Here is a 56515-nt window from a genome sequence, read left to right on the forward strand (position 1 = left end):
TCGGGGGGCCCCCCCGGCCCCGCCCCCCCCCCCCCCCCCCGCGGGGGGGGGGGGGGTGTGTTTTGGGGGGGGGGGGGGGGGGGTGTGTGGGGGGGGGGGGGGGGGGCCCCCCCCCCCCCCACGAACAGCAACCCCCCACCCACCCGCACAGACCCCCCGCCCTACTCCCCCAGCACGCCCGCCACCCCCGCCAACCCCTCCACCGCATGCACGAAGAACGCCTCCCGCTCCTCCACCACCCGATCGAAGTGCCCGAACACCTCGAAGGAGATCAGCCCGAACAGCTCCGCCCACACCCTCACGAACCCGATCGCCACCGCCGGCGGCAGATCCGGCGCGATGTCGGCCGCCAACCGCTCCGCCTCCCCCCGCAGCCCCGCCGGAATCCGTTCCACGGCGAGCCCCCGGGAGCCGTGCGCGTCCCGGGCGATCGACATCAGTACGGTGACGGCCCTGGCCGCGGGGGCGGCGGTCGTCTGCGGCGCGCTGTACCCGGGGACCGGCGAGCCGTACAGCAGGGCGTACTCCTGCGGGTGGGCCAGTGCCCACTTCCGTACCGCCAGGCACACCCGCACCCACTGCTCCCGGTGTCCCGCCCCGTCCGGTGTCTCGGCCCCGGCCTTCTCCGCCGCCTCGCCGACCGCGTCGTACGCGTCGGTGATCAGCGCGGTCAGCAGGTCGTCCCGGCTGGGGAAGTACCGGTACAGGGCCGAGGACACCATGCCCAGTTCGCGTGCGACGGCCCGCAGCGAGAGCTTTGCCGCGCCCTCGACCGCAAGCTGTCGGCGGGCCTCTTCCTTGATGGCGGCGGTGATCTCGGTCCTGGCCCGTTCCCTGGCCCCTTGTGTAGCGCTCATGGGCACAGTCTGGCACCGCGCGAGAGCACCGCACAACAACGAGTGCACCGCACTAAGGCAAGAGCAGTGCCGCACATCAAGATCGGTGCACACAAAAGAGAGCACTGCTCTTGCTTTGGAGCATCGATCCGCGCAGACTGGTGCTCACAAACGAGAGCACTGCTCTCGCTTCACTGCTTACCGACCACCCATCACCGAGAGGCCCCCGCCATGACCGCCGCACCCCGCACCCACTACCTCCGCCCCAACCGCTTCGACACCCTCGTCAACACGACCATGGGCTGGCTCGCCCGCCGCGGCCTCAGCGTGCTGGGCACCGCCGAGCTCTCCGTCCTCGGCCGCAAGAGCGGCGAGTGGCGCCGTGTTCCGGTCAACCCGCTCCCGTACGAGAACGGCCCCTACCTGGTCTCGGCCCGCGGCCACTCCGAGTGGGTCCGCAACATGCGCGCCGCCGGTGGCGGCAGGCTCCAAGTGGGCCGCCGCACCCAGGAGTTCACGGTAGTGGAGCTGCCGGACGCGGAGAAGCCGGTGATCCTGCGCAGCTACCTCAAGAAGTGGGGCTGGGAGGTCGGCCGCTTCTTCGGCGACGTCAACGCCGACTCCACCGACGCGGAGCTCCTCGCCGCCGCCCCCAAGCACCCGGTCTTCCGCATCACACTGACCGGCGCCGCTCCCGCCCCTTCCGCGGACACCCCGCCCGCGAACGCGAAGTGACCCGCCGCCCCACAGGGACGACGGGCCACCACGTCACACACCACTCACACGGCCGGTTCAGCTCCCGGTGCTCCCGGTGCTCCCGTGGCTCCCGGTGCCCTCGCCGACCCCGGCGCTCCCCGCACCCTCGCCGTCCTTGCGCACCTCGTCCGCCCTGCGCGGCGCCTCCGCCTTGTGCACCGCGTTCAGCGCCCACTGCGCCGCCGGGTGCATCCGTACCAGCTCCGCCAGGGTCGTCTGCCCCCGCGTGATCCGCGTGAAGGCCTTCCACGCGGGCCGCAGTCCGGTGAGCGCGGCGTGCAGCAGCGCCGGGTGGCGTTCGAACTGGGTCAGCATCCGCTTGCCGACGCCCATCTCGACGCCCAGCCCCGCCTTGATGGCGAAGGCGTAGTTCAGGGCCTGCCGACGGGCGTCGACCGCGTCCTGCGCCTCGGCGATCCGCACCGCCCACTCCCCCGCCAGCCGCCCGGACCGCAGCGCGAAGGAGATCCCCTCGCGGGTCCACGGCTCCAGCAGCCCGGCGGCGTCGCCGCACACCAGCACCCGCCCGCGCGACAGCGGCGACCCGGCCGCCCGGCAGCGCGTCAAGTGCCCCGAGGACACGGAGGGTTCGAACCCGGAGAGACCGAGCCGGGCGACGAAGTCCGTCAGGTACTGCTTGGTGGCGGCCCCTTCGCCCTTCGCGGCGATCACACCGACCGTCAGCGTGTCCCCCTTCGGGAAGACCCACCCGTAACTCCCGGGCAGCGGGCCCCAGTCGATGAGCACCCGGCCGGCCCAGTCCTCGGCGACCGTCTGCGGGACCGGGATCTCGACCTCCAGGCCGAGGTCGACCTGGTCGAGTTCGACGCCGACGTGTGCGCCTATCCGGCTGGCACTGCCGTCCGCGCCGACGACGGCCCGCGCCAGGACGGTCTCGCCGTCGGCCAGCACCACGGCCGCGGTGCGCCGGTCGGGCACCGCGGCACCGTGCTGCTCGACCCGGGCGACGGTCACTCCGGTACGGAGCACCGCACCGGCCTGCTGCGCCGACTCGACCAGCGCGTGGTCGAACTCGGCCCGGTTGACCAGCCCGAGCAGCATCTGCCGGGACTTCCTGGTGCGGGTCAGCTTCCCGTTCAGGGAGAAGGTGACCGCGTGGATCCGGTCCCGGAGCGGCAGCACGAACCCGGGCGGCAGGCTGTCCCGGGAGGGGCCGATGATGCCGCCGCCGCACGTCTTGTACCGGGGCAGTTCGGCCTTCTCCAGCAGCAGGACCCGACGCCCGGCGCTCGCCGCGGCGTGAGCGGCGGAGGCCCCGGCCGGTCCCGCCCCGACCACCACGACGTCCCACACGGGCCCGCCGTCCTCGTCCCGCTCGTGTCCGGCGTCTGCTGCGGCGTCTGCGTTCTCGCTGCTCACGATGTGCTTCTGCTCCTGATCCGACCCGTGGCCATGCTTTCCTGCGGCATCCTACGGCGCGGCGGAGGACCGATCCGCTGTGGGAGGATCGGTCATGACTTCCCCGTACACACACCTGTCCGGGAAGCACCCCGGCAGAACCCCCCGAAGAACACCCGGAAGAACCCGAAGCGGGCCGGTGCGCGTGCGTCGTACACGAACCGCCGACCGCCGTCCGCACCCACAAGGAGCGTGCCCATGACCGCCACCCACCCGATCGCCGCGCCCGTCGCCGCGTCCGTCGTCGCGCTGATGCCCCGCGCCAAGTCGGAGCTCGCCGAGCTGGTGGCCTTCCAATCGGTGGCGGACCCCGCGCAGTTCCCCAAGAGCGAGTGCGAGGCCGCCGCGAACTGGTGCGCCGACGCGCTGCGCACCGAGGGCTTCCAGGACGTGGCCCTCCTCGACACGCCCGACGGCACCCAGTCGGTGTACGGCTTCCTGCCCGGCCCCGAGGGCGCGCCGACCGTACTGCTGTATGCGCACTACGACGTACAGCCGCCGCTCGGCGTGGACAAGTGGGTCTCGCCGCCGTTCGAGCTGACCGAGCGCGACGGCCGCTGGTACGGGCGCGGCGCGGCGGACTGCAAGGGCGGGTTCATCATGCACCTGCTGGCGCTGCGCGCGCTCAAGGAGAACGGCGGCGTCCCGGTCAACGTCAAGGTCATCGCCGAGGGCTCGGAGGAGCAGGGCACCGGCGGTCTGGAGCGGTACGCGGAGGAGCACCCGGACCTGCTGGCCGCCGACACCATCGTGATCGGTGACACCGGCAACTTCCGCGTCGGCCTGCCGACCGTCACGGCGACGCTGCGCGGCATGACGATGCTGCGGGTCACCCTGGACACGCTCGAAGGCAACCTGCACTCGGGCCAGTTCGGCGGTGCCGCGCCCGACGCGCTGGCCGCGATGATCCACCTGCTGGCGTCGCTGCGTGACGCGGAGGGCTCCACGACGATCGACGGCCTCGCCGCTGACGGCACCTGGTCGGGCCTGCAGTACCCCGAGGACGAGTTCCGTGCCGACGCGAAGGTCCGCGAGGGCGTCGAGCTGATCGGCACCGGCACGGTCGCCGACCGCATCTGGGCGCGCCCGGCCGTGACCGTCATCGGCATCGACTGCCCGCCGGTCGTCGGCGCGACGCCGTCCCTCCAGGCGAGCGCGCGGGCACAGGTCAGCCTGCGGGTGCCGCCGGGCCAGGACGCGGCCGAGGCGACGAAGCTGCTCACCGCGCACCTGAAGGCGCACGCGCCGTGGGGTGCGCAGGTCTCGGTGGAGCAGGTCGGTCAGGGGCAGCCGTTCCAGGCGGACACCTCCAGCCCGGCGTACACGTCGATGGCGGACGCGATGCGCTTCGCGTACCCGGACGAGGAGATGCAGATCTCCGGCATGGGCGGCTCCATCCCGCTGTGCAACACCCTCGCCGCGCTGTACCCGCAGGCGGAGATCCTCCTCATCGGTCTGAGCGAGCCGGAGGCGCAGATCCACGCGGTGAACGAGAGCGTCTCGCCCCAGGAGCTGGAGCGCCTCTCGGTCGCGGAGGCCCTCTTCCTCACGCACTACGCGGAGTCCAAGAAGGTCTGACCCCGCATCGGGTTCCCCCGGTGCCCCGCATCGGGTTCCCCCGGTGCCCCGCATCGGGTTCCCCCGGTGATCAGCGCTGAGCGAACTATGCGCTGAGCGAAGTCCCATGGCGGCGGACGTGCGCACCCTCGTACGTTCGCCGCATGGACCTCGTAGAGATACTTCCGCACCTGCACATGCTGCGTTTCCCGATCGGCCAGGCGTACCTGTGGCGCGAAGAGACCGCCGAGGGCACCGAGTTGACCCTGATCGACGCCGGGAACCGTGATGCCGCCGCCGACATCGAGCAGGCGATACGCAGCCTCGGCGCCGATCCGCGCGACCTGCGCCGCATCGTGCTCACCCACTGCCACCGCGACCACGTGGGCTGCGCAGGGGAGTTGGCGCAGCGCTACGGCGCCGAGGTCCTGGCACACCGCCTGGACGCCCCGGTGGTGCGCGGCCTCGCCCCCACCCCGGAGCCGGTGCTGCTCGACTGGGAACTCCCTCTGTACGAACACGGGTTGACCGTGCCGGAGGCTCCGGCCACCCGGGTGGACCGGGAGCTGGAGGAGGGCGACGTGCTCGACTTCGGCGGCGGTGCGCGCATCGTGCACGCGCCCGGCCACACGGACGGCTCCCTCGCGGTCCATCTCCCGCACCACGGCGTGCTGTTCACCGGTGACTGCGTCGCGGCGGTGGGCGAGGTGATGCTGGGCGTGTTCAACGTGGACCGCGCCCAGGCCCTGGCCACCATGCGCCGCCTCGCCTCACTGGCCCCGTCCGTGGCCTGCTTCGGCCACGGCGACCCCCTCACGGAGGACGCCGCGACCCGGCTGATCGCGGCGGCGGACAAGGCATCGGCCGGCCAGTGAACCCGTCGGGCCCCGCTCACTCCCCGGTGGCCGGTTGCCCGCCCACCGGCACGCCGTCCTCCAGGTTGAGCACGGTGCCCTCCGCCCGGGCGCGCAGTGCCCAGCGCAGCCGCTCGTACCGGTCGGGCGGCAGCAGCCCGGCCGCCTCCTCCTCGCTGACGAACCGCCACTGGCGCAGCTCGGGACCCGGCAGCATTACCTGACGGGCCTCGTCGTCCGTCAGCCGTCCGCCGTCGAACAGCATCCGGATGCCGCCGAACGCGGGCGGGCGGGGCGGTTCCCAGTCGACGACCAGCAGCCGGGGCATCGTCTCCAGCCGTATCCCGGTCTCCTCCGCCACCTCCCGCAGCCCGGCCGTCGCGGGCGGCTCGCCGCTCTCCACGACACCCCCGGGAAACTCCCAGCCGGGCTTGTACGTCGGGTCCACGAGCAGCACCCGGCCCTCGGCGTCGAAGAGCAGCACCCCGGCCGCGAGGGTCTCGGCGGTCGGCGGCGGCGTCTGCACGATCTCGCAGGCCCGGGCCGCCCCGCTGCGTACCGCGTCGGCGACGATCTCGGCGATCTCGTACGGAGTGCGGTGGCCGCCGTCCACGACGTGGGCGTCGCCGGTGATCCAGCCGAGGGCGGCGCGGTAGGGCTCGATGCGGTCGTACGCCCACTGGCGCACCCGTGTCTCGGTGTCGGCCTCGCTCAGGCCGGGCTCCTCGCGGGCGGCGATCCGCTCGCGCAGGATCGTTTCCTCGACCTGGAGCAGCACATGGTGCACGGGTATGCGGCGGGAGGCGAGTCCGCCGAAGATCTCGTCCCGGTACTCCTGCCGCAGCAGCGTCATCGGCACCACCAGCACCCCGCCGACCTCGGCGAGCAGGGCCGCGGCCGTGTCGACGACCATGCGCCGCCAGATGGGCAGGTCCTGGTAGTCGCTCACTTCGGCGAGCCGCTTGGCCGGCAGCAGGTGGCGGAGCCCGGCGCCGATCACCTCCGGGTCGTACAGGGTGCTGTTCGGGATCAGATCGATCAGTTCGCGCGCGGTACTGGTCTTGCCCGCTCCGAACGCACCGTTGACCCACACAATCACGGTTCCCCCTCTGCCGTGGCCCTCAGTGGACTGCCCGCAACACCCTGCCACGGATAGCGGGTCCTGCGGCATGGGGCCTGCGCCGGTCCGGACACGCACCGCGACGGTTCGCGCACACAACCGTGGCCGTCCTGTGGCCCGGCGCAGGCAACGCTTCGCCTGTCCACGCGCGTCGATGCAGACAACGGGGGCGCTCCCGGGACGACTGCGACCGTGACCGCTGGTGACGGAGTCTCGTTGGGCGCACAGAGGTACAGCAGGAGCACGGACGAAGGGGGTGCGGTATGAACCGCACTGTTTTGCGACGTTTTCCGGCCGGTGGCCCGCGCGGCAGCTGGCCCGCCGAGGAGTACGCGAACGCCCGCCGCGCGGAGGGGTGTCCGGCGGAGGTCGTCATGGACCTCGACGCGGACTGCTTCCTCGTGGTCGAGGTGCGGCAGGCACCGGCGGAGGCGGCGGCGCTCTGAGCGCCGCCGCCGAGGGGGCGCCGCCAGCAGGTGGTGGCACCGCCAGCAGGCGCGGGGCGGCGCTACCAGGTGGGGGCGGCGCTCACTCCGCCGTCCACCACCAGGTTCGTGCCCGTGACCCACGCGGCGGCGTCCGAGGCCAGGAAGACGCAGGCGTTGCCGATGTCGGCGGGGCTGCCGAGGCGGCCCAGGGGTGCGGTCCCGGTCCAGCGGCGTACGCCGTCGGGCCAGTCCTCGGCGAGGCCGGGGCGGTCGATCAGGCCCGGTGAGACGGTGTTGACGCGGATCGCGTCCGGGCCGTGCTCCAGGGCCGCCGACCGGGCGAACATGATCAGGGCGGCCTTGGACGCGCAGTAGTGCGCGTGCCCGGGGGTCGCCATGGTCCCCTCGATCGAGGCGATGTGCGTGATGCTGCCGCCGCCGCGCGCGGCGAACAGGGGGGCCGCCGCCCGGGTGCAGGAGAAGGCGCTGGTGGTGTTCGCGTCGTACAGCGTCCGCCAGTCGTCGGCGGTCATGTCGGCGAGGGCCTGGACCGGCTGGATCCCGGCGTTGTTGACGAGCGCGTCCAGTCCGCCCTGCCAGTCGGCCGCCGTCTCGACGAGCCGTTCGCACTCCGACTCCCGGGTCAGATCCGCCTGTACGGGCAGGGCCTTGCCCCCTCGCTCCACGATGCGGGTGGCGAGGGCGTGGGCGGCCTTCTCGTCCTGCCGGAAGTGGACGACGACGGCCGCCCCGGCGGCGGCGAACCGCTCGGCGATGCCGCCCCCGACGAGCCCGCTGGCCCCGGTGACCAGGACGACGCGGCCCGTGAGGTCGAACGGCGTGGTGTCACGGGCGGGCGTCTCAGGCATGGTCGTCACCTTCGGTCATGGTCAGCGGGGCGTCGGGGCGGCACAACTGCCCCACCAGATCGGCGTGTTCGGGGTAGGCCTTGGCCAACTCCGCCGCGTCGCCGCCCTCGTAGTCCGTCGGGAGGAAGCCGGGGGCCATGGTCGTCCCGAACAGCGACCACGCCCCGCCGGGCGCGACGCGGGCGCCCATCCAGGTGCCCGCTGGGACGACGTACTGCACGATCCCCTCGCTCCCCCCGAGGAGGAGGCGGCGGCCGGTGCCGTCGGGGGCGAGGAGGAGGAGTTCGAGGGGGTCGCCCCGGTAGAAGTGCCAGACCTCGTCGGTGGGCAGCCGGTGCAGGGCGGAGAAGTCGTCCGGGGCACGGGTGAGCAGCACCAGGATCGCGGTGCCGGACGGGCGCCCGGTGTCGTCCGGTTCTCCGGCCCAGGTCTGGCGGAACAACCCGCCCTCGATGGGGAGGGGCTGGAGCCTGAGGGTCGCGGCGATGCGGTGTGCTTCGGCGAGGGCGTCCTGGTCGGCGGTCACGGGCCGAACGTACCCGTCTCCGAGCGGCCTACGCCTCGCGCCGGGTCCGCCGCTCAGAAGCGCTCCTCGGGGTTGGGCCCGGAGGTCAGGCTCACTCCGTCCCCACCTCGTGCAGGGGTACGGTGCGACCGGCCGCCGGAGTCCCCCTCAGCGCGGGCCGAGCAGGACGGCCCCCGCCGCCCCGACCAGCCCCGCCTCCGTCCCCATGCGCGCGGGCACGACCCGCAGTCCCCGTACGAAGGAGAGCTTCGCGTAGTCCCCGAGCGCCCGCCGCAGCGGCGTGAAGAGCACCGGGCCCGCGCCCGCCACTCCCCCGCCGATCACCGCGATCTCCACCTCGACCAGCGTCGCCGTCGCCGCGATCCCCGCGGCCAGCGCCTGGGCGGCCCGCTCGAACGAGGCGACGGCGACCGGGTCACCGGCTTCGGCCGAGGCGGCGACCCCGGCGGCGGTGGCGTCGCCGTCGGGTCCGGGCCGCCATCCCTGTTCCGCCGCGCGGCGTGCGATGTTGGGCCCGCTGGCGATGCGCTCGACGCAGCCTCGCGAGCCGCACGGGCACAGGTCGCCGTCCAACTCGACGCTGATGTGCCCGATGTGACCCGCGTTGCCGGTGGGACCGGGGTGCAGCCGCCCGTTGAGGACCAGTCCCCCGCCCACTCCCGTCGAGACGACCAGGCACAGCGCGTTGTCGTACCCCTGCGCCGCCCCCTGCCAGTGCTCGGCCGCGGTCATCGCGACGCCGTCCCCGACCAGTCGTACGGGCAGCCCGTCGGCCACCGCGCCCACCCGGGCCACCAGCGGAAACCCGCGCCAGCCAGGGACGTTGACGGGGCTGACCGTACCGGCGGACGCGTCCACCGGTCCGGCGCTGCCGATGCCCACGGCGCGGGCCCGGGCCCACAGCGGGGACTTCCGCAGCTCGGCGACGACCTCCTCCACCGCCCCCATCACCACGTCGCCGTCCTCCTGTGCCGGGGTCGGGCGCTGTGCCTTGACGTGGATGCGGCCGGTGTCGTCCACGAGCGCGCCCGCGATCTTGGTACCGCCGATGTCGAGCGCGGCGACGAGGTCGGTGAACTCGAAGGACATCGGCGAACATCTCCAGTAAGAAGAGGAGCAGGAAAGATCAAACGACGGGGTCAGTCTCCGTGGAGCTGACAACGTTGTCCAGATGGCGGGGCGCTCTGCGCCCTATGCTCGGTGCCGCAGCGACACCGCGCCCCCACAACTGACCGCTCGTACACACTCCCCACGACCGACAGGACAGAGCACCGTGGCCGACACCGCTCCCCCGCCTTCCGCCGCAGGGAGGTCCCAGTCCCCGGACGCAGCGAGGTCCCCGTATCCGGGCGCGGGGAGGCTCCCGCGCCCCGTTCCCGCGCAACGCCGTTACGGCAACCGGCCGACGATGAAGGACGTCGCCGCCCGCGCGGGCGTCGGCCTCAAGACGGTGTCCCGGGTCGTCAACGCCGAACCGGGCGTCACCCCCGACACCGAACGGCGCGTCAAGGAGGCCATCGACGCCCTGGGTTTCCGCCGCAACGACAGCGCCCGCGTCCTGCGCAAGGGCCGCACGGCGAGCATCGGGCTGGTCCTGGAGGACCTCGCCGACCCGTTCTACGGTCCGCTGAACCGTGCCGTGGAGGAGGTCGCCCGCGCGCACGGGGCCCTGCTCATCAACGGCTCCAGCGCCGAAGACCCGGACCGGGAGCAGGAGTTGGTGCTCGCGCTGTGTGCGCGCCGGGTGGACGGGCTGATCGTGATTCCGGCCGGGGACGACCACCGCTACCTGGAGCCGGAGATGGCGGCGGGTGTGGCGATCGTGTTCGTGGACCGCCCGGCGGGCCGGGTCGACGCCGATGTCGTACGGTCCGACAGCTTCGGCGGCGCACGCGCCGGGGTCGCCCACCTCATCGCCCACGGGCACCGCAGGATCGGCTTCATCGGCGACCAGCCGCGCATCCACACCGCCACCGAGCGGCTGCGCGGCTACCACGCGGCCATGGCGGACGCGGGGCTCGCGGTGGCTCAGGAGTGGGTCGCACTGGGCAGCACCGAGCCGCAGCGGGTGCGCAGCGCGGCGGAGGCGATGCTGGACGCGGCGCACGAGCCGGTGACGGCGGTGTTCACCGGCAACAACCGGGTGACGGTCACGGTCGTACGGGTGCTGGCCGAGCGGGAACGGCCGGTCGCCCTGGTCGGGTTCGACGACTTCGAGCTGGCGGACCTGCTGGTGCCCGGGGTCACGGTGGTCGCGCAGGACGCGGCGACGCTCGGCCGCACCGCTGCCGACCTGCTGTTCAGCCGTCTCGACGGGGCGGGCGGCGCGCCGTCGCACGTGGTGCTGGAGACGCGGCTGGTGGCCCGGGGTTCGGGTGAGATCCCGCCGTGGGACGCGGGGTGATCCCGTCGGCGTGCGGCGGCCGGATCAGCAGGCGGGCAGCCCGGGCAGCGGCTTGTCGTTGTCGCCGCCCTTGAGGTAGACCACGCTGACGTAGACGTTGGTGTTGCCGCTGTCGTCGTCGGTCTTGGCCCACCACACGTTGGTCCACTTGCCGTAGGTCACCCGGCGGCCCAAGTCGGCCTGGCAGTAGAAGTAGTTGGTGCCCGCGTTGAGCGTGCCCGCGCGCTCGCCGCCCGCGCGTATCGAGTCCGAGGAGCGCCAGACGTCGCAGTTGTACTTGCCGCCGCCGACGCCGTGACACGCGGGCGCCGGGTCCGGCGGGGGCGGGTTGTTGCCCCCGGTGGTGCCGGAGTTGCCGCCCGTGGAGCCGCCGCCGGAACCGGAGGACCCGCCACCGGGCTTGCCCCCTGTCGAACCGCCGTTCGTCGCACCGCCGTTGCGGCCGCCGGAGGAGGTACCGCCGTCGGCCCCCTCCGTCTTCTTGCCACCCTTCGCGGGCGGGGGCGTCTTCGCGTCGTCGCCCTTGCCCTTCCCCTTGTCCTTGGCGTCCTTGTCGTCCTTGCCGGAGGACTGGGGCGGCTTGGTCTTCAGGTCGGCGTCGGTCGGCAGGGCCCCCGGTGCCAGCGGGCTGTCCTCGCTCGGGGCGCCGTCGCCGGACGCGGACCCGGTGGCCGTCGGGCTGCCGGAGGCGAGGGGGGCGCCGTCCCGCTGGGTCACGGCGTACGTCACGCCCGCGCCGACGAGCAGCACCGCGGCGACGCCCGCCGCGACGACGGCCTTGCGGCGGCCGCCCGGCGACGCGCCGGACTCCTCGCGCCGCCCACCGGTCGGCTGCGCCGCCGGGTCGCCGACGGAGGGGCCGGGCCCGGCACCGTAACCCTGCTGCCCGAAGGAAGGACCGGCGGATGGCACGGGTCCGCCCTGGAAGGCGGGCGGCTGGACGGCGGCGGAGTTCGGCCCGGTCCCGTACGAGGGCTGAGCGGCGGGGTTGGGCCCGGTCCCGTACGAGGGCTGGGCGGCGGGGTTCGGCCCGGTCCCGTACGGGGGCTGGGCGGAGGGGCCGGGTCCGTAGGCCGGGGCGTTCGTACCGTACGCACCGACGTTCGCGGCACCGTACGCCGCAGGGGACGGCGGGCCGAAGCCCTGCGCCTGCTGTCCGTGGGGCGCTGCGGGGCCGAACCCCTGGCCGGGACCGGAGGTGTCGTCGGCGACGGCGGCGAGCAGCCGGGCGGCCTCGTCCGCGTCGGGGCGCTGCGCCGGGTCCTTGCTCATCAGCCGTTCCAGGACCGGGGCGAGCGGCCCCGAGCGCACCGGCTCCGGCAGCGGTTCCACGACGATCGCGGTCAGCGTCGACCAGGTCGACGTGCGGCGGAACGGCGAGCCGCCCTCGACCGCCGCGTACAGCGTCGCGCCCAGTGCCCACACGTCGGAGGCGGGACCGGGTTCCTGGCCCTGGGCGCGCTCGGGCGCCAAGTAGTCGAGGGAGCCGACCAGTTCGCCGCTGCGGGTGAGGTGGGTGGTGGAGCCGTCGCCGGGGTCCTCCATGGCGGCGATGCCGAAGTCGGTGAGGACGACGCGTCCGCCGCGCTCCAGCAGGATGTTGCCGGGCTTGACGTCGCGGTGCAGGACGCCGACGCGGTGGGCGGCGGCCAGGGACTCCAGCACCTTCGCGCCGATACCGGCGGCTTCACGGGGGTCGAGCGGGCCGCGTTCGGCGAGGACGTCGTCGAGGGAGGGGCCGTCGACCAGCTCCATCACGATGACGGGCCGGCCCTCGTGCTCGGTGACGTCGTGGACGGCGACGACTCCGGAGTGCCGCACCCGGGCCGCGGCCCGCGCCTCGCGCTGCATGCGGACGGTGAGGTCGGCGAGTTCGGGTGCGGAGGAGTCGTTGTACGTACGGAGTTCCTTGACGGCGACCTCGCGGCCGAGCACCTCGTCGACGGCGCGCCAGACGACGCCCATGCCGCCGCGTCCGAGCTGTTCGATCACGCGGTAACGGCCGGCCAGCCGCTCGTTCTCCCCCGTAGCCACCACTGCCCCGTTCCGTTGCGCCCCAATGAGTGGTCGCGAACAGAGTACGGGGCAGCAGTGACAGCCGGTCGGGCGGTTACTGGGCGGACGCCGTGAGGTCCCCGCGACGCGGTGCGGCGAAGCCCTCCAGGTCGGCCCGGGTCAGGCCGCTGAGCTTCGCGACCTCGGCGACGTCGAGCGCGCCGCACTGGATGCCGCGCAGCAGGTAGGAGGCGAGCGCCTTGGCGGACGCGGGCTCGTCGGCGACGTCGCCGCCGGTGACCTGGTTCGCGTACGCGGCCAGACGCGCGGCGGCCTGCTCGAAGCCCTCGCGGTAGTACGTGAAGACGGCCGCGTAGCGGGTCGGCAGGTGGCCCGGGTGCATGTCCCAGCCCTGGAAGTAGGCGCGGGCCAGGGCGCGGCGGGTGAGGCCGTAGTGCAGCCGCCAGGCGTCGTGCACCTTCTCGGTGGAGCCGACGGGCAGGACGTTGGTGGAGCCGTCCGAGACGCGTACGCCGGTGCCGGCGGCGGCGACCTGCATGATCGCCTTGGCGTGGTCGGCGGCCGGGTGGTCGCTGGCCTGGTAGGCGGCGCTGACGCCGAGGCAGGCGCTGTAGTCGAAGGTGCCGTAGTGCAGCCCGGTGGCACGGCCCTCGGCGGCGTCGATCATGCGGGCGACGGTGGCGGTGCCGTCGGCGCCGAGGATGGACTGGCTGGTCTCGATCTGGATCTCGAAGCCGATGCGGCCCTCGGGCAGCCCGTGCGCCTTCTCGAAGGCCTCGACCAGGCGCACCATCGCGGTGACCTGCTCGCAGTACGTCACCTTGGGCAGGGTGAGGACGAGCCCGTCGGGGAGCCCGCCGTTCTCCATCAGGCCGGTGAGGAAGACGTCCAGCGTGCGGATGGCCCGCTCGCGCACCGGGGCCTCGAAGCACTTCATGCGGATACCGGTGTACGGGGCGGCCGTGCCGTCCTGGTACGAGGCGGCCACCAGGCGCGCGGCGCGGGCGGTGTAGGCGTCCTCCTCGGCGGCGGGGCCGGTGTAGCCGTCCTCGAAGTCGACCCGGAGGTCCTCGATCGGCTCGCGCTCCAGCTTGGCGCGCACCCGGTCGTACACGGCGTCGGCGAGGGCCGCGTCGAGGCCGAGCACCTCGGCGAAGGCGGCGGCGTTCGGGGCGTGCTCGTCGAGCATCTTCAGCGCCTGGTCGCCCCAGGAGCGGATGGTGCCCGCGTCGTAGAGGTTGCCGGGGACGTACACGGTGTGGACGGGCTGCCGGGTTCCGGGGTCTCCGGGGTAGCGGCGCTCAAGCTCCGCGTCCACGGCGACGAGGGACGCGCTGATCCCCTCGCTGACCGCACCGGCGAGGCTCGTTGCCACCTTCTCCTGCTGACCCATTCCAACCCTCCAAGTTTCCGCTTCACGGAATCAACAATCCGCATAGTGAAGTTAATGCGGCTCACGACCGGAGTCAATGGGTGCCCGACACACGTACCGCAACGGCTCGGGGCCGCACGGCGTTTGTCGCCGTGCGGCCCCGAGTCGTACAGAATGCGCAGGTCAGCCCTTGCGGGCTTCGACCTCGGTGGTGAGCTGGGGGACGACCTCGAAGAGGTCACCGACGACGCCGTAGTCGACGAGCTCGAAGATCGGGGCCTCGGCGTCCTTGTTGATCGCCACGATCGTCTTCGAGGTCTGCATACCGGCCCGGTGCTGAATCGCACCGGAAATACCGGAGGCGATGTACAGCTGCGGGGACACGCTCTTGCCGGTCTGGCCGACCTGGTTGGAGTGCGGGTACCAGCCCGCGTCCACCGCGGCGCGGGAGGCGCCGACGGCCGCACCGAGGGAGTCGGCGAGCTTCTCGATGATGGAGAAGTTCTCCGCACCGTTCACCCCGCGGCCGCCGGAGACCACGATCGCGGCCTCGGTCAGCTCCGGACGCCCGGTCGACTCACGCGGGGTCCGCGCCACAACCTTCGTCCCCTTCGCCGCGTCCGAGAACGACACGGTGAGGGCTTCGACCGCACCGGCGGCCGGGGCGGCCTCGACCGGGGCCGAGTTCGGCTTCACCGTGATGACCGGGGTGCCGGTCGAGACCCGCGACTTGGTGGTGTACGAGGCGGCGAACACCGCCTGCGTCGCCACCGGACCCTCAGCACCGGCCTCCAGGTCGACGGCGTCGGTGATGATGCCGGACTTGATCCGCACCGCGAGACGCGCGGCGATCTCCTTGCCCTCCGCCGAGGACGGCACCAGCACGGCGACCGGGGACACCGCCTCGTACGCGGCCTGGAGCGCCTCGACCTTCGGCACGACGAGGTAGTCGGCGAACTCCGGGGCGTCGGCGGTCAGCACGCGGGTGGCGCCGTGCTCACCGAGCAGGCCGGCGGCGGCGTCGCCACCAGCACCGAGGAAGACCGCGACGGGCTCGCCGATCCGGCGGGCCAGGGTCAGCAGTTCGAGGGTGGGCTTGCGGACGGCACCGTCGACGTGATCGACGTAGACGAGAACTTCAGCCATGAGAAATGCTCTCCTGCAACAGACGAAGGGTGGTGGGGTGAAGGGGCCGGGTTCTTAGATGAACTTCTGGCCCGCGAGGAACTCGGCGAGCTGCTTGCCGCCCTCGCCCTCGTCCTTGACGATCGTGCCCGCCGTACGCTCCGGACGCTTGTCCGCGGAATCCACGGCCGTCCAGGAACCCTCCAGGCCCACCAACTCGGCCTCCAGGTCCAGATCGTCCAGATCCAGGGACTCCACCGGCTTCTTCTTCGCCGCCATGATCCCCTTGAACGAGGGGTAGCGGGCCTCACCCGACTGGTCCGTCACCGAGACCACGGCCGGCAGGGAGGCTTCGAGCTGCTCGGAGGCGGCATCGCCGTCGCGGCGGCCGGTGACCACCCCGTCCGCCACCGACACCTCGGACAGCAGTGTCACCTGCGGCACCCCCAGGCGCTCGGCCAGGATCGCCGGGAGCACACCCATCGTGCCGTCCGTCGACGCCATACCCGCGATCACCAGGTCGTAGCCGGTCTTCTCGATCGCCTTGGCGAGCACCAGCGAGGTCGCCATCACGTCCGAGCCGTGCAGATCGTCGTCCTCGACGTGCACCGCCTTGTCCGCACCCATCGACAACGCCTTGCGCAGCGCGTCCTTCGCGTCCTCCGGACCCACCGTCAGCACGGTGATCTCCGCGTCGTCGGCCGCCTCCGCGATCTGCAACGCCTGCTCGACCGCGTACTCGTCCAGCTCCGACAGCAGACCGTCGACATCGTCCCGGTCGACCGTCAGGTCATCGGCGAAGTGCCGGTCACCAGTGGCGTCGGGCACGTACTTCACACAGACAACGATCCTCAAGCTCACGCCGGGTCTCCTACTGCATCGTCTATTTGTCGGCTGCCTCGTTGCAGGCAGCATAGGCGCCTGAAGGGGCGGTTTCCGGTCGGGGCGGGTTGCGCTCCGACCGGAATATTACTCGTCAGTACACCCAGAGGGTTCCCCACAAGCAAGCGCTGGTAACTGTGACCTTGCCAACGCCGTGCAATCACCGACAAATCCGCGCTTTCGGGAACTCTCAGTCGCGCAGCGCGTTGAAGCGTCCCTGGTGGTAGAGGAGGGGTCGCCCCTCCCCCGTCGGGTCGCCCGCGACGGCCTGCGCGAGCACGATCCGGTGGTCTCCGGCGGGTACCCGCGCCACCACGCGGCACACCAGCCACGCCAGGACGCCGTCCAGTACGGGAACGCCTTCGGGCCCCGCGTGCCAGCGGGTGGGCTCGCCGAAGCGGTCGGCGCCGCTGCGGGCGAACGTCGCGGCGAGGGTCTCCTGGTGGTCGCCGAGTATGTGGACGCCGATGTACTCGGCGTCGGCGACCACGGGCCAGCTGGAGGACCCCGTACCGATGCCGAAGGAGACCAACGGGGGCTCGGCGGCGACGGAGTTGAGGGAGGTGGCGGTGAATCCCACGGGGCGGCCGTCGCGGCCGGCCGCGGTGATGACGGCGACCCCCGCCGCGTGCTGGCGGAAGACCGAGCGGAGCAGCTCGGGGGTGGCCTGCTGGGGAACGGCAAGGGTGGGCTGGAGCGTCATGGAGTTGTCCTTCTGCGGGAACGGAATGCGCACTTCTGGGGTCCGTGGCTGCTCAGACACCCGGACAGCGCGCACTCGCGTTGCGGGCCAGGTCCACATGGGCCCGCCCGTAGAGAAGGAGTTCCGGCGGCATGACGTCAGACTGACGATTCCGGGTGCGCACCGTCAAGTGCGCGCGGGGCCCGGGGCGCTAGGAGATTGATCACTTCCGGTCGCGCGCAATGCTCCGTTCACACGACAGCCCGCCCGAGCGCCGCGATGACGTCCACGCGGCGCGGCTGTCCCGCCGCCCGGCGCACGATCCGCCCCTCGGCGTCCAGGACGAGCACGGTCGGCGTCTGGCGGATGTCGAGTTCCCGTACGAGAGCGAGGTTGTCCTCGGCGTCGATCTCCACGTGCGTGACGCCGTCGACCATCGCGGCGACCTCCTCCAGGGTCCTGCGGGTGGCCCGGCAGGGCTGGCAGAAGGCGCTGGAGAACTGCACGAGGGTGGCCCGCTCCCCCGGCTCGACACCGAGCTCGGTCGCGCCCAGCCGTCGCACGCCGTCCTGTTCCGGCATATTTCACCCTCCCCTTACGCACTGCTTGTCACAGTGTGCAGCGTGCGGCGCGGTGCGGCGATTCCCGCGGTCGTACGACACTTGTCATGAGCCCGCAGCAGGTCAGGGCATGGACGGACATCGTGCGACGTGACGAGAATCTCGCGTTCTGGGTACCCGGGGACTGGCTACTCGGCCGCACATGGGGCACGATCTGCCCAACGCCGAAAACCTACGGCAGCGTAACTTTCACACCGGGAGAGCCCTCCCCGGTCAGAGAAGGGTCCCCGTCATGGCAGAACTCGTCTATCGGCCGGTCATCGGCGCCGCGCGCACGCTCTTCAAGGCGCTCGACCTCAAGATCGACACACAGGGTTCTGAGAACATCCCCCGCTCCGGCGGGGCCGTGCTGGTCAGCAACCACATCAGCTACCTCGACTTCGTCTTCAACGGCCTGGCCGCCCTGCCGCAGAAGCGCCTGGTGCGCTTCATGGCGAAGGAGTCGGTGTTCCGGCACAAGGTGTCGGGGCCGCTGATGCGCGGCATGAAGCACATTCCGGTGGACCGCAAGCAGGGTGAGAACGCGTACAAGCACGCGCTGGAGTCGCTGCGCTCGGGCGAGATCATCGGGGTCTTCCCCGAGGCCACGATCTCCGAGTCCTTCACCCTGAAGAGCTTCAAGTCGGGTGCGGCCCGGCTCGCCCAGGAGGCGGGCGTGCCGCTGATCCCGATGGCGGTCTGGGGCACCCAGCGGATCTGGACCAAGGGCAAGCCGCGCAACTTCGGCCGCAACCACATCCCGATCACGATCCGGGTGGGCAAGCCGGTGGAGGCGGCGGCGGGTGAGTACGCGGGCGCGGTGACCCGTCGCTTGCGCGAGCGCGTCCAGGAGCTGCTGGAGGCTGCGCAGCGGGCGTACCCGGTGCGGCCGAAGGATGACAAGGACACGTGGTGGATCCCGGCGCACCTGGGCGGCACGGCGCCGACGCCGGCGCAGCTGCGCGAGGCGACGGGCTGATCGACGGCGCTCAGAGGGCGTTCGACGGGGCTTCCCAGGGGTGGGGCCGGTCGGGCGCCCTTTCGCGTACGTGAGACACGGGCCCGCCCTCGATCGCGGGCGCTCGCTCTCCCGCGCCGGGTGGCTCCACGCATGCTCACTGTCCCGTGCCGGGTGGCTGAACGCATGCTCGCTGTCCCGTGCCGGGTGGCTCGTCCGTGCCCCTTTAGGGGCGCGGGGAACTGCGCGACCAGCCACGACTGATCTGCACGGGACCGAGACCCAACTCCCCCTGCACGGGAACCGTGCATGCCCCCGCGGGTTTAGGTGAAGGGGCGGGGCTGGGGACCCCTTGCCCCGGCGGGGCGGGGCTGCGCGTGCCCGGTGCCGGGGGGCGGGCCCGGGGCCCCTGCGGTGACGTGCACCCGGTATCGGGGTGGGCCAAGGGGCGGCACCCGGGTGGGCCGGGAGCGGGAGGGGCCGCCCCCTTGCCCGCCCGTCCCGCCCCCGGGGGGCGGCCCCGCCGCCCAAGGCGGCTACGGGGGGAAGTGAGGCGCGACGGGGACCCCGTGAGCCCGTACGCACGGCAGGCCCCCGGCACCCGTGGGCGCGCGGCGGGGTCCCGGCCCGAAGCCGAACCCTAAGCCGAGCCCCCTGACCCCCGCCGGAAGGCGCCTAGCGCGCCATCTCCTCCTTGAGGGCCTGGACAAAGGCGTCCACGTCGTCCTCCGTCGTGTCGTACGCGCACATCCACCGCACGTCCCCCGCCGCCTCGTCCCAGAAGTAGAACCGGAACCGCTTCTGGAGGCGCTCGCTCACCTCGTGCGGGAGCCGGGCGAAGACCGCGTTGGCCTGCACCTCGTAGAGGATCTCGACGCCGTCGACCGCGCGCACCCCGGCCGCCAGCCGCTGCGCCATCGCGTTGGAGTGCTGGGCGTTGCGCAGCCACAGGTCGCGGGCGAGCAGGGCCTCCAGCTGCACCGACACGAAGCGCATCTTCGAGGCCAGCTGCATCGAGGACTTGCGGAGCCGCTTCATCGCCGACGGCCGGACCGCGTCCGGGTTGAGGACGACGACGGCCTCGCCGAAGAGCATGCCGTTCTTGGTCCCGCCGTACGACAGGATGTCGACGCCCACCGCGTTGGTGAAGGCCCGCATGGGCACGTCCAACGACGCCGCCGCGTTGGCGATGCGTGCCCCGTCGAGGTGGACCTTCATGCCGTGCTGGTGGGCGTGGTCGCAGATCGCGCGTATCTCGTCGACCGTGTAGACGGTGCCCAGCTCGGTGTTCTGGGTGATCGAGACGACCTGGGGCATGGCCCGGTGCTCGTCGTCGAAGCCCCAGGCCTGCTTGTCGATCAGCTCGGGCGTGAGCTTGCCGTCCGGGGTGGGCACGGTGAGCAGCTTGAGGCCGCCCATGCGCTCGGGCGCGCCGCCCTCGTCCACGTTGATGTGGGCGCTCTCGGCGGCGACGACCGCACCCCAGCGGTCGGTGAGCGCCTGGAGGGCGACCACGTTCGCGCCGGTGCCGTTGAAGACCGGGAAGGCCTCGGCGGTCGGGCCGAAGTGGGAGCGGATCACCTGCTGGAGGTGGGCCGTGTAGTCGTCCTCGCCGTAGGCGACCTGGTGGCCGCCGTTGGCGAGCGCGAGCGCCGCCAGGACCTCGGGGTGCGCGCCCGCGTAGTTGTCGCTGGCGAAGCCCCGTACGGAGGGGTCGTGGTGGCGGCGCGCGTCGGTCTTCGGGGGGCTGGTGGGGCTCGCAGGGGTGACCGTCGTGGTGGTGGTCGTCACGGTGGTCGTGGTGGTCACGGCTCCGGTCACCGGGTCCGTCACGGCTTGGGGGTCAGCCACAGGCGCTGTCCATTCACTTCCGAGGCGGGCTTGTCCCAGACTCCGGCGATGGCGTCGGCCAGTTCCGTGACGTCGGTGAAGCCCGCGAACTTCGCATTCGGGCGCTCGGCGCGCATCGCGTCGTGCACCAGTGCCTTGATCACCAGGATGGCAGCGGCCGTGCGCGGCCCGTCCTCGCCCCCCGCCTTGCGGAACGCGTCGCCGAGCGCGAGCGTCCACGCCTCGGCGGCGGCCTTGGAGGCGGCGTACGCGGCGTTCCCGGCGGTCGGCTGGGACGCGCCGGCGGCGCTGATCAGCAGGTAGCGGCCGTTGTCGCTGCGCTGGAGTCCCGGCTGGAAGGCCAGCGAGGTGTGCTGGACGGTGCGGATCAGCAGCTTCTCCAGGAGGTCCCAGTCGGCGAGGTCGGTCTCCGCGAAGGTCGCGGAGCCGCGCCAGCCGCCCACCAGGTGGACCATGCCGTCGATCCGGCCGAACTCCTTCTCGGTCTTGTCCGCCCAGGCCCGGGTGGCGTCGAGGTCGAGGAGGTCGACGGTCTCGCCGATGACGGTGGCTCCGCCGTGCGCGTACCGGGCGGCGTCCACGGCCTCCGCGAGGCGGGCCACGTCGGCGTCCGCGCCGACCACGGTGGCCCCGGCCTCGGCGAGCCTCAGCAGCGTGGCGCGGCCCGCCGGTCCTGCTGCTCCGGCAACGGCGATGACGGCTCCGTCGAGGGGGCCCTCGGGTGCGTTCTGTGCGGTCATGTCGGTCGCCTCCTGGGCGCGGGGGCTCACGCGGCCACCCGCTCGGCGCCGGAAGCGGTGATCCCCTTGGTGGAGGCGATCACGGACTTGAGCTTCTTGGAAAGCGCCTCATAGAACATGCTCAGCGGAAACTCGTCCGGAAGCACGTCGTCCACCAGTTTCCGCGGCGGCAGCGACAGGTCCAGGGCGTCCGGCCCCTTGGCCCAGCGCGATCCCGGGTGCGGCGCCAGGTACGTCGACACCAGGTCGTACGCCGCGAACCAGTGCACCAGCTTCGGGCGGTCGATGCCCGCGCGGTACAGGTCCTCGATCTCGGCGCAGAGCTGGTTGGTGACCTGCGGGGCCCGCTCCCAGTCGATCTTGAGGGTGTTGTCGGTCCAGCGCACCACGTCGTGCTTGTGCAGGTACGCGAAGAGGAGCTGGCCGCCGAGTCCGTCGTAGTTGCGGACCCGCTCGCCGGTGACGGGGAAGCGGAACATGCGGTCGAAGAGCACCGCGAACTGCACGTCGCGGCCCTGCGGGACGCCGTCGGCCTCCAGCTTCACGGCCTCCTTGAAGGCGGTGAGGTCGCAGCGCAGCTCTTCGAGGCCGTACATCCAGAACGGCTGGCGCTGCTTGATCATGAAGGGGTCGAAGGGCAGGTCGCCGTGGCTGTGGGTGCGGTCGTGGACCATGTCCCAGAGCACGAAGGCCTGCTGGCAGCGGTCCTGGTCGGCGACCATCGCGCGGATGTCCTCGGGCAGGTCGAGGCCCAGGATGTCGACGGCGGCGTCGGTGACCGTACGGAAGCGGGCCGCCTCGCGGTCGCAGAAGATGCCGCCCCAGGTGAATCGTTCCGGCGCCTGGCGCACGGCGATGGTCTCGGGGAAGAGGACCGCGGAGTTGGTGTCGTACCCGGAGGTGAAGTCCTCGAAGGTGATGCCGCAGAACAGCGGGTTGTCGTAGCGGGTGCGCTCCAGTTCGGCGAGCCACTCCGGCCAGACCATGCGCAGCACGACGGCTTCGAGGTTGCGGTCGGGGTTGCCGTTCTGGGTGTACATCGGGAAGACGACGAGGTGCTGGAGGCCGTCGGCGCGGGACTGGGCGGGCTGGAAGGCCAGCAGCGAGTCCAGGAAGTCCGGCACGTCGTACGCGGAGTCGGCCCAGGCGCGCAGGTCGGCGACGAGGGCGCGGTGGTAGGCGGCGTCGTGCGCCAGCAGCGGGGAGAGCTCCTCGACCCCGGTGATCACCCGCTCCAGGACGGCGTCGACGGCCGTGCGCGCCGGGGCGTCCTCGGCGTCCAGGTCGATGGAGCCGTCGGCGCTCTGCCAGGGGCGGATCTCCTCCACCGCTGCCTTGAGCACCCCCCAGGCGGGGTGGTCGATCGCTCGCGAGGCCTCGGCTATGCCCCCACCAGCAATGTCCTGCACCAGAATTTGCGTCATGTCACTTCCTCCACGGGAGAACCTCGCGTCAAGAAACCGTATCCACGCAAGGTTCTTCCGCACAAGAGGAGCCAGGAGAAATTATCCTGCGCAACCCCCTAGATCACCGGAATTCTTCCTGTCGTACGACCCCGAGGCGGCGATGGCTCCCGTCACACCGGCCATCGCGGCCCGGGAATCGGCGAGGAGCCCGGTGAATCCGAGGAAGCCGTGGAACATCGCCGGGAAGTGCGCCCGGTCGACCGTCACTCCTGCTGCCCGCAATGCGGCGGCGTACGCCTCTCCCTCGTCGCACAAGGGGTCGCAGCCGGCCGTCAGGACGTACGCGGGCGGCAGTCCGCGCAGGTCGGCGGCGCACAGCGGCGACACGCGCGGGTCGCGTGCCAGGGTGCGCCCCGCACTCCCGAGGTACTGCTCCCAGTACCACCGCATGTGGGCGGCGGTGTGGAAGTAGCCGCTGGCGTTGCGCCGGTACGACACGGTGTCCTGCGCGGCGTCCAGCACTGGATACAGCAGCACCTGGAGCGCGATCCTCGGGCCGCCCCGCTCGCGGGCGAGCTGCGCGCACACCGCGGCGAGGCAGCCGCCGGCGCTGTCGCCCGCGACGACCAGCGCCCCCGGATCGCCGCCCGCCTCGTCGAGGTGCCCGGCGGTCCACTCCAGCGCGGCGTACGCGTCGTCCACGGCGGCCGGGAACGGCGCCTCCGGTGCCAGCCGGTAGTCCACCGACACGAAGGCGGCCCCGGAGCCCGCACACAGTTGCCGCACGGTGGCGTCGTGCGAGTCGAGCCCGCACAGCGCGAAGCCGCCGCCGTGGAGGTACACGACGGTGGGGTACGGAGCGGGCCGGTCCGGCAGGTAGACGCGCACCGGCAGCTCGGGCGCCCCGGCCGGTCCCGGGATCGTACGGTCCTCCACCGACCCCACGGGCGGCCCGCCGGGCCCCTGCGGCTGGGCGGCGAGGATGCGGCGGGCCTGCGCCGCGCTGGTGACGGTGCGCCCGAGGTCGGGGAAGCCCGCGCTCATCCGGTCCACGAGGGGGCGGGCCACGGGGTCGAGCCGGTCGTGCCCTGCGGAGGCCATCGGGTCCCCTCTCACGCCGCGCGGAAGTGCGGGATGACCTTCTCGCCCCACTGCCGCAGGGTCTCCAGGCAGGCCTCCTGCGGCACCGTGCCCATCTGGATGAGGCACATGACCTCGTCGGCCCCGGCGTCCCGGAGCCGCTCCACGTACGCGATGGCGTCGTCGGCGGTGCCGTAGGCGTGGTCGGCGTGGAAGGTCGCGGTGGCGGTGGGGCGCACCGGAATGTGCTGCTCATGGAGCCGGGCGACGACCTGCTCGGCCGCCCTGCGCATCTCGGCGGCCTCGTCCACGCCCGCCACGACAGCTTCGTCGGGGACGCCCGCGCCGCCGTACCAGTGGCCGATGGACTGAGCGAAGAAGCGCTGGCCGCGCACCCCGATGCGGCGGGCCTGCTCGCCGTCGTCCAGGACGATCGTCGGGCAGAGCACGGAGAAGTGGTCGTTGACGACGCTGGAGACGCAGCGGGCGTCGGTGCGGGCGGCGCGCGCCGCGTCGTACGCGGTGCGCATCGCGGCGATCGACTCGGGTCCCGCGAAGCCCATCACCAGGGCGCCGACGCCGAGTTCGGCGGCCTGGGTGAGGGTCTCGGTGCGGCTGCACGCGAGGAAGAGCGGCGGGTGTGGGAGCTGCTGGGGGCGCGGCAGGATCGGGTGCGGGTCGATGTCGATGAGCTCGCCGTGGTACTCCAGCTCGTCGCTCTGCCACGCCTTGCCGATGATGCGCAGCGCCTCCTCGACCTCCTGGGTCGTGCGGTCCGGGTCGACGCCGCACAGGGAGGTCTCCTGTTGTGTGCCGCCGCGTCCCGCGCCGAGATCGAGGCGGCCGCCGGAGAGCAGGTCGAGCATGGCGGCGCGCTCGGCCACGCGGGCGGGGTGGTTGAAGGCGAAGGGCATGCACACGACGCCGTGCCCGATGCGGATGGTGGACGTCTTGGCCGCGACCCAGGTGAGGAAGATCTCCGGTGCGCTCATGTGCGCGTACCACTTCAGGGAGTGGTGCTCGACGGCCCAGATCCGGTCGAAGCCCATTCGCTCGGCGAGGACGGCCTGTTCGACGCTGTCGCGGATGACCTGGTGCTCGCGCTCGGGGGTGGGATCGGTGAGCTGCGCCTCGAAGATGACGGAGAATTTCACGGCCCCTCCAGGGGGTTGATTTCCGTGCCCGGCCCTTACTTCAATTCGCCATATGACTAGTCGTCAGGTCCCGAGGAAGCAAGACGCGCGACACGACGCACTCCCCCAACTCCCGCCCACCGCCTGGGCGGTGCTCGGCCTGCTGTCCTTCCCCGGCGAGCGCACCGGCTACGAGCTGAAGAAGTGGGCGGACTCCTCGCTGCGCTTCTTCTACTGGTCACCGGCGCTCAGCCAGATCTACGCGGAGCTGCGCAGGCTGGAGACGCTGGGGTACGTCACCTCCACGCGCTCGGGCCCGGAGGAGCCGCGCGCCAAGCGGCGTTACGCCATCACCGGCGCCGGTCGCGGCGCGCTGGCCGCGTGGGCGGACGGCGAGGAGGACGCGGGGCCGCCGGTGCTGAAGCATCCGCTCGTGCTGCGCGTCTGGCTGGGCCACCTCGCCGATCCGGCGCGCCTGGCGGAGCGGGTGGCGGACCATGTGGTGCGCACGCAGGCCGCGTTGGACGACGTACGGGAAGCGATGCGGCGTGCGGAGGGCGTGACGGAGTGGGCGCATCCGCAGGTGGCGCTGCGCTGGGCGGAGCGCCAGCACCTCGCGGAGCTGGAGCTGGCGCGGGCGATGCTGGCGGACCTGGACCGGCTGGCCCCGCCGGGGACGAGGGGTCAACTCCCGTACGGCGCGCCCACGGACGAGTGACAGAGTGCGGACCGGGCCGCGCACAGGGGTAGGACGGACGCACCCTGTCCTCGTCGCCGACCGTACGTCCCGTGCCGGTCGCGCGCACAGGTCACCTCCCCACGCACCCGGAGCAGTCCCCCATGAGCATGCGCGCCATCCTTCTCGCCGCCGTCGTCACCGGTCTTCTGCTGGGCATCGCGAACGCCCCTGCGGAAGACTCCAGTTCCTCGCGTCAGGCGGGTTCCGTTGCGGAGGCCGGCCGCTAATCTCGCTGTGAGCTGTGAGTCGCGCTGTGCGTCGCGCGCTCCGAGCTCTGTGCCGCCGTCGACGGAAGCGAGATCGCCTTGTCTTTCCTCACCATCGGTCATCGCGGAGTCATGGGTGTCGAGCCCGAGAACACCCTGAGCTCCTTCCTCCACGCCCAGCACGCGGGCATGGACGTCATCGAACTCGACCTGCACCTGAGCAAGGACGGCGCGCTCGTCGTCATGCACGACGCCGACGTCGACCGCACCACGGACGGCCACGGCCCCATCTCTGCCATGTCGCTCGCCGAGCTGCGCACCCTGGACGCGGGCAACGGCGAACGCGTCCCCCTCTTCGAGGAGGTGATCGACGCCGTCACGGCGCCGATCCAGGCGGAGATCAAGGACGTGGCCGTCGCACGCGCGCTCGCCGAGGTGCTGCACCGGCGCGACCTGGTGGAGCGCGTCGAGGTCCTGTCGTTCCACGACGAGGCGCTGACGCAGGTCTCGGCGCTGGTGCCCGGGGTGCGGACGGCGCTGGTCGCCGAGTTCTACGGGCCCGAGGTCGTGGACCGCGCGGTGGCCGCCGGGGCCTCGGCCCTGGTGCTCGACCTGCAACGGCTCACCCTGGAGACCGTCCGCCGGGCCCACGCGCAGAAGCTGCGCGTGGTCGGCTGGGTCGTGAACACCCCGGAGGAGCTGCGCCTGGCGCACGCGCTGGAGCTGGACGGGGTGACCACGGACTTCCCGGAGATCCGCAGGACCGGCCGCTTCATGGCGTGACCGCTTCATAGCGGGAACGCTTGACGGCGGGAACGCTTGACGGCGGGAACGCTTGACCGCTTGATCGCGTGACCGCCTCACGGCGGACGGCTTCATGGCGCGGCGGCGGGTCCCCCGCGCTGCGCCGCCCTCAGAGTTCCTTGACCAGGAGCTCGAAGGCGAGGTCGTCGCGCTGCGGGATGCCGAAGCGCTCGTCGCCGTACGGGAAGGGCGTCGTCTTTCCCGTACGGCGGTAGCCCCTGCGCTCGTACCAGGCGATCAGGTCGGCCCGCTGGAGGATTACGGTCATGTGCATCTCCGTGGCGCCCCAGGTTTCGCGCACCAGGCGCTCCGCCTCCGCGATGATGATCTTGCCGAGGCCGCCGCCCTGGTGGCCCGGGCGGACCGCGAACATCCCGAAGTAGGCCGCCGTGCCTCGGTGTTCGAGCTGGCAGCAGGCCACCAGTTCGCCGTCTCGCTCCACGGTGAGCAGGCGGCTGCCGGGTGCGGTGATGACCGCGATGACGCCCTCGGGGTCGGTGCGCTGCCCTTCGAGGAGGTCGGCCTCGGAGGTCCAGCCGGTGCGGCTGCTGTCGCCCCGGTAGGCCGACTCGATGAGCGCGACGAGCGCGTCCGCGTCGCCCTCCACGGCGTCGCGGAAGACCAGTTCCCCGGGGGCCGGGCGCGAAGTGGTGTGCATGGTGGGTCTGTCCCTCGTGTTCTGCTTGTTCGGCTGTTCGACTGTGCGGCTGTTCGGCTTGTTTGGTTCCGTACGTCGACGATCCTTCCGACCCTAGCGCGGTCGCGCGCTCCCCCTGTGTGCCGTTGCGCATGCGTGCGCCCCGGCCGTTGCGGGCATCGACTTCTCGACCTGTCGCCACGTCGTGGTGGACCCGAGCGGGGAGGTACGCCGTGCACGGACCGGCGATGTCCGGCTGGCTGCTGGTGGCGCTGTGCGGGATGACGAGTGCGTACTGCCTGCTGCGGATGCGCAGCGGCCCCCGGGAGGAGCGCGGGGTGGCCCGGGGCGAGGCGCTGATGGGCCTCGGGATGGCCGTGATGGCGGTGCCCGCCGCCGTTTTCGCGCCGCCGCAGTGGAGCGGTGCGGTGTACGCCGTGGTGTTCGGGGCGGCTGCGCTGCGCGCGCTGTGGTGGGCGCGCGGCGGGGCGGGAGGCGGTGTGCGGGGCGGTGTGCGGGGATCGCACCACCTGCACCACCTGGTCGGGTCCGTCGCGATGGTCTACATGGCGCTGGCCATGGCCGCGCCCGGCGGTGGCGGCCACGCTGCGCACGGGGTGCAGGCGGGCGGGGTGCCGTTGCTCACCGGGGCGCTGGCGGCGTACTACGCGGTGTACGTGCTGCGGGTGGGGGCGCGGCTGATCCCGGTGTCGGCGGTCGCGACGCCGTCTGGCGGGACGGTCGGGACGGTCGGGTGGGGGGCGCGGCCGGAACTGGCGCTGGCCTGCCGGTTGTCGATGGCGCTGGGCATGCTGACGATGCTGCTGACGCTGTGAGCCGGGCGCGGTGTTCCGGTGCGGTGCTACGGCGGGGTGTTCCGGCTCGGTGTTCCGGTGCGGCGCTGCGGAATGAGTCGTACGTCACTCCCCCTCCTCGCCCGTACCCGGGGGTAGCGCCGCCCTCATAGGCTGAGCCCCATGATGGTCTCCCTGTCGCTGCTGACGCTCGGCCTGCTGACCGCCGTGCTGGCCCCGCGCCTGCTCGCGGGCGCCGCATGGCGTGACAGGGAACCCGTGGTCGCGCTGTGGATGTGGCAGTGCGTGGTGGGTTCGGTGCTGCTGTGCTTCGCGCTCGCGATGACGTTCAGCGCGGCGGCGGCCTGGCAGTCGGTGCGCGGGCACGTCTTCGCGTCCGCGCCGCACGGGGTGGTCGAGGCGTACGCGCTGGGTGCGTACGGTCCGTGGTCGGCCGTCCTCGCGCTGGTGCTGGCGGGCTGCGGCGTGTGGACCGGCGCGATGCTCCTCCGCGAGATCCACCGGGCGCGCGTGCGGCGCAGGCAGCACCGGGCGGAGCTGCTGGTGCGCGCCCCGGCGCTGCCCGGCGAGGAGCCCGGCGGGCGGCTGGTGGTCCTGGAGGGCGAGCGTCCCGACGTGCGGTGGCTGCCCGGCGCCAGGCCCCGGCTGGTCATCACCACGGCCGCCCTGCGCCGCTTGGAGGGCCGTCAGCTGGACGCGGTGGTGGCGCACGAGCAGGGGCACGCCCGGGCCCGGCACGACTGGCTGCTGCACTGCTCGTCGGCGCTGGCGACCGGCTTCCCGCAGATTCCGGTGTTCGCGGCGTTCCGCGACGAGATGCACCGGCTGGTCGAGCTGGCCGCCGACGACATGGCCTCGCGCCGCTTCGGCCGGCTGACGACCGCGCTGGCGCTGGTGGAACTCAACGAGGACCGGGGCGTGTTCGGTCCCACCTCGGCCCCGGACGCCGGTCTTCCGCAGCGGGTGAACCGGCTGCTGGCCCCGGTGCCCCGGCTGACCCCGGCACAGCGGCTGCGGCTGGCGGCGACGTCCGCGCTGGTGCCGGCGGTGCCGCTGGTGGTGGCGTTCGTACCCGGGCTGCGGGCATTGGGGTAGCGGTTCGGCCGGGGCTGCGGGCACGGGGTAGCTGTTCGGCCCGGGCTGCGGGCGTCGGAGGCAGAGGTTCGGCCGGGGAAACGCCGCGCTGGTGGGGCGTGATCGGCGGCTGGTCGGCAAGGATCACCCCATGTCGTCACCCTCCCGCACCCTCCCTCCGTCCCGCTCCCCCGCGCTCCTCGTGGGCGCCCTGCTGACCGTCGCGTTCGCCGTGCTGCTCGTTCTGGTGGCCGTCTCGTGGGGGCCGCTGGTCTCCCTGGACGGCGACATCGCGGACGGGCTGCACCGCTGGGCGGTCGACGATCCCGCGACGACCGGGGTCATGCGGGTGCTGTCGGACTGGGTGTGGGACCCGTGGACGATGCGGGCGGTGATCGCGGTGGTCTTCTGCTGGCTGCTGGTGCACGGGGAGCGCACGCTCGCACTGGGGGTCGCGGTCACCAGTGCGGTGGGTGCGCTCGTCCAGCAGATCCTGAAGGCGGCTGTCGGGCGGGAGCGCCCCCAGTGGCCCGATCCGGTCGATTCCGCTCAGTACGCTGCCTTCCCTTCCGGTCATGCGATGACAGCGACGGTCACTTTCGGTCTGCTGCTGTGGCTGCTGGCCCGGTTCACGACGTCGCGGGCGGCCCTGGCGGCGCTGCTGGTGCTCGCGGTGGTGTCGGTGCTGGGCGTCGGTTTCACCCGGCTGTACCTGGGGGTGCACTGGTTCTCCGACGTGCTCGGCGGATGGCTGCTCGGGGTGGCGGTCGTGCTGGCCGCGATCACGTCGTACGCCTACCTGAGGCCGTCGCGGGGAGGATCCACGGCATGACGATCAAAGCCGTGCTCTTCGACTTCTCCGGCACCCTCCTGCGCGTCGAATCGGCCCGCACCTGGGTGGACGCGGTACTGGGCGGCGCGTCCACCCCGTACCCGGACGAGGAACGTCAGCGTTACGCCGAGCTGCTGGAGCGGGCGGGCGCGCTGCCCGGGGGCGGCGACCCCCTGGCCGTGCCGCCCGCGCTGGCGGCCGCCTGGGCGACCCGGGACGAGAGCGCCGAGCTGCACCGCGCCGCGTAAACCGGCCTGTCCCGGCAGGTCGCGCTGCCCGACGACGCCCTCCACGACGCCCTGTACGCCCGCCACATGCTGCCCGAGGCGTGGCAGCCGTACCCCGACACCGCGGTGGTGCTGAGCGCCCTGCGGGAGCGCGGGATCGCGGTGGCCGTGGTGAGCAACATCGGCTGGGACCTGCGTCCGGTGTTCGTGGCGCACGACCTGGACCGGTACGTCGACGCGTACGTGCTCTCGTACGAGTACGGCATCCAGAAGCCCGACCCGCGGCTGTTCCGGGCGGCCTGCGAGGCGGTGGGGCAGGAACCGGAGCACACGTTGATGGTGGGCGACAGCCGGTCCGCGGACGGCGGCGCGGCGGCCCTGGGCTGTGCGGTGCACTTCGTGGACCATCTCCCGGTCGCCGAGCGCCCGGACGCCCTGCGTCCCGTACTGGATCTGCTGGAGCGGTAGCGGTCCCCGGACATGACGCTGCCCGCCTCGGACGATCCCCCGCGTCGCCCGAGGCGGGCAGCAGCTCCGCGCCCACCCGGCGAGGGGTGCGCGCGAACCGCGATGAGTATATTGGCTCGGAGCCAGTCAACGCAGGAGTTACAGGATGTCCCCGCGCAGCGCATCGGTCAACGAGGAATTGCGCAGACGTTCCCGCGAGCGGATTCTGCGGGCGACGGTGGAGCTGGTGGGCGAGCGCGGTTACGAGGCCACCACGCTCGGCGACATCGCCGACCGGGCCGGATCGGCGCGGGGCCTGGTGTCGTACTACTTCCCCGGCAAACGGCAGCTGCTCCAGTCCGCGGTGCACCGGCTGATGCACCTCACCATCCGGGCGGCCGTCGAGCGCGATCCGGTGCCGGACGACGGGCGGGAGGTCCTGGCGCGTGCGGTGGACGCCGTACTGGGGCTGGCGCTGGAGAACCCGGTGCTGATGCGCACGCACATGGCGGGCATCCTGCAGGCCGAGGGCTTCGTGCAGTGCCCCGAGCAGCAGCAGTTGGCCGAGGTGCTGCGGGGCGCGATGATCCGCTACGGGGCGGGCGATCCGGACACGGAGTACCCGTTGCTGCGGGCGCTGTTGATGGGCACGGTGTTCGCCCTGCTGCTGCCCGGTGCGCCGATGCCGCTGGGGCGGCTGCGCGCGGAGCTCTTCCAGCGGTACGGGCTGGACTGGGAGCTCGGTGAGCCGCCGGACGGGGGTCCGCCCGGCGGCACGGCAACCGGAACTACCGCGTGATCACGGGGTGATCAGAGGTAGTCGGGCTGCGTCTGCACGTTGAGCTCGCGCTGGCGGAACCACTTCGCCGGGTCGGTGCGACGGTCGTTGATCTTCAGGACGTCGAAGCCCTTGGCGATGTCGTTGGAGAAGACGTAGCCGTTGTAGTAGTACGCGGACCAGGAACCACCGGTGGTGATGGTGTCCGTGGAGATCGGGCCGCGCTCGAAGTAGCCGATCTCCTTCGGCTTCGAGGAGTCGGTGAAGTCCCAGAAGGAGACACCGCCCTGGTACCAGGCCTGGACCATGATGTCGCGGCCGGGAACGGGGATCAGCGAGCCGTTGTGGGCGACACAGTTCTCGGTGTCGGCCTGGTGGCGCGGGATCTTGTAGTAGCTCTTGAAGACGAGCTTGCGCTTGTCGCCGTGGCCCTTGATCTCGTAGATGCCGTTGGCACCGCGCTTGGGGCCGATCTCCGCGTTGCAGGTCGCACCGCCGCCGCCGCCGAGCTCGTCGGTGAAGACGACCTTGTCGGCGCGCTCGTTGAACGTCGCCGAGTGCCAGAACGCGAAGTTGGTGTTGTCCTGGACGCGGTCGATGACCTTGGGCTTCTCCGGGTCCTTGATGGAGAAGAGGATGCCGTCGCCCATGCAGGCGCCCGCCGCGAGGTCCTTGGAGGGCAGCACGGTCAGGTCGTGGCAGCCGGTGGTCTCCGACAGGTTCGGGTTCTGCGGGTCGTTGCCCGGGTTGCCGCCGTCGGGGAAGAGGACCGGGAAGTCGATGACCGCGGCCTTCTGGGGCGCCTTGCGGGGCACCTTGATGACCGAGATGCCGTCGTGCGGCGGCTGGCAGTCCGGGTAGGTGGCGCGCGGCGAGTACGAGGAGACGTACACGTAGATGTTCTTGCGCTCGGGCACCAGGGTGTGGGTGTGCGAACCGCAGGCGGTCTCGACGGCGGCGACGTACTTCGGGTTCCGGATGTCGCTGATGTCGAAGATCTTCATGCCCTCCCAGGAGGACTTCTCCGTCGCGGGCTGCGTGGTGCTGGTGCAGGAGTTGTCACTGCGCGAGGAGTCCGTGGAGAGGAACAGCAGGTTCCCGGAGACGGAGATGTCGTTCTGCGATCCGGGACACAGGACCTGGGTGACGGTCTTCGGCTTCTTCGGGTTGCTGATGTCGAAGATGCGGAAGCCGTCGTAGTTCCCGGCGAAGGCGTACTTGCCCTGGAAGGCGAGGTCCGTGTTGAGGCCCTTGAGGGCGTCCTTGGGGATGTTCGCCAGGTGCTCGACGTTCTTGCTGTGGACGATCTCGTCCACGCCGGGTATCTCGCCGCCCTGGATGGCCTTGCGGGCCTCTTCCTGCTGCGAAGTGGTGACGCCCTGTCGCTGGGCGGGGGTGTCACCGGGCTCGGGGGTCGCGGCGGCGGGGCCCGCCGTGAGGAGCGTCGCGAGCAGACCGGCCGCGGCGGCTGCCACGCCGAGGCGTCTGCGTCTCTTGAAGCGGGGGTTGGTCAACGATGCCACTGCGTACTCCCTTGTTTCGGTTCGCAGTTGAACGGTTGAGGGACCTGGGAAGTATCTGTCTTCTCATGTACATCTCAACAGATGGCAACGGAGATGTAATGAAGTTTTTTGATCACCCGTGTGCGAAACCGTGCTACACCGGTCACCAACTGCCCCGTTCATCCCAGGAGGTTGCTGTGCACCCCCGTCAAACCGGCGGACATCGACGCACGTTGGCCGTGACGGCCCTGCTCGCCGCTGCCGCCCTGCTCGCTCTGTCCGGCTGCGACGGGTCGCAGGAGGCCGACGCGAAGGCAAAGCCGCAGGGCACCGGCGTGGTGGTCGCCCCGGGGAAGCCGGGTGAGCCCGCGCGCACCCTCAGCGCGGACGAGGCGCTCAAGGAAGCCCCGCAGGACAAGCCCAACTCGGCGGACTTCACCTACACGGAGATGATGGTCGTCCACCACGGGCAGGCGCTGGTGATGACGGACCTCGCCCCGTCGCGCGCCTCCTCGGAGGGCGTCAAGCAGCTCGCGCAGCGCATCGCGGCGGCCCAGAAGCCGGAGATCGAGGCGATGAAGGGGTGGGAGACCCGCAGCGGCGCGGCCAAGCGACCCAGGACCCCGCACGACCACGCGTCCATGGCCGGCATGGCGACCCCGCAGCAGCTCGCCGAACTGAAGGCCGCCAAGGGCGAGGCCTTCGACAAGCTGTTCCTGAAGCTGATGATCACGCACCACAAGGGGGCGCTGACCATGGCCGGAGACGTCCTGTCCGACGGCAACGACGTGACGATCGAGGAGATGGCGACGGACCTGGTCGCCCAGCAGACGACCGAGATCAACCGGATGGCGCGGATGCTCAAGACCCCTTAGGGGACCGCACGGTGAGGCCCGCGCCCGTGGATCCCGCACCGGGGGACCCGTGCCCGTGGGGCCCGCACGGCGGGGTCCTGCGGCGTCAGCGCCTGTTGTGGCGCGGCGCCAGATACCCCTCGTCGCGGGCGCTCGCGATGACCTTCAGGGACTTGCGGCGGCTGCGCCCGGTCGCGTACATCACCGCGAGCACCGGGTCCCGGCCCTCCCCCTGCGCCGCCAGGTACGCCTCGGCCGCGATCCGGCGCCCGGCGCTGCCGCGCGGCCAGGAAGGGCGGGCGCGGCGCTTGCCCGGGGGCTCCTCGTCGAACGCGGGACCGTCGCCGAAGTACCCGCGGGGGCCGGACATCGCGCCCCGGTGCTGCTCGGCGACGACCCGGCAGGCGTCCTCCAGCGGGCCCTCGATCCAGTCGGCGAGCACCGCGAAGCCGTCCAGCGACAGCGGCGGGTCGGCCCGCATGTCCTCGATGGCGACCCGGCCCTCCGAGACCACGGCCAGCACGTCGATGCGGGCTCCGTCGGCGAAGGTCAGCCGGATGTTGAACCACGGCGGGAGCTGGTCGCGGTGCGTTCCGCCGTCGCTCCAGGAGGCGAGGGCGGGTCCGGCCGGGCCGGTGACGGTGCCGTGGCCCTGCAGTTCCCAGACGGGCCATACCGAAACTGCTCCATTAGGCTCATATCGGCCAGATGCTGCGTAATAGGTCGTTTCCGGCATTTCGGAAACGTAACTCCGTGCGGCCCAACACCCGCAGCGGCGCGCACGGATGGCGGGCACAAGGCACCCCGTTAGCGCAGCACCGCACCTCCCATGCGGTCCTTCCGCCGCGGACCCTCGCGCCCGTGCACCTCGCGGGGCTCGCCGGCGTGCACGCCCCTGCCGCTGTCGCCCGTGCGGTGCCATGCTGGAGCGACCCTGCGGGAGGGAGCTCCGCCGTGCTTCGCGTCGCAGTCGTCGGGTCGGGCCCCAGCGGTCTCTACACGGCCCAGGCCCTCGTCCAGCAGACCGCCGTGCCCGACGTACGGGTGGACGTGCTGGACCGGCTGCCGTGTCCGTACGGGCTGGTGCGGTACGGGGTGGCGCCCGACCACGAGAAGATCAAGTCCCTGCAGGGGACGCTGCGCACGGTGCTGGAGCACGAGCGGATCGCGTTCGTCGGCAACGTGGAGGCGGGCACCCCCGAACTGCCCGCGCAGCGGCTGCGGGAGCTCTACCACGCGGTGGTGTACTGCGTCGGCGCGGCCGCCGACCGCAGGCTCGGCATCCCCGGCGAAGAGCTTCCCGGCAGCCACTCGGCCACCGAGTTCGTCTCCTGGTACAGCGCCCACCCGGACGCCGATCCGGGGGGCTTCGCGCTCGGGGTGCGCTCCGCCGTGGTGATCGGCGTGGGGAACGTGGCGGTGGACGTGGCCCGGATACTGGCGCGCGGGGCCGGGGAGTTGCTGCCGACCGACATGCCGCAGGGGGCGCTCGACCTGCTGGCTGGCTCGACGGTGCGCGAGGTCCACATGGTGGGCCGGCGCGGCCCCTCGCAGGCCCGGTTCACCACCAAGGAGCTGCGGGAGCTGGGCGGTCTGCCGGACGCGTCGGTGTCGGTGGAGCCGCCGGAGCTGGAGCTCGACCCCGCGTACGGCGACCCGTCGGGGCTGCCGGGCGCGCTGCGCCGCAACGTGGAGGTGCTGCGCGGATGGGCGCTGACGCCGCCCCCGGTGCGCACGCGGACCCTGCGGCTGCGCTTCCACCTGCGGCCGGTGGAGGTGCTGGCGCGGGCGGGCCGGGTGGCGGCCGTACGGTTCGAGCGGACCGTGCCGGACGGGGCGGGCGGGGTGCGCGGCACGGGAACGTACGAGGACATCGAGGCGCAGTTGGTACTGCGCTCGGTGGGCTACCGGGGCGTGCCGCTGCCGGGGCTGCCGTTCGACGAGGGGCGCGGGACGGTGCCGCACGCGGGCGGGCGGGTGCTGCGGGACGGGGTCGTGTCGGCCGGGGAGTACGTGGCCGGGTGGATCAAGCGGGGCCCGACCGGGGTGATCGGGACGAACCGGCCGTGCGCCAAGGAGACGGCGGCCTCGCTGCTGGCCGACGCCGACGCGCTGGCGCGCCGCACGGTGCCGGCGGAGCCCCTGGACGTACTGCGAACAGCGGGTCTGCGGCCGGTGGAGTGGCCCGGGTGGCTGGCGATCGAGGCGGCGGAGGCGGCGCTCGGGGCGTCCCTGGGGCGGCGCTCGGTGAAGCTCCACGACTGGGCGGGGCTGCTGGGCGCGGCGGGCGGCACCGGCGGCTGAGCCCGCCCGGCCAGGCCCGGTGACGTCAGAGCCGCCGGAGTTGCGAGCCGCCGGATTCCGGCGCGCGCCGGGTGGCCGCGAGCCCCCGTCTCCGTCGCGTTTCAGTCGCGCGCGGCCTGGAGCTCCGCGGCCTCCAGCACCGACGCGAGCAGCCCGGGGAACAGCTCCTCCAGGTCCTCGCCGCGCAGTGCGCTCTTCTTCGCGGTGCCCCGGTAGACCTGCACGATCACTCCGCTCTCGCGCAGGACGCGGAAGTGGTGCGTGGTCGTCGACTTGGAGACCGGCAGCTCGAAGGCGGAGCAGGCCAGTTCGTCGTCCGTGCGGGCCAGGTCGCGGACGATCAGCAGCCGCATCGGGTCGGAGAGGGCGTGCAGCACGTTCTCCAACCGGATCTCCGCGCGGTCGGGGTGCGCGAGTTCACGACTGGAGTGCGCTGCTGCGGTGGCCACGGTGGTCTCCCTCGGGGCTGCTTCGTCGGGGCTGCTTCGTCGGCGGGTCTCCGCCATTGTACGAGACCTCTCGTAGTTTGACAGACGTCGTATTACGATGGGTATCGTACAAGCAGTAACAGGCCCTTCCCTGATATGGAGTTCGCCGTGAGCAGCAGTCTCTTCCAGCCCTACGCCCTGCGTGCCGTGACCGTGCCCAACCGGCTCTGGATGGCCCCGATGTGCCAGTACAGCGCCGAGGCGTTCGGCCCGAACGCGGGTGTCGCGAACGACTGGCACTTCGCCCACTACGCGGCCCGCGCCACCGGCGGCACGGGCCTGATCCTCCTGGAAGCCACCGCTGTCAGCCCCGAGGGCCGCATCAGCCCGTACGACCTCGGCATCTGGAACGACACCCAGGTCACGGCCCTTCGCCGGATCACCGACTTCTTCCGGACGCAGGGCACCGTCCCCGGCATCCAGATCGGCCACAGCGGCCGCAAGGGCTCCACCGCGCAGCCCTGGAAGGGCGGCGGCCCGCTCGGGGCCGAGGAGCACGGCTGGCAGCCGCTGGGCCCCAGCCCGCTCCCCTTCCAGGAGGGCCACCCGGTTCCCGCCGAGCTGACCACCGCACAGATCCAGGAGATCACCGGGCAGTTCGCCGCTGCCGCACGGCGTGCCCTCGCCGCGGGCTTCGAGGTGGTCGAGGTGCACGGCGCCCACGGCTACCTCGTCGGGGAGTTCCTCTCCCCGCACTCCAACCGGCGCACCGACCAGTACGGCGGCAGCTTCGAGAACCGCACCCGCTTCGCCCTCGAAGTCGTCGACGCCGTACGGGAGGTCTGGCCCGAGGACAAGCCGCTGTTCTTCCGCATCTCCGCCACCGACTGGCTGGAGGACAACGGCTGGACCGCGGACGACACCGTCCGTTTCGCCGCGCTGCTCCAGGAGCACGGGGTGGACCTGCTGGACGTGTCCACCGGCGGCAACGCGTCCGGTGTCCGCATCCCCGTCGGCCCCGGTTACCAGGTCCCCTTCGCCACCCGCGTGAAGGAGGAGACCGGACTCCCCGTCGCCGCCGTCGGCCTCATCACCGAGCCGGAGCAGGCCGAGAAGATCCTCGCCAACGGTGAGGCGGACGCCGTACTGCTCGGACGCGAACTCCTGCGCGACCCGTCCTTCGCCCGCCACGCGGCCCGCGAACTCGGCGGCGACGTCCACGTGCCCGACCAGTACCACCGCTCCGTCTGACCGGTCCCGCGCGTCCCTCAGGGCAGCACGAAGGGTTCCGTCGTTCCGCTGAAGGGGCCGGTCGTCGTGGTGTCGCCGTGGTAGCGGAGGCGGTAGGAGCCGGGTGGGGTGGCGGCGGGGACGGTCCAGGTCACCGTCGCCGTGGAGGTGGTGCGGCCGGTGCGGGACCAGCGGAAGGTGGTGGACCAGTCGCCGTCGTCGGCGACGCGGGTCCAGGTGTCGTCGGCGTTGTGGCGTTCGACGGTGAGGTAGGTGTCGCCCCTGCGCAGGTTGTTGGCGGGGTGGGCCGCCACGAAGGTGGCGGTCGCCCGGTCGCCGATGCGGGCGAAGGAGAGCAGGTCGCCGTAGGCGTGGCCGGGGTGCGGCTGTTCCGGGGCGGCGGTACGGCGCTGGGGGCGGGCGGCGGGGAGGGGTTCGGGGGTGCCGGGGTGGACCGGGCGGCCGTCGCGCAGGGCGGTGGCGAGGGCGGCGGCCGTCTGGCAGAGCGCGGGGAGTTGCCAGCGGCCGAAGAGGGTGCTGCCGCCCTCGTACTCCTGGGCGTCGTACTCCTCGGGCGTGGTGACGTAGTGGAAGTACCCGTTGCTGTAGCCGGCGACGAGGACGTCGTCGAGGTCGGCGCCGACGATCGCGGCGACGGTGCGCCGCAGGCGCAGTCCGGCGACGATGGTGACCTCGCCGGGGATGCCGATCAGGTAGAGGCGGCCGATGCGCAGGAGCTGGACGGGGACGCGTTCCTGGACCATGGGGCGGAGCTTGTTGAGCGGGCCTGCGGGCAGGACCAGCGCCTTGGGGGCGTGGGCGTCGCGCAGGGCGGGCGAGAGGGCGTACACGACGCGCTGCGAGACGGCGTCCCAGAGAGGGTTGCGGCCCTCGCGGAAGCCCGCGAAGCCCTTGCCGTCGGCCCAGGCCCCGGCCAGGGCCGCGGCGCCGCCCACGGGGGTGCCGGTGCGGTGCGCGCGGCCGTCGCCGGTGTACTCGGGGCCCACTTCGGTGTTCGCGAGGTCGATGTGGGTGATGCGGTGGTCGAGGGGGCCGGTGAGCGGGGAGGCCTCGGCGAGGAGCGCGGTGGCGGAATGCTGCTGACGGGTGCCGGTGATGCGGGTGTTGTCGTACTCGTTGTCGGTGGGGCCGCTGCCGGGGCGGAGGTTGAGGTTCGGCGACATGTCACCGGCGTTGGTCTGCGCGAAGGCGGTGATCAGGGCGGGTGCCTGGGGTGCGAGGTAGTCCGCGCCGTTGTCGAGGCGCTCCCACTTGTAGGCGGCGTACCCTTTGTTGTCGCTGCTGATCAGGGTGTTGGTGTTGGTCATGCTGGTGTTGTGCACGGGGAAGAAGTGGAGCGCGCCGGTGGTCTCGCCGTCGCGGTCGATGCGCAGCAGGGTGGTGAGCGGGTCGACGCCCTTGGGGAAGTGGGCGCGGTCGTGCTCGGGGTTGCGGTCGAAGGCGCGGCGGGAGCGGTTGGCGCTGGCGTCGTGGAGTTCGCCGTGGGCGAGGGAGAGTTCGGCCGGGGCGAGGTCGTCGAGGGCGGCGAGGGCGGCCTCGGTGATGCCGTCGACGATCGCCGCGAACGTCCGGGGCCGGAAGCCGCCCGTGTTGCTGTTGTAGAGCGCGTGGTGGAAGTAGCCGCCGGGGCCGCAGTGGGTGTGGGTGGCGGTGAGCAGGACGTTGGACTCGGTCCACTCGGACGGCAGCCTGCGGACGACTTCCTGGACGATTCCGCCCGACATCAGGGGGAGTTCGCAGATCACGAGCAGCAGTCGCCGGTCGGCGGGTCCGGTGCCCTCCGCGAAGGCGAAGGCCCGTGCGCGCAGGCGCAGATGGATGCCCGTGGACTGCTGACCGGCCTTCCCGTAGCCGAGCAGGCCGCACTCGGCGGCCTCCCCGGTGATGTCGGAGATGCCTCGGCCGGCCAACTGGGTCATGGACGCTCGCTCTCGGGAAGTGCGCTGTCGGGTACGGGAGTGGGGCCCCCGGTGTCGGAGGTGTGCGCCGCTCGGCGCAGGAGCACGCCCGCGAGGGCGGCGGCGAAGAACATCAATACCCCGTACGTGGCGCCGGGGACGGCCATTTCGGTGTTGTCCAGGATGCCCATGGCGATGGTGATCGCCAGCGTGGTGTTGTGCAGGCCGATCTCCATGCAGGAGGCGATGGCCTGGCCGCGCTCCACCCTGCACAGGCGCGGCACCCAGTAGCCGACGGAGAGGCTGAGCATCAGCAGGACGACGGCGACGGGCCCGGTGGAGCGCAGGTAGTCGAGGAGGTTCGCGCGCTCCTGGAGGGCGGCGCCCAGGATGATCGCCACCAGGATGACCACGGAGGCGATCTTCACCGGGCGGTCCATGCGGCGGGCGAAGCTCTCGGCACGCGCGCGGACGTACATGCCGATCGCGACGGGGATCAGGACGATCGCGAACACCTGGAGGGTTTTGGCGAACTGGAGGCCGAGTTCGGTGCCCTCGCCGAGGAAGTGCTGCGCGGACAGGTTGAACACCAGCGGCAGGGTGACGACGGAGATCACCGAGTTGACGGCGGTGAGTGTGACGTTGAGGGCGACGTCACCGCCGTAGAGGTGGCTGAAGAGGTTGGCGGCGGTGCCGCCCGGCGAGGCCACGACCAGCATCGTGCCGACCGCCAGGACCGGCGGCAGCCCGAAGGCGTTCACCAGGCCGAAGCAGACGGCCGGCAGCAGCACCACCTGGCAGCCCAGCGCGACGACGGTGGCCTTGGGGTGGGTGAGGACACGGCGGAAGTCGGCGGGGGTGAGGCCGAGCCCGAGGCCCAGCATGATGATCGCGAGGGCGATCGGCAGCGTGACGGCGGCGAGGTCCACGGGGCGTCGGTCCGCGCTGCCGGGTCAGTCGAACAGGTCGGGGTCGGAGGCGGTGATCTGGTCCAGCAGCGGTTGTGCCTGGAACCAGCCCGCGAAGGACCCGCCGAGCTGGGCCCGGGTGCGCAGGGCGGTCTCACGGTCGATCAGTTTGGGGGTGCCCGCCGCCATCGCGAGGAGCTGGGCCTGGCAGGAGCGTTCCATCGTGATGAACCACCAGACGGCCTCGGCGACAGTGCGGCCGACGGTGAGCAGGCCGTGGTTCTGGAGGATCACCGCCTTGTACGCGGCGAGGGCCTGCCCGATCCGCTTGCCCTCCTCGGCGTCGCTGACCACGCCGGTGTAGTCGGTGTAGAGGCCGTGGTCCTCGAAGAAGGCGCAGGCGTCCTGGGTGATGGGGTCGAGCGGGACGCCGAGGCTGGAGAAGGCCTTGCCGTGCAGGGAGTGCGAGTGGGCGGCGGCGATCGCGTCGGGGCGGGCCTGGTGGACGGCGGCGTGGATGACGAACGCGGCGCGGTTGACCGGCCGGTTGCCGTGCAGGAGGTTGCCCTCGTGGTCGACCAGGATCAGGTCGGAGGCCTTGATCAGGGAGAAGGCCATGCCGAAGGGGTTCACCCAGAACCGGTCGGGGTGCTCGGGGTCGCGGACGGTGATGTGCCCGGCGACACCCTCCGAGAAGCCGAACTTCCCGAACAGGCGGAATCCGGCGGCGAGTTGCTCCTTGCGGTACTGCCGCTCCTCCTCGACGCTCTCGTGGACCGGCGGTGTGGGCACGGACACCCCGGGCGGCATGGGGCCCGCTGCGGCGGCGATGACCTGCTCCATGGTGGGGGACGTCATGGCTGACTCTCCTCGTCGGTCGGGCCGTGCGGGCGTACCGACTGGATGGTTTCGGGACGGGTCGGCGCTGTCAAGGAATGCGGCGGGAAACGGCTCACGGCGCCGTCCCGCGGCTTCCGGCACCGCCCCGCGGCTTCCGACACAATCCCGGCTTACCGCCCTGACCTGGGCGAATGCCTGATCTCGGGGCCATTGTCAGTGGTGGGGTGCAGACTGGCCGATACCTGGAGACAACGACGTCTGGGAGGTGTCGGCCATGTCCGACGTACTGCTCGCGGTAGGCACACGCAAGGGACTCTTCCTCGGCCGCAGGCGCGGTGGCGGGGAGTGGGAGTTCGACGGCCCACATTTCAACGCGCAGGCCGTGTATTCGGTGGGAATCGACCGCAGCGGTGCGGCGCCCCGGCTGCTGGTCGGCGGGGACAGCGCGCACTGGGGCCCCTCGGTCTTCCATTCCGACGACCTCGGGAGGACCTGGGTCGAGCCGGAGAAACCGGCGGTGAAGTTCCCCCAGGACACTGGGACTTCGCTGGAGCGGGTCTGGCAGTTGCATCCGGCGGGCCCCGCCGCGCCGGGTGTGGTGTACGCGGGGACGGAGCCCGCGGCGCTGTACCGGTCGACGGACCGGGGCGAGACCTTCGAGCTCGTACGCCCGCTGTGGGAGCATCCGACGCGCTCCCAGTGGGTGCCCGGCGGGGGCGGCGAGGCCGTGCACACGGTGGTCACGGACCCGCGTGACGCCGCCCTGGTGACGGTGGCGGTCTCGACGGCGGGGGTGTTCCGGACCCGGGACGGCGGGGCGAGCTGGGCGCCGTCCAACAAGGGGGTGTCGGCGGTCTTCCTGCCGGACCCGAACCCGGAGTTCGGCCAGTGCGTGCACAAGGTCGCGCAGGACGCGGCCGATCCGGACCGGCTGTACCTGCAGAACCACTGGGGCGTGTTCCGCAGTGACGACGCCGGGGCCACCTGGTCGGACATCGGTGAGGGGCTGCCCTCCACGTTCGGCTTCGCGATGGCCGCGCACCCGCACCAGGGGGACACCGCGTACGTCTTCCCGATCACCGCGGACTCCGACCGGGTTCCGGCGGACCGCAGGTGCCGGGTCTACCGGACGCGGGACGCGGGCAAGAGCTGGGAGCCGCTGACGGCGGGCCTGCCACAGGAGGAGCACTTCGGGACGGTGCTGCGCGACGCGCTCTGTACGGACGACAACGCGCCTGCCGCCGGGGTGTACTTCGGCAATCGCAACGGCGAGGTGTTCGCGAGCGACGACGACGGGGACAGCTGGCGGCAGCTCGCCTCGCACCTGCCGGACGTGCTGTGCGTACGGGCGGCGGTGATCGGCTGACCGGCGCCGCCCGGGGCGTCCTGCGGTCCGGCGGTCTGCTCGGCCGATTGTCGGACCGGCCCAGTAGAGTGACGCCCCGTGACAGCAAGACCGTTGAAAGAGATCGTCGAGCCCGGGTGGGCGGACGCACTGGAGCCCGTGGCCGGACAGATCGCCGCGATGGGTGACTTCCTGCGCGCGGAGATCGCCGCAGGACGCACCTACGTCCCGTCGGGAGCGAACGTACTGCGTGCGTTCCAGCAGCCGTTCGACGAGGTGAAGGTGCTGATCGTGGGTCAGGACCCGTACCCGACCCCGGGGCACGCGGTGGGCCTGAGCTTCTCGGTGGCGCCTGACGTGCGCCCGGTGCCGCCGAGCCTGGACAACATCCACTACGAGATGCACACCGACCTGGGTCATCCGCGCCCTTCCAACGGGGACCTCACTCCGTGGACGCAGCAGGGGGTGCTCCTGCTCAACAGGGCGCTCACCACCCAGCCGCGCAAGCCCAACGCCCACCAGGGCAAGGGCTGGGAGCAGGTCACCGAGCAGGCCATCACGGCGCTCGCGGCACGCGGCAAGCCGCTGGTCGCGGTGTTGTGGGGCAGCAACGCCCGCTCCCTCAAGCGCCTGCTGGGCACTGTGCCGGTGGTCGAGTCGGTGCACCCGTCGCCCCGGTCGGCGGACAACGGCTTCTTCGGCTCGCGCCCGTTCAGCCGGACCAATGAGCTGCTCGCCCAGCAGGGGGCCGCTCCGATCGACTGGAAGCTGCCGTAGCGGGGGACGCCGTGGACCGTGCCGACCGGTACGCGCTCGGGGTGGACTCGGGCGGTACGGGGGTCCGCGTTGCGCTGACTCCCGTCCGGGCCGACGGGACGGTGACGTACGCGTCGCCGCCGGTGGTGTCGGACCTGCCGGTGCCCACCGGTCCCGGCGGGATCGACGCCGACGCCCTGGCGGGGCGACTGGTGCCCGCCGCCCGGGAGTTGCTGGCCCGGGCGGACGGCGGCGGGCTCGCGGCCGTGTGCGTGGGCGCGGCCGGGATGGCCACGCTGGGTGACGGACTGCGGGCACGGCTGCCCGGGGTGCTGGCCGAGGAGTTCGGGGCGGTGCGGGTGGCGCTCGCCGCCGACGCGGTCACCGCGTACGCGGGGGCGCTGGGGCAGCGGCCGGGGGCGGTCGTCGCCGCGGGCACCGGGCTCATCGGCGTGGGCACCGACCTCACCGGGTGGCGGCGGGCCGACGGCTGGGGGCACCTGCTGGGCGACTGCGGCGGCGGGGCGTGGATCGGCCGGGCGGGACTCGAAGCGGCGCTGCGCGCGCACGACGGGCGCGCGGGCGGTTCCGCCGCGCTGCTGCGACGGCTGGAGGCGGTGTTCGGGTCCGCGGCCCGGCTGCCGGGGCTGCTGTATCCGCGGACCGACCGCCCGGCGGTGCTCGCCTCGTTCGCACCGGAGGTCGCGGCGTGCGCCGCCGAGGGCGACCCGGTGGCCGGGGACATCCTGCGGGAGGCCGCACGGCACATCGCCCAGACGGCAGCGGCGGTGTGCCCCGACCGGGGCGCCGGGGCGCCACCCGAGTCACGTGCCGGGGCGGCACGGGAGGCCGGTGCCGGAGTGACACCCGCGCCAGGCACCGGGGAGACCCCCGGACCGGTCGCCGGGCTGACGCCCAAGTTCCACGCCCGGACGACACCCGAGGCCGGTGCCGGAGTGATACCCGACCCCGGCACCGGGGCGACCCCCAAGGTCCGCTTCGGGGCGGCGCCCGAGGTCGCGCTCACCGGTGGGCTGTTGCGGATGGGTGAACCCCTTCTCGTACCGCTCCACGAGCAGTTCGCAGAGGTGCTGCCGCACGCGCGGCGGGTGGGCGCGCTCGGGAGCCCGCTCGACGGGGCGCTGCTGATCGCCGCCGCCCTCGCGACCGACACCCTGTCATTTCCGCATGATCCAGGCATGTTGTACGTATCCGGACATCAAACCCGTTGATTTCGCGCGCATTCGTCGTCATTCCCTGGATAAAACGGGACAGATACCTCTCGAATACACCCTCCCCGAACAGCCGCACCCGCAAAGCCAGTAGCATGCGGCGCCATGAGCTCCCCCACTGGGCCCGCTTCCGGCCTGCCTGTACGAATGCCGCGCCCCCGCCAGCCCGGACGACACCGTCGCCCGGAGCCCGTGGCGGCTCCCGAGGGCGCACCCGCACTTGTTCTCGCCGTTCCCGGCGAGCCGACCACCGCCACGCGCAGCCTGGCGGAAGAACTCCTGAGCATCGCCCGTTCCGAGCTGCCGGGCCTGGATGCCCGCATCGGCTACCTGGACGGCGACGACCAGGGCGAGTACCCCGAGTACCCGACGCTGGACGCCGTGCTCGCGCGCGCCGCGACCGAGCGCACCGCCCGCTACGAGCTGGCGCTGGCCGCCGGCCGTGAGGTGTCGGCCCCCGAGGGCCCCGTCGCCGTCGTGGTGCCCCTGCTGGCCGGACCCGAGGCGTCCACCATGCGGCGGATACGGCAGGCTCTCGTGGACAGCCACGCGGCCGCCGAGCTGACCGACGTCCTCGGCCCGCACCCGCTGCTCGCCGAAGCCCTGCATGTCCGCCTGTCCGAGGCGGGCCTCTCGCGCGCCGACCGGGCGCGCCTGTTCACGGTCGCCACGGCGGCCGACGGCATCGTGCTGGCCACCGTCGGCGGCGAGGAGGCCGTGCAGGCCGCCGGGATCACCGGCATGCTGCTGGCCGCACGCCTGGCCGTTCCGGTGATGGCGGCGGCGCTCGACGAGGAGGGCTCCATCGCCTCGATCGCCGAGCAGCTGCGCGGGTCGGGTTCCGCGAACCTGGCGCTCGCGCCGTACCTGATCGGCCCTGAGGTCGCCACCGACCTGCTGGAGACCGCCGCGAAGGAGGCGGGCTGCGCGTTCGCCGAGCCGCTCGGCGCGTACCCGGCGATCGGCAAGCTGGTGCTCTCGCAGTACGCGACGGCGCTGGGCCTCACGCCGCAGCAGGCGACGCCGGTCCACTGACGGTCGTACGACCGCTGAGGGACGTACCCACGCGTACGCGAAAGGCCCGCACCGAATCGCCGAGGGTGCGGGCCTTTCGCGTACCTGTGAGGCGTCAGCCGAAGACCACGCAGGACGCCGCCGGGGCCTCGATCGAGCCGCCCCGGCTCGGGACGCCCGTCGCGGGGTCCACGTCGAACCAGGTGACGTCCCCGGAGCGCTCGTTGGCCGCGTACAGGCGGCTGCCCGTCGGGTCGAGCGCGAGGTCGCGCGGCCAGTGGCCGCCGCAAGGCACGGTGGTGCGCAGGGTGGCCCCGGCTCCGCCGTCGGTCAGCTCGAGGACGGAGATGCTGTCGTGCCCCCGGTTGGCGACCCACAGGAAGCGCCCGTCGTGCGCGACAACGCCCTCGGACGCGTAGCTGCGCTCCGCGGGCTCCTGGGGCAGCAGAGGGGCCTCCGAGAGCGGAGTGAGGGTGCCTGTGGCGGCCTCCCAGCGGCAGACGCTGACCGTGGGGGTCAGCTCGTTCACGACGTACGCGTACCCGCCCGTGGGGTGGAAGGCCAGGTGGCGCGGTCCGGTGCCGGGGCGCAGTGCCGCCTCGGCGTGCACCGTGAGGGTGCCGGTGTCGTCGTCGAGCGCGCAGACCCGTACCGAGTCGGTGCCGAGGTCCACGCTGAGCACCCAGCGGCCGGACGGGTCCGGGAGCACCTGGTGGGCGTGCGGGCCCTCCTGGCGGTCCGTGTCGGGGCCGCCGCCCCGATGGTGCAGGACGCAGGACGCCTGGTCGGGGGTGCCGTCGGCGCGCAGCGGGAGGACGGTGACGCTGCCGGAGCCGTAGTTGGCGGCGACCAGGTGGCCCGCGGCGAGCGCGAGGTGGGTGGGCGAGCCGCCGCCGACCGGCACCTGCTCGCCCGCCGGGCGGGGCAGCGCGTCGGTGACGTCGAAGGCGGCCGCCGCGCCCTGCTCGGTCTCGCTCACCGCGTACAGCAGCCGCCCGTCGGCGGAGAGCGCCAGGTACGACGGGTCGGCGACGGCGTCGGTCGCGCCGAGCACGGTGAGCGCGCCCGTCTTCGGGTCCACGGCGGCGGCCAGGACGCCGCGCCCGCCCGCCGAGGTGAACGAGCCGACGAAGGCGCGCACCTCCTGAGATGGAGATCCCGTTGCCCTGCTGCTGCTCACCGTGCAGCCCCTTTCCGCGAGTTCGTGTGCGTGGGGCGACGGTAGCAGGGCGGTCTAGACCAACTGTCGGGAGTTCGCGTTACGGCACCACCTCGCCCCGGGCCCGTACCAGTGCGTCGTCGTGGTGCGTGAACAGCGGCGACAGCTCGGTGTTGTCGTACGTCCGGTGGAAGACCCCCGTCGCCGCGCTGGACATCGGCGGCACGATCCACGACCAGTCGGCACCCACCTGACGCCCCTTGCTCTCCTCGCGGTCGAGGTGGGTGAGGAAACGTTCCGACTCGGTGTGGTGGTCGGTGATGGTGATGCCCGCGCGGTCGAAGGAGTGCAGGACGGCCCGGTTGAGCTCCACCAGCGCCCGGTCCTTCCACAGCGAGCGGTCGCTGGTCACGTCGAGGCCGAGGCGCTCGGCGAGCGGCGGCAGGAGGTTGTAGCGGTCCGCGTCGGCGAGGTCGCGCGCGCCGATCTCGGTGCCCATGTACCACCCGTTGAAGGGCGCGCAGGGGTAGCAGATTCCGCCGATCTCCAGGCACATGTGGGAGATCGCGGGCACGGCGTGCCAGCGCAGCCCCCACTCCTCGGCCCAGGTGTCCTCGGGGTGCTGGAGGGGCACTTCGAGGACGGCGTCGTCGGGCAGCGTGTACAGCTGCGGCTTGTCGTCGCTGCCCTGCACGATCAGCGGCAGTACGTCGAAGGGGCTGCCGGGGCCGCCGCGCCAGCCCAGCCGCATGGCCAGTTCGGTGAGGCCGGTGTTGCGCGGATCGCCGACGATCTCGCCGCCGGCGGCGGTGTAGCCCGCGTACCGGATGAGCTGCTCGTTCCAGACGCGGGGTCCCGGCCGGGCCGGGGTGTCGGGGGCGAAGACGGTGATCAGGGGGCGTATCCGTCCCCCGTTGCCCGCTTCCCTGAGGTGCTCGGCGCACTCCCTCGCGACGGTGTCGGCGTCACTGATGTGACGGCGGTCGCGCACGCGCAGGGAGTTCCAGTAAAGGCGGCCGATGCAGCGGTTGCTGTTGCGCCAGGCGACGCGGGCGCCGAAGGCGAGTTCGCCGGGGGTGTGGCGGTACGTCCCCGTCGCGTCGATCTCGGCGTGCACGGCGTCGAGGCGGGGCCCGGGGTCGCCGTGGGCGGGAACCTCACGGTGGTGCAGCCGCACGAAGTCCTCGGCGAGGCGGTGCAGGGTGTCGAGGTCGAGGGCGTAGGCCCGGTTCTCGGGCTGCGCGGAGGAGCCCCGCGGGGGCTCGGGCAGCAGGCCGCCGTGGGCGACGGGGCAGCGGGCTCCTCCGTCGTTCCCGGTGTCCCCTGCGTCCCCGGCGGAGGCCGCACGGACGCCGCTGCCGGAGGCCGGGGTGGCCCAGTCCCGGTCATGACGCTCGGGGGCGGGCCGGTCCTGGGTGCGGGCGGGGGTGGCGGAGGGGGCCGGGGCGCGGGTCGGTTTCGGTGCGCCGGACGGTTGCGGAGCGCCGGACGGCGATACGTTGCCGGGCGCACGGTCCGCCGAGGGGCGCGGCTGTGCCTCATGCGCCGCCACGGGCGGCCCGGAGGCCTCGGGAAGCGGTGCTCCGGCGGGGTCGGCTGCGGGGCTCCTCCCCGGCGAGGCCGGGGCGGGGGCGGGTTTGCCGGGGAGCTTCGCCGAGTGGAGCGGGGTGACCGGGCCCGGTCCGACGGGGCGGCCCGGGGCCGGGGCGTCGGGGCCGCCCTGCGCGGGGGCCCCGGCGTGCACTGCGGACGCCGAGGGCCGGGAGGCCAGGGTCTGGACGACCGGGGGCTGGGGGGCCGGGGGCGGGGAGACGGAGGGCCGGGGGAAGCGCTCCGCCCCACGGTCCTGGCGCGGCACCCCGGGCACGGTCGAACCGGGACGGACCGCCCCGGGCGGCAGCACCCGCTCCGCGCCCCCACCCGCAGGGCCGGGCCCCTGCCCCTCGGCGGCACGCCCACGGGTCGACGGCCCGCCACCCGCACCCCCGAACCAGACCTCGGCCCCGCCGCCGAAGGAATCCGGACCACTCGCCGATCCGGAAGCGAGGCCGGGGCCGGAAGCGAGGCCGGAGCCCGAGGCCGGGCACCGCGCGGCGGGAGCCACCTCACCACTCGCCGATCCGGGAGCGAGGCCGGAGCCCGCGGCCAGGTCCGGCGCGGCGGGGGCCACCTCGTTCCCGGGAGCGGAGCCGCAGCCGGGCCCGGAGCCAGAACCGGAGCCGGGCCCGGAGCCAGAACCGGAAGCGGGGCCGGGGCCCGGGCCGTCGGAGAGTCCGCCGGTGTCCCCCTCGGGGACCGGCGTTCGGCCGGATATCCGGTCCGCGGCTCGCTGAAGATCGTTGCGCATCCTGCTCGCATCCCCGGGCATCGAAGATTCACGCCCGGCAGAAGCGATCTCTTCGCCTCCCCGGGCCGTTCCTCCCGCATGATGCCGCCGGGTTTGGCCCCGATGCGGCCGGATCATCCGGTTACGCGTTGACCAACGGGGAGCGCGGAGAAGTGCGCATGGGCGCGGCGAGAGCGGCGAGCGCCCCCTCCAGCTCGGCGAGGTGCGAGAGCGCCGCCTCCGCGCCGGGGTGGTGCGGGTGCCGCTGAGCAGGCACGGCCGCGGACAGCTGGACCGGAACGGCGACCGGTACCGAGCCCGGTACGGCGGCCTGCGCCGCCACCGGCCCCCGTGCGACCAGCGCCTCCACCGCCGCCTCCACCCGTTCGCACGCCGCCGTCAGCCGCGCGTCGTGCGAGGCGTCGGGGTCGGCGGCGACGGCCGCGAAGGCCCGTACCAGGCGTGCGCAGTCGTCGAGGAGCGCCAGCACCTGACGGGCCCGCGCCTTGCGGGCGCGCCGCGGGCTCAGCGGGTGGACGAGCGGGGCCAGCGAGAGCCGGACCCGGCCCAGCAGCAGTTCCAGTTCGGCGGCGTGCGGGGACGGGTCCGCGCCCTCGTGACCGGCCAGCCGGCGGGCGGCCTCGCCGGTGCAGGTCCGTACGCAGTGCAGGGCCCGCTGAATCCACGCGTCGGTGGTGGCGTGCGTGGTCACGGGCAGGACGACCGCCACCGCGAGGGCCGCGCCGATCGCGCCGACCACCGTCTCCTGCACCCGCAGGACCAGCAGCCCGGGGTGCAGGACGCCCAGCAGCCCGTACAGCAGACCGGCCATGACGGTGACGAAGAACATCATCCAGGAGTAGCTGGGACCGGCCGTGTAGAAGATCCCGAAGACGCAGACCGCGACCAGGGCGGCCGTCGGGACGGGAGCGCCGTCGAGCGGGACGGCGATGAGGAATCCGGCGGCGATGCCGGCGACCGTACCGAGCACCCGGCGGAAACCGCGCACCAGGGTCTCGCCGCGCGACGTGGTGTTGACGAAGATCCACCAGGCGGCACCCACGGCCCAGTACCAGCGGTCCTCCGAGAGCACCTGACCGATCGCAAGTGCGAACGCGCAGGCGGCGGTTACCTGGAAGGCCTGCCGCGTGGTCGGCCGGGTGAACCCGAAACCGGTGAGCGGCGCGGGCCCGGCAGGCGGCGGGGTGCGGCGTTCGATGCGCCAGAGGCCGAAGCGCACCACGACGGACACCGCGATCGCGAGTGCGACCGCTCCGTACAGCTCGGGCAGCTGACCGGGCACGGCGTGCAGGAACTGCGTGACGAAGAACATCATGAAGCCGAACGTGCCGAGCGCGTGGCCGCGCGGCCCCCACCGCCGTGCGTACGCGCCCGCCAGGACGACCGCCAGGAAGGCCAGGTCGCGCGGGAGCGGGTGGTCGTGCAGGAGGGTGGCCAGGGCGAGGACGGGGAAGCCCGCGACCGGCAGCAGGACCGTGGTGAGCGCCTGGCGGCGGACGGTCGGGTCCTGGACCGTGAAGAGCGCCAGCAGGGCCGCGAGGCCGCCGACGATGGACGCGGTCAGGGACATGCCGCACAGTTCGGCGACGGCGACCGCGCCGCCGATGCCGACGACGGCGCGGGTGGAGACCCGCAGCCGCAGCAGTCCCGGGTCCGGTGCGTGGAACATCCTCTTCACAGCGGCAGCCCCGCCCCCTCGGTCGTATGCGGAATCCTCACCCGTGGACGGATTCCTCTCCGTTTCGGACATGGAAAAGGCGCCGCTGGTCCGGTCCGGCGGCGTCGCCGGGCCGGGCGCTGCGCGGCGCCATCAGTAGGCAGAGGAAAGCATTAAGTGGGACAGTGGCTCAACTCGCCCTGCGGGAGCTGTGCCATTGGCACAGTCACAGCACGGAGCGATGAGCCACGAGGAGGCCAACGGACCATGGTGGTGCGACTTGTCCGTCGATGAGCTGGACACCCGGATTCTGCGACTGCTGATCGAGGAGCCGCGTACGAGCGTGCGCGAATACGCCCGCATCCTGGGCATCGCGCGCGGCACGCTCCAGGCCCGGCTGGACCGGCTGGAACGGGACGGCGTGATCACCGGCACCGGGCCCACCCTCTCCCCCGCCGCGCTCGGGCATCCGGTGCTGGCGTTCGTGCACGTCGAGGTGACGCAGGGGCATCTGGACGAGGTGGGGGAGGCGCTCGCGGGGGTGCCGGAGATCGTGGAGGCGTTCTCGATCACCGGCGGCGGTGACCTGATGACACGGGTGGTGGCACGGGACGCCGGTCATCTGGAGGACGTGATCCAGCGGCTGATCCAGGTGCCGGGCGTGGTGCGCACCCGTACAGAGGTGGCGCTGCGGGAGCGGGTGCCGCACCGGCTGCTGCCGCTGGTGGAGGCGATCGGGAGGGCCGCGAAGGGGCGGTGATCCCTTGGGTCATGCTGGACCCATGAGCACTCCGCGGCCCCTTTCGGTCATCTTCGATCTCGACGGCACTCTGGTGGACAGCGAGCCCAACTACTACGAGGCGGGCCGCAGGCTCCTGGAGCGCCACGGCGTGCCCGGCTTCTCCTGGGAGGAGAACGCCCGGTTCATCGGCATCGGGACGCGCGAGACGCTGGAGATCCTGCGGGAGCGGTACGGGATCGACGTCGTCCTCGACGCGCTGCTGGCCGAGTACAACGGGCTGTATTTGGAGCTGGCCCGCGCCTCCACCGAGGTCTTTCCCGAGATGCGCAAGCTGGTGGAGCGGCTGCACGCGGCGGACGTGCCGATGGCGGTGGCGTCGGGTTCGTCGCGGGAGGCGATCGTGGCGGTACTGGAGGGCACCGGGCTCGACGCGTACCTGGGCGAGGCGGCGGGCGCGGTGGTCGTCTCGGCGGACGAGGTGGCGCACGGCAAGCCCGCCCCGGACGTCTTCCTGACCGCGGCCGCGCGGCTGCGCGCCGAGCCCGGGTACTGCGCGGCCTTCGAGGACGCGGCCCCGGGCGTCACGGCGGCGCTCGCAGCGGGGATGCGGTGCGCGGCGATCCCGTACGCGGCCGGGCCCTCGCCCGATGTCGTAGAGCAGTACGCGGCCGGGCCCTCGCCCGATGTCGTACGGCAGCCGGAGCCGGGCGCCGACGAGCCCGCCGTGCTCGATCCGGCCTTCGCCACCGCCGACCTGCTCTTCGCCGGCGGCCAGGCCGACTTCACGGCGGAGGCGGCCTGGGTCTGGCTGGGACTGGTGTAGGCGGCCGGGTCCCGACAGGGGTGGCCGGGTCCCGGCACGGCGGAAGCGGGCCCTCCCGTCAGGGGGAGGACCCGCTTCCGGGCTCAGTACGGGCCCGTGGCCCGGCTCAGTACGGGCCCGTCTCCCGGCTCAGCGGCCGAACGTGAGCAGCTGCGCCGAAGCCGAGCCGCCGACGCCACCGCCACCGCCGCCCGCGACCGCCGTGCCCGTCGCGTCCCAGCCGCGCTGCGGTGCGGTGACGGCAGTGTCCTTGCCCTTGCCGTTCAGGCTGAGGGTGAGGCCGCTGTACCGGTTGACCAGCCGGTACTCCCCCGTGGCGACGGACGGCCCGCTCGCCCGGTCCGCCTTCACCACCTTCTGGAAGGACCACTGCTGGGCGACCTGCGCCGTCGCGCCCTTCGCCCCGAGGCGCACCGCGGCACCCCAGGCACGGCCCGCGTCGCCGCTGCCGTCGACGCCGAGCACCTGGCCGGAGGCGGCGTTGGCGATGGTGTAGAAGCCGTCACCGGTGCTGGTGAAGCGCCACTTCTGCGCGGCGGCCGCGCCGTTCGCGGGGGTCGTGGCGAGCCCGTCCCCGCGCTGGGTGAGCGCGAGGCCGTTGCCCGCCGCGATGCGGTACGACGCGGAGTCCCGCACCGGTGCCGGGGGCAGGGCCGCGGCAGACTTCGGGGCGATGGTGACGTTCGCGTACTCGCCGTCGTACGTCGAGCAGTAGAAGGAGCAGTACGAGCGGAAGGTCTTGCCCAGCACCGTGGAGTTGGTGAGGCTCCCCGCGTCGAGGAACCACCGGTACCAGGAGGCGTTCGGCAGGCTGGCGACGGAGCCGATGTCGGTCCACTTCTGGGTGGCGAGGTCGTCGGTGGCGTAGAAGCGCAGCGGGGTCTTGGTGTCGGTGGCCTGCGCGATGTTGTTCTGCGGGGTGCCGATGTACTTGCCGAGGTAGGCGTTCCAGGCGATGTTCATGACGGCGAGCTGCGAGTGGTCGGGCAGGGTGCCCGCCGTGACCTGGTCGCGGGCCTTGCCCTTGGTGGTGGGCCGGTAGTCCTCGGCGGGGGGTGTGTAGCCGGTGCCGACGCCCTCGGCGGGGATGATGTTGGACTCCTGGCCGCCGGTCCCGGGACTCTGCCAGGCGCCGTTGAACCACTTCTTCCAGGAGGACTTGGCCATCTTCTGGGAGATCGGGGCGCGGGCCACGTGCTGGAGCCAGACGGCGCCGCCGCCGGACTTGTTCAGGACGCGGGAGGCGTAGAAGGCGTAGAAGTAGCCGGAAGCGTTGTCGACGAAGAGGCGCTGGTCGCCGTCGCCGTAGTGGTAGGTCTCGTTCGGGAAGCCCGCGGTGTCGCCGCGCCGGGTGGAGAACGGTGAGGTGATCGCGTGGTCCTTGATGGTCCAGGTCTTGCCCTGGTCCGTGGAGACGGCGTAATCGATGCCGTCGTAGTGCATGCCGTCGCCGAAGGGGCGGGGCGTGAACTCGTTGTGCACGAGCCCGTACCAGTCGCCGGAGTCGGGGTCGACCCATATCCCGCTGATGTCGCAGTAGTTGGGCTGTGAGTATCCGGAGGAACCGGGCGCGGGGGTGGATTCCTTGCCGGTGGGGCTGTTGTTGCAGCGCCAAGTGGTGTCGTTGTTGCGGTCGAGGGGGTTGTTCGGGTTCACGGCGTTGCTGATCGGATCGAGGGTGGACGCGTCGAAGTTCCGGCCCGAGTAGAAGCTCCACTTGCGCGGGTCGTTGGCCCCGTACAGGGCGTGCGCCTGGCCGTAGTAGAACTTCCCGTTCTTGTCGGTGTAGACGGAGGCGGGGGTGTCGTCGGGGCGCTGGTACTCGACGGCCGCGCCCGCCGACAGGGTGTACGGGGTCGGGGTGGGCGCGGTGCTCGCGTTCCACTTCTGGGTGGGCTGGGCCGGGTCGCAGGGGGCGAGCCCGATCCGGGCGTTGTTGACGACAGAACCACCCAGCACGGCAAGGCACTTGCCGGACTTCGCGCTGTAAAGGGTGCTGTCGGGAAGGAACTTGAACTTCTGCTGCCGCGCACCCGACGTGCACGAGTGGAGCTGTACGAGCGCCCCGTCGGCGTTCGAACCACCTGTCACGTCAAGGCACTTGCCGTAGACGGTGACGCGCCCGTCGCTCTCCCAGGTCCACTTCTGGGCGGAGGATCCGTTGCAGGTGAAGACCTGGATGACGTTGCCGTCCCCGGTGCCGAAGTCGGCGTCGTCCAGGCACTTGCCGCCGATGGTGACGGTGCCCGCCGCGGCGGCCGGGACCGGTGCGGGGGCACCGGACGCGGCGCCCGTGGTGAACACGGCGGCGAGCGCGACGGGCGCGGCGAGGCCCGCGCGAGTCCACTTCGTCCATCTGCTGCGCCTGTGGTGCCTTCGCTCCATGGGGGTCCTCCGGTACGGGATGGGGGCGGACGGTGCGATGCGGTACGAGGGAACGGACGGTGCGCGGGGGCCGGTTCAGAGCACCCCGAGTTCGCCGGTGAGCACCAGGCAGGCGGCGCCCACCAGGGTCAGATCGGCATCTCCCGCGAGCGCCCTGACCTGCAAGGACGCACTGATGGGGGCGAGGGTTCGGGCGCGGGCGGTCGCGGTGACCGCCTCCAGGAAGCGGCCCTCGACGAGGTCGGCGGGGCCGGTGAGGACGACCTCGTTGAGGTTGAGGACGCTGATGATCGGGGCGAGTACGGTGCCGAGCGCGCGTCCCGCTGCGGCCGCGATGCCGGGGCGCTCGGCCTCGGGCGCCCGGGCGAGGCGATCCCGCAGGCGGGTCGCGTCGATGAGCTGGTCGAGGCAGCCGCGCCGCCCGCACACACAGGGCTCGCCGTCCTCGTCGACGGTGACGTGCCCGATCTCCCCGGCGGCGAACTGTTCGCCCTCGACCAGCTTGCCGCCGACGACCAGGCCCGCGCCGACGCCGTGCGCGGTGGCGACGACCATGAGGTTCTGCACCTGGGTGCGACGGAAGTGCAGGACGGCGAGGGCGTCGACGTTGACGTCGTTGCCGACGCGGGCGGGCACCCCGGTGGCGTCGGCGAGCCGCTCGGCCAGCGGCAGGTCCTCCCACTCCAGGTGCGCGGCGTGCCGTACGACGCCGGTGTCGTCGATGATGCCGGGCGACCCCACACCGATGCCGAGGACGCGGCGCGGCGACAACTCCATGAGGCGCTGGGCGAGTTCGAGCACCGCCTCGGCCGCCTGCGCGCCGAACGCGCCGCCGAGCATCACCTCGGCCCGCACCACGACCTCGCCGCGCAGGTCGAGGACCGCACCGGTGAAGCGGTCGCTGTGCGAGAGGTCGAGGGCGACGATGCCCACCGCGTCGTCGTCGATCCGCACCAGGGTGGCGGGCTTGCCCAGCCGGGCGTCCTTGCGGGGGCCGATGTCGACGACCAGGCCGTCCGCCAGGAGTTCGGCGACGAGCGCGGAGACGGTGGGGGCGGTGAGACCGGAGGCCCTGGCCAGGTCGGAGCGGCTCATGGCCCCTCCGCGGTAGAGCGTGGCCAGGACGTACGACCGGTTGTGCACCCGGCTGTCCTGGGTGCGGGCCTTGGTGCGGGCGGGGGGTCTGCGGCGGGCCGACGAGATCTGGAACAGACCCCGGTGCCGACTGCTCTCCTGCACGGTGCGGGCCCGCCTTCGGTCGGATCGGGAGACGCCCCGGGTTTCTAAGGCGTCTTTAGTTAAGACGCCTCAGATGCTCGATGTGTGCACCTCAACTGTCAAGGGGAGCAACGGAATTGCTCCCCCGGCACACTGCGGGGCCGGGCCCATAACGCGCGTCGTATGCCCTTCCGGGATGGCCCATGTCGTCATGTCCACGCCCATACTCGCGACGTACGTGTGAAGCGCGTGTGACGTACGGGTAAGGCGGCGCACACAACTACGGGTGCGACGCCCCCGGACGCCCCACCGGCGCGCGTACGGCAACGAACAGCTCTCTCACCCCCACCCACGATCGGAGTGGACGTTGCGAACCACCAGATGGACGGCGACAGTGGCGGCGCTCGCGCTGACCACGGGACTCGTGAGCACTCTCGCGAGTCCCGCGGCGGCCGGCGCCGAGCCCCCGCCCGGACCCCAGGCAGGCAGCACCCCCGCGGCGCGTGCGATCGCCGCGGCCGACGCGGCCGTGAAGAGCGGCTTCGACGCCGCGATCAACGCGGCCTCGGAGACGTACGAGAGACAGCAGGTCACGCCCTGGGTGAAGGGCCTGTACTCGGTGGCGTACGAGCGAAGATACCGAGGCCTGCCGGTGGTCGGCGGCGACGCGGTCGTGCTCG

At 72.5% G+C, this 56515-nt stretch carries 51 protein-coding genes and 1 pseudogene (1 of these 52 only partly in view); 23 read left to right on the forward strand and 29 right to left on the reverse strand.

All coding sequences use genetic code 11. From position 1 onward, the window contains the following. Positions 1–161: 161 nt before the first annotated feature. Positions 162–857: a TetR/AcrR family transcriptional regulator gene (locus tag ACIO3O_RS22515; protein ID WP_401748514.1), complete on the reverse strand. Its 696-nt coding sequence runs from the start codon at positions 855–857 to the stop codon at positions 162–164. Between the two features lie 210 nt (positions 858–1067). Between ACIO3O_RS22515 and ACIO3O_RS22520 the strand changes: the two genes are divergently transcribed. Next, positions 1068–1571, forward strand: coding sequence for a nitroreductase family deazaflavin-dependent oxidoreductase (locus tag ACIO3O_RS22520; protein WP_401748516.1), 504 nt, complete (start codon positions 1068–1070; stop codon positions 1569–1571). A 57-nt stretch (positions 1572–1628) separates the two neighbouring features. Here the strand turns inward: ACIO3O_RS22520 and ACIO3O_RS22525 are convergent, their stop codons facing one another. Further along, positions 1629–2972, reverse strand: coding sequence for a geranylgeranyl reductase family protein (locus ACIO3O_RS22525; protein ID WP_401748518.1), 1344 nt, complete (start codon positions 2970–2972; stop codon positions 1629–1631). Between the two features lie 237 nt (positions 2973–3209). Between ACIO3O_RS22525 and ACIO3O_RS22530 the strand changes: the two genes are divergently transcribed. Together ACIO3O_RS22530 and ACIO3O_RS22535 are read left to right on the forward strand one after the other, a co-directional pair. Beyond that, the gene (locus ACIO3O_RS22530) at positions 3210–4589 is read left to right on the forward strand and encodes a dipeptidase (protein ID WP_401748520.1); all 1380 of its coding nucleotides are present in this window, start codon (positions 3210–3212) and stop codon (positions 4587–4589) included. 143 nt (positions 4590–4732) lie between these two features. Next, a complete protein-coding gene (locus tag ACIO3O_RS22535) occupies positions 4733–5443 on the forward strand; it encodes an MBL fold metallo-hydrolase (RefSeq protein WP_401748522.1) in 711 nt (236 codons plus the stop codon). Between the two features lie 16 nt (positions 5444–5459). Here ACIO3O_RS22535 and ACIO3O_RS22540 read toward each other — a convergent pair whose 3' ends face one another. Next, positions 5460–6521: an NUDIX domain-containing protein gene (locus ACIO3O_RS22540; RefSeq protein ID WP_401748524.1), complete on the reverse strand. Its 1062-nt coding sequence runs from the start codon at positions 6519–6521 to the stop codon at positions 5460–5462. Positions 6522–6805: 284 nt separating this feature from the next. Here ACIO3O_RS22540 and ACIO3O_RS22545 point away from each other — a divergent pair, with 284 nt between their 5' ends. Further along, entirely contained in the window at positions 6806–6988 is a 183-nt protein-coding gene (locus tag ACIO3O_RS22545) for a hypothetical protein (protein ID WP_401748525.1), read from the forward strand. A gap of 62 nt (positions 6989–7050) precedes the next feature. Here the strand turns inward: ACIO3O_RS22545 and ACIO3O_RS22550 are convergent, their stop codons facing one another. The 3 genes from ACIO3O_RS22550 to ACIO3O_RS22560 all read right to left on the reverse strand — a co-directional run bounded on the left by ACIO3O_RS22550 (position 7051) and on the right by ACIO3O_RS22560 (position 9454). Further along, positions 7051–7839 carry an SDR family NAD(P)-dependent oxidoreductase gene (locus ACIO3O_RS22550; RefSeq protein ID WP_401748527.1) on the reverse strand — a complete coding sequence of 263 codons (789 nt, stop codon included), beginning with the start codon at positions 7837–7839 and terminating at the stop codon, positions 7051–7053. Next, the gene (locus tag ACIO3O_RS22555) at positions 7832–8365 is read right to left on the reverse strand and encodes a cupin domain-containing protein (protein ID WP_401748529.1); all 534 of its coding nucleotides are present in this window, start codon (positions 8363–8365) and stop codon (positions 7832–7834) included. Before ACIO3O_RS22555 ends, ACIO3O_RS22550 begins: the two co-directional genes overlap by 8 nt. Before the next feature lie 147 nt (positions 8366–8512). Then, the gene (locus ACIO3O_RS22560) at positions 8513–9454 is read right to left on the reverse strand and encodes an ROK family protein (protein ID WP_401748531.1); all 942 of its coding nucleotides are present in this window, start codon (positions 9452–9454) and stop codon (positions 8513–8515) included. A gap of 319 nt (positions 9455–9773) precedes the next feature. Between ACIO3O_RS22560 and ACIO3O_RS22565 the strand changes: the two genes are divergently transcribed. After that, the gene (locus ACIO3O_RS22565; protein WP_401748533.1) at positions 9774–10769 is read left to right on the forward strand and encodes a LacI family DNA-binding transcriptional regulator; all 996 of its coding nucleotides are present in this window, start codon (positions 9774–9776) and stop codon (positions 10767–10769) included. A gap of 24 nt (positions 10770–10793) precedes the next feature. On the opposite strand, the gene ACIO3O_RS22570 is transcribed toward ACIO3O_RS22565, so the two are convergent. The 6 genes from ACIO3O_RS22570 to ACIO3O_RS22595 all read right to left on the reverse strand — a co-directional run bounded on the left by ACIO3O_RS22570 (position 10794) and on the right by ACIO3O_RS22595 (position 17427). Next, positions 10794–12803: a protein kinase gene (locus ACIO3O_RS22570; RefSeq protein WP_401748535.1), complete on the reverse strand. Its 2010-nt coding sequence runs from the start codon at positions 12801–12803 to the stop codon at positions 10794–10796. Positions 12804–12879: 76 nt separating this feature from the next. Continuing rightward, positions 12880–14178: a DUF6986 family protein gene (locus ACIO3O_RS22575; protein ID WP_401748537.1), complete on the reverse strand. Its 1299-nt coding sequence runs from the start codon at positions 14176–14178 to the stop codon at positions 12880–12882. A 162-nt stretch (positions 14179–14340) separates the two neighbouring features. Further along, complete coding sequence (locus tag ACIO3O_RS22580) at positions 14341–15303, reverse strand: electron transfer flavoprotein subunit alpha/FixB family protein (RefSeq protein WP_401748539.1); 963 nt, start codon at positions 15301–15303, stop codon at positions 14341–14343. Between the two features lie 54 nt (positions 15304–15357). Beyond that, positions 15358–16143: an electron transfer flavoprotein subunit beta/FixA family protein gene (locus ACIO3O_RS22585; RefSeq protein WP_401748540.1), complete on the reverse strand. Its 786-nt coding sequence runs from the start codon at positions 16141–16143 to the stop codon at positions 15358–15360. 211 nt (positions 16144–16354) lie between these two features. Further along, positions 16355–16867, reverse strand: a complete 513-nt coding sequence (locus tag ACIO3O_RS22590) for a flavin reductase family protein (protein WP_401748711.1) — start codon at positions 16865–16867, stop codon at positions 16355–16357. 230 nt (positions 16868–17097) lie between these two features. Beyond that, on the reverse strand, positions 17098–17427 hold the full coding sequence (locus ACIO3O_RS22595) for a TlpA family protein disulfide reductase (RefSeq protein ID WP_401748542.1): 330 nt from the start codon (positions 17425–17427) through the stop codon (positions 17098–17100). 271 nt (positions 17428–17698) lie between these two features. Here ACIO3O_RS22595 and ACIO3O_RS22600 point away from each other — a divergent pair, with 271 nt between their 5' ends. Then, a complete protein-coding gene (locus tag ACIO3O_RS22600) occupies positions 17699–18424 on the forward strand; it encodes a lysophospholipid acyltransferase family protein (protein ID WP_401748544.1) in 726 nt (241 codons plus the stop codon). 654 nt (positions 18425–19078) lie between these two features. Here ACIO3O_RS22600 and ACIO3O_RS22605 read toward each other — a convergent pair. From ACIO3O_RS22605 to ACIO3O_RS22625, 5 genes are all read right to left on the reverse strand, one after another. Further along, on the reverse strand, positions 19079–20194 hold the full coding sequence (locus ACIO3O_RS22605; protein WP_401748714.1) for a threonine aldolase family protein: 1116 nt from the start codon (positions 20192–20194) through the stop codon (positions 19079–19081). 38 nt (positions 20195–20232) lie between these two features. Next, on the reverse strand, positions 20233–20994 hold the full coding sequence (locus ACIO3O_RS22610; protein WP_401748546.1) for an SDR family NAD(P)-dependent oxidoreductase: 762 nt from the start codon (positions 20992–20994) through the stop codon (positions 20233–20235). A 26-nt stretch (positions 20995–21020) separates the two neighbouring features. Beyond that, positions 21021–22418 (reverse strand): DUF6421 family protein, encoded by a 1398-nt coding sequence (locus ACIO3O_RS22615; protein WP_401748548.1) that lies wholly within the window; start codon positions 22416–22418, stop codon positions 21021–21023. 81 nt (positions 22419–22499) lie between these two features. Beyond that, positions 22500–23501, reverse strand: a complete 1002-nt coding sequence (locus tag ACIO3O_RS22620; RefSeq protein WP_401748550.1) for an alpha/beta hydrolase — start codon at positions 23499–23501, stop codon at positions 22500–22502. 11 nt (positions 23502–23512) lie between these two features. Further along, a complete protein-coding gene (locus ACIO3O_RS22625; protein WP_401748552.1) occupies positions 23513–24634 on the reverse strand; it encodes an LLM class flavin-dependent oxidoreductase in 1122 nt (373 codons plus the stop codon). Positions 24635–24686: 52 nt separating this feature from the next. On the opposite strand from ACIO3O_RS22625, the gene ACIO3O_RS22630 reads away from it, so the two are divergent. Together ACIO3O_RS22630 and ACIO3O_RS22635 are read left to right on the forward strand one after the other, a co-directional pair. Beyond that, positions 24687–25331 (forward strand): PadR family transcriptional regulator, encoded by a 645-nt coding sequence (locus ACIO3O_RS22630; RefSeq protein WP_401748553.1) that lies wholly within the window; start codon positions 24687–24689, stop codon positions 25329–25331. 326 nt (positions 25332–25657) lie between these two features. Further along, positions 25658–26341: a glycerophosphodiester phosphodiesterase gene (locus ACIO3O_RS22635; RefSeq protein WP_401748555.1), complete on the forward strand. Its 684-nt coding sequence runs from the start codon at positions 25658–25660 to the stop codon at positions 26339–26341. Positions 26342–26471: 130 nt separating this feature from the next. On the opposite strand, the gene ACIO3O_RS22640 is transcribed toward ACIO3O_RS22635, so the two are convergent. Further along, a complete protein-coding gene (locus ACIO3O_RS22640; protein ID WP_401748557.1) occupies positions 26472–27020 on the reverse strand; it encodes a GNAT family N-acetyltransferase in 549 nt (182 codons plus the stop codon). A gap of 212 nt (positions 27021–27232) precedes the next feature. Between ACIO3O_RS22640 and ACIO3O_RS22645 the strand changes: the two genes are divergently transcribed. The 5 genes and pseudogenes from ACIO3O_RS22645 (at position 27233) to ACIO3O_RS22665 (ending at position 31193) form a co-directional block, all read left to right on the forward strand. Beyond that, entirely contained in the window at positions 27233–27835 is a 603-nt protein-coding gene (locus tag ACIO3O_RS22645; RefSeq protein ID WP_401748559.1) for a DUF5134 domain-containing protein, read from the forward strand. A gap of 141 nt (positions 27836–27976) precedes the next feature. Continuing rightward, complete coding sequence (locus tag ACIO3O_RS22650) at positions 27977–28909, forward strand: M56 family metallopeptidase (protein ID WP_401748561.1); 933 nt, start codon at positions 27977–27979, stop codon at positions 28907–28909. Between the two features lie 130 nt (positions 28910–29039). Next, on the forward strand, positions 29040–29720 hold the full coding sequence (locus tag ACIO3O_RS22655) for a phosphatase PAP2 family protein (RefSeq protein WP_401748563.1): 681 nt from the start codon (positions 29040–29042) through the stop codon (positions 29718–29720). Beyond that, positions 29717–30415: pseudogene (locus tag ACIO3O_RS22660) on the forward strand (HAD family hydrolase). Before ACIO3O_RS22655 ends, ACIO3O_RS22660 begins: the two are co-directional and overlap by 4 nt. A 145-nt stretch (positions 30416–30560) precedes the next feature. Further along, the gene (locus ACIO3O_RS22665) at positions 30561–31193 is read left to right on the forward strand and encodes a TetR/AcrR family transcriptional regulator (RefSeq protein WP_401748564.1); all 633 of its coding nucleotides are present in this window, start codon (positions 30561–30563) and stop codon (positions 31191–31193) included. Between the two features lie 11 nt (positions 31194–31204). On the opposite strand, the gene ACIO3O_RS22670 is transcribed toward ACIO3O_RS22665, so the two are convergent. Continuing rightward, entirely contained in the window at positions 31205–32686 is a 1482-nt protein-coding gene (locus ACIO3O_RS22670; protein ID WP_401748716.1) for an LVIVD repeat-containing protein, read from the reverse strand. A gap of 185 nt (positions 32687–32871) precedes the next feature. On the opposite strand from ACIO3O_RS22670, the gene ACIO3O_RS22675 reads away from it, so the two are divergent. Beyond that, positions 32872–33549, forward strand: coding sequence for a DUF305 domain-containing protein (locus ACIO3O_RS22675; protein ID WP_401748565.1), 678 nt, complete (start codon positions 32872–32874; stop codon positions 33547–33549). An 85-nt stretch (positions 33550–33634) separates the two neighbouring features. On the opposite strand, the gene ACIO3O_RS22680 is transcribed toward ACIO3O_RS22675, so the two are convergent. Then, positions 33635–34264 carry a DUF6214 family protein gene (locus tag ACIO3O_RS22680; RefSeq protein ID WP_401748566.1) on the reverse strand — a complete coding sequence of 210 codons (630 nt, stop codon included), beginning with the start codon at positions 34262–34264 and terminating at the stop codon, positions 33635–33637. A gap of 218 nt (positions 34265–34482) precedes the next feature. On the opposite strand from ACIO3O_RS22680, the gene ACIO3O_RS22685 reads away from it, so the two are divergent. Continuing rightward, a complete protein-coding gene (locus tag ACIO3O_RS22685) occupies positions 34483–35832 on the forward strand; it encodes an FAD-dependent oxidoreductase (protein WP_401748567.1) in 1350 nt (449 codons plus the stop codon). Positions 35833–35933: 101 nt separating this feature from the next. Here ACIO3O_RS22685 and ACIO3O_RS22690 read toward each other — a convergent pair whose 3' ends face one another. Beyond that, a complete protein-coding gene (locus ACIO3O_RS22690) occupies positions 35934–36281 on the reverse strand; it encodes an ArsR/SmtB family transcription factor (RefSeq protein WP_401748568.1) in 348 nt (115 codons plus the stop codon). A 135-nt stretch (positions 36282–36416) separates the two neighbouring features. On the opposite strand from ACIO3O_RS22690, the gene ACIO3O_RS22695 reads away from it, so the two are divergent. After that, positions 36417–37511: an NADH:flavin oxidoreductase/NADH oxidase gene (locus tag ACIO3O_RS22695; RefSeq protein ID WP_401748569.1), complete on the forward strand. Its 1095-nt coding sequence runs from the start codon at positions 36417–36419 to the stop codon at positions 37509–37511. 17 nt (positions 37512–37528) lie between these two features. Here the strand turns inward: ACIO3O_RS22695 and ACIO3O_RS22700 are convergent, their stop codons facing one another. Genes ACIO3O_RS22700 through ACIO3O_RS22710 form a run of 3 tightly spaced genes read right to left on the reverse strand, consistent with a single transcriptional unit; the run spans position 37529 to position 41175 of the window. Then, on the reverse strand, positions 37529–39430 hold the full coding sequence (locus tag ACIO3O_RS22700; protein WP_401748571.1) for a neutral/alkaline non-lysosomal ceramidase N-terminal domain-containing protein: 1902 nt from the start codon (positions 39428–39430) through the stop codon (positions 37529–37531). Further along, the gene (locus ACIO3O_RS22705; protein ID WP_401748573.1) at positions 39427–40338 is read right to left on the reverse strand and encodes a bile acid:sodium symporter family protein; all 912 of its coding nucleotides are present in this window, start codon (positions 40336–40338) and stop codon (positions 39427–39429) included. Before ACIO3O_RS22705 ends, ACIO3O_RS22700 begins: the two co-directional genes overlap by 4 nt. Before the next feature lie 24 nt (positions 40339–40362). Then, on the reverse strand, positions 40363–41175 hold the full coding sequence (locus ACIO3O_RS22710) for a class II aldolase/adducin family protein (protein ID WP_401748575.1): 813 nt from the start codon (positions 41173–41175) through the stop codon (positions 40363–40365). A gap of 256 nt (positions 41176–41431) precedes the next feature. Here ACIO3O_RS22710 and ACIO3O_RS22715 point away from each other — a divergent pair, with 256 nt between their 5' ends. From ACIO3O_RS22715 to ACIO3O_RS22730, 4 genes are all read left to right on the forward strand, one after another. After that, complete coding sequence (locus ACIO3O_RS22715) at positions 41432–42523, forward strand: WD40/YVTN/BNR-like repeat-containing protein (RefSeq protein ID WP_401748577.1); 1092 nt, start codon at positions 41432–41434, stop codon at positions 42521–42523. A 78-nt stretch (positions 42524–42601) separates the two neighbouring features. After that, on the forward strand, positions 42602–43279 hold the full coding sequence (locus ACIO3O_RS22720) for a uracil-DNA glycosylase (RefSeq protein WP_401748579.1): 678 nt from the start codon (positions 42602–42604) through the stop codon (positions 43277–43279). An 11-nt stretch (positions 43280–43290) separates the two neighbouring features. Next, entirely contained in the window at positions 43291–44490 is a 1200-nt protein-coding gene (locus tag ACIO3O_RS22725; protein ID WP_401748581.1) for an N-acetylglucosamine kinase, read from the forward strand. A gap of 105 nt (positions 44491–44595) precedes the next feature. Next, complete coding sequence (locus tag ACIO3O_RS22730) at positions 44596–45525, forward strand: sirohydrochlorin chelatase (protein ID WP_401748583.1); 930 nt, start codon at positions 44596–44598, stop codon at positions 45523–45525. A 94-nt stretch (positions 45526–45619) separates the two neighbouring features. On the opposite strand, the gene ACIO3O_RS22735 is transcribed toward ACIO3O_RS22730, so the two are convergent. The 3 genes from ACIO3O_RS22735 to ACIO3O_RS22745 all read right to left on the reverse strand — a co-directional run bounded on the left by ACIO3O_RS22735 (position 45620) and on the right by ACIO3O_RS22745 (position 50679). After that, positions 45620–46684, reverse strand: coding sequence for a lactonase family protein (locus tag ACIO3O_RS22735; RefSeq protein ID WP_401748585.1), 1065 nt, complete (start codon positions 46682–46684; stop codon positions 45620–45622). Between the two features lie 79 nt (positions 46685–46763). After that, the gene (locus tag ACIO3O_RS22740) at positions 46764–47864 is read right to left on the reverse strand and encodes a nitric oxide synthase oxygenase (protein ID WP_401748718.1); all 1101 of its coding nucleotides are present in this window, start codon (positions 47862–47864) and stop codon (positions 46764–46766) included. Positions 47865–49131: 1267 nt separating this feature from the next. Continuing rightward, complete coding sequence (locus ACIO3O_RS22745; RefSeq protein WP_401748587.1) at positions 49132–50679, reverse strand: FUSC family protein; 1548 nt, start codon at positions 50677–50679, stop codon at positions 49132–49134. 268 nt (positions 50680–50947) lie between these two features. Here ACIO3O_RS22745 and ACIO3O_RS22750 point away from each other — a divergent pair, with 268 nt between their 5' ends. Beyond that, positions 50948–51427, forward strand: coding sequence for an Lrp/AsnC family transcriptional regulator (locus tag ACIO3O_RS22750; protein WP_401748588.1), 480 nt, complete (start codon positions 50948–50950; stop codon positions 51425–51427). Between the two features lie 22 nt (positions 51428–51449). Continuing rightward, entirely contained in the window at positions 51450–52232 is a 783-nt protein-coding gene (locus ACIO3O_RS22755; protein WP_401748590.1) for an HAD family hydrolase, read from the forward strand. A gap of 129 nt (positions 52233–52361) precedes the next feature. Here ACIO3O_RS22755 and ACIO3O_RS22760 read toward each other — a convergent pair whose 3' ends face one another. Both ACIO3O_RS22760 and ACIO3O_RS22765 read right to left on the reverse strand, forming a co-directional pair. Further along, positions 52362–54617: a ricin-type beta-trefoil lectin domain protein gene (locus ACIO3O_RS22760; RefSeq protein ID WP_401748592.1), complete on the reverse strand. Its 2256-nt coding sequence runs from the start codon at positions 54615–54617 to the stop codon at positions 52362–52364. A 75-nt stretch (positions 54618–54692) separates the two neighbouring features. Beyond that, positions 54693–55856: an ROK family protein gene (locus tag ACIO3O_RS22765; protein ID WP_401748594.1), complete on the reverse strand. Its 1164-nt coding sequence runs from the start codon at positions 55854–55856 to the stop codon at positions 54693–54695. Positions 55857–56202: 346 nt separating this feature from the next. Here ACIO3O_RS22765 and ACIO3O_RS22770 point away from each other — a divergent pair, with 346 nt between their 5' ends. Continuing rightward, positions 56203–56515, forward strand: the 5' end (the start) of a protein-coding gene (locus ACIO3O_RS22770) for a M28 family peptidase (RefSeq protein WP_401748596.1). Its footprint extends 3194 nt past the window's final position; 313 of the gene's 3507 nt are visible here — the first part of the coding sequence; the start codon lies at positions 56203–56205; its stop codon lies off the right edge, out of view.

This window comes from Streptomyces sp. NPDC087440, assembly GCF_044744005.1.
GTDB lineage: Bacteria > Actinomycetota > Actinomycetes > Streptomycetales > Streptomycetaceae > Streptomyces.

Coding starts and splice junctions, on each gene's coding strand:
- ACIO3O_RS22515 (WP_401748514.1), bottom strand. CDS start 857: ATGAGCGCTACACAAGGGGCCAGGGAACGGGCCAGGACCGAGATCACC.
- ACIO3O_RS22520 (WP_401748516.1), top strand. CDS start 1,068: ATGACCGCCGCACCCCGCACCCACTACCTCCGCCCCAACCGCTTCGAC.
- ACIO3O_RS22530 (WP_401748520.1), top strand. CDS start 3,210: ATGACCGCCACCCACCCGATCGCCGCGCCCGTCGCCGCGTCCGTCGTC.
- ACIO3O_RS22535 (WP_401748522.1), top strand. CDS start 4,733: ATGGACCTCGTAGAGATACTTCCGCACCTGCACATGCTGCGTTTCCCG.
- ACIO3O_RS22545 (WP_401748525.1), top strand. CDS start 6,806: ATGAACCGCACTGTTTTGCGACGTTTTCCGGCCGGTGGCCCGCGCGGC.
- ACIO3O_RS22550 (WP_401748527.1), bottom strand. CDS start 7,839: ATGCCTGAGACGCCCGCCCGTGACACCACGCCGTTCGACCTCACGGGC.
- ACIO3O_RS22560 (WP_401748531.1), bottom strand. CDS start 9,454: ATGTCCTTCGAGTTCACCGACCTCGTCGCCGCGCTCGACATCGGCGGT.
- ACIO3O_RS22565 (WP_401748533.1), top strand. CDS start 9,774: ATGAAGGACGTCGCCGCCCGCGCGGGCGTCGGCCTCAAGACGGTGTCC.
- ACIO3O_RS22575 (WP_401748537.1), bottom strand. CDS start 14,178: ATGGGTCAGCAGGAGAAGGTGGCAACGAGCCTCGCCGGTGCGGTCAGC.
- ACIO3O_RS22580 (WP_401748539.1), bottom strand. CDS start 15,303: ATGGCTGAAGTTCTCGTCTACGTCGATCACGTCGACGGTGCCGTCCGC.
- ACIO3O_RS22590 (WP_401748711.1), bottom strand. CDS start 16,867: ATGACGCTCCAGCCCACCCTTGCCGTTCCCCAGCAGGCCACCCCCGAG.
- ACIO3O_RS22595 (WP_401748542.1), bottom strand. CDS start 17,427: ATGCCGGAACAGGACGGCGTGCGACGGCTGGGCGCGACCGAGCTCGGT.
- ACIO3O_RS22600 (WP_401748544.1), top strand. CDS start 17,699: ATGGCAGAACTCGTCTATCGGCCGGTCATCGGCGCCGCGCGCACGCTC.
- ACIO3O_RS22610 (WP_401748546.1), bottom strand. CDS start 20,994: ATGACCGCACAGAACGCACCCGAGGGCCCCCTCGACGGAGCCGTCATC.
- ACIO3O_RS22615 (WP_401748548.1), bottom strand. CDS start 22,418: ATGACGCAAATTCTGGTGCAGGACATTGCTGGTGGGGGCATAGCCGAG.
- ACIO3O_RS22620 (WP_401748550.1), bottom strand. CDS start 23,501: ATGGCCTCCGCAGGGCACGACCGGCTCGACCCCGTGGCCCGCCCCCTC.
- ACIO3O_RS22630 (WP_401748553.1), top strand. CDS start 24,687: ATGACTAGTCGTCAGGTCCCGAGGAAGCAAGACGCGCGACACGACGCA.
- ACIO3O_RS22640 (WP_401748557.1), bottom strand. CDS start 27,020: ATGCACACCACTTCGCGCCCGGCCCCCGGGGAACTGGTCTTCCGCGAC.
- ACIO3O_RS22650 (WP_401748561.1), top strand. CDS start 27,977: ATGATGGTCTCCCTGTCGCTGCTGACGCTCGGCCTGCTGACCGCCGTG.
- ACIO3O_RS22655 (WP_401748563.1), top strand. CDS start 29,040: ATGTCGTCACCCTCCCGCACCCTCCCTCCGTCCCGCTCCCCCGCGCTC.
- ACIO3O_RS22665 (WP_401748564.1), top strand. CDS start 30,561: ATGTCCCCGCGCAGCGCATCGGTCAACGAGGAATTGCGCAGACGTTCC.
- ACIO3O_RS22680 (WP_401748566.1), bottom strand. CDS start 34,264: ATGCCGGAAACGACCTATTACGCAGCATCTGGCCGATATGAGCCTAAT.
- ACIO3O_RS22695 (WP_401748569.1), top strand. CDS start 36,417: ATGGAGTTCGCCGTGAGCAGCAGTCTCTTCCAGCCCTACGCCCTGCGT.
- ACIO3O_RS22700 (WP_401748571.1), bottom strand. CDS start 39,430: ATGACCCAGTTGGCCGGCCGAGGCATCTCCGACATCACCGGGGAGGCC.
- ACIO3O_RS22710 (WP_401748575.1), bottom strand. CDS start 41,175: ATGACGTCCCCCACCATGGAGCAGGTCATCGCCGCCGCAGCGGGCCCC.
- ACIO3O_RS22715 (WP_401748577.1), top strand. CDS start 41,432: ATGTCCGACGTACTGCTCGCGGTAGGCACACGCAAGGGACTCTTCCTC.
- ACIO3O_RS22730 (WP_401748583.1), top strand. CDS start 44,596: ATGAGCTCCCCCACTGGGCCCGCTTCCGGCCTGCCTGTACGAATGCCG.
- ACIO3O_RS22745 (WP_401748587.1), bottom strand. CDS start 50,679: ATGTTCCACGCACCGGACCCGGGACTGCTGCGGCTGCGGGTCTCCACC.
- ACIO3O_RS22755 (WP_401748590.1), top strand. CDS start 51,450: ATGAGCACTCCGCGGCCCCTTTCGGTCATCTTCGATCTCGACGGCACT.
- ACIO3O_RS22760 (WP_401748592.1), bottom strand. CDS start 54,617: ATGGAGCGAAGGCACCACAGGCGCAGCAGATGGACGAAGTGGACTCGC.